The organism is Saccharopolyspora elongata (genome assembly GCF_004348985.1).
Classification (GTDB): domain Bacteria; phylum Actinomycetota; class Actinomycetes; order Mycobacteriales; family Pseudonocardiaceae; genus Saccharopolyspora; species Saccharopolyspora elongata.
Genome location: NZ_SMKW01000019.1, coordinates 55,481 through 113,151, shown reverse-complemented (window position 1 = coordinate 113,151; position 57,671 = coordinate 55,481). Strand labels below are relative to the sequence as shown.

The following is a 57,671-nucleotide window of genomic DNA, read 5'->3' as shown; positions in this document are numbered from 1 at the left end:
CGCAGCCGTTGATCTGGCTGGCGCGCAGTTCCACCAACTCCTGGAGGGCCTTGGGCAGCGACGACTCCCGGATCGCCAGGCCGACGTTGTAGATCCGCTTGCTGATCTTGGCGCCGATCTCGTTGGTCATCAGGTTGATGCGGGGTTCCATGGCTTCGTCCTCGCTCGTGCAGTGGCATGCCGCGCGGATCGTTCGCGCGGCGTCTTGACGACCATGGAGATGCCGGCGACCCGCTCCTTGTGACAACGCGGCAGTGTGATGCACGACACCGATCACGGATGTCACAAAGCGGCCGGGGTCGGCGCCTTTTGCGTGTGACAGGGTCGAGGACGAGCAGACAGGAGCCGGCGATGAACGAGCGCAGCGAGCCGACCACGGACACGGCCGGGCCGCTCGCGCGCGGCGACCGCATGAGCGCCGCCACCGAGGGTTTCGTCGCCCACCGCAACCTGCTGTTCACCGTCGCCTACGAGCTGCTCGGCTCGGCCGCCGACGCGGAGGACGTCCTGCAGGAGACCTGGTTGCGGTGGGTGGACGTCGATCTCGACGTGGTGCGGGACCAGCGCGCCTTCCTGGTCCGGATCGCCACGCGCCAGGCGCTGAGCCGACTGCGCTCGCTCGGCCGCCGCAAGGAGTCCTACGTCGGCCCCTGGCTGCCCGAGCCGCTGCTGACCACGCCCGACGTGGCCGAGGACGTCGAGCTGGCCGACAGCGTCTCGATGGCGATGCTGCTGGTCCTGGAGACGCTCGCGCCGACCGAGCGGGCGGTGTTCGTGCTGCGCGAGGTGTTCGACCTGGCCTACGACGAGATCGCGGAGGCCGTCGACAAGAGCCCGGCCGCGGTCCGCCAGATCGCGCACCGGGCACGGGCTCACGTCGCCGCGCGCCGCCCGCGCGGGGCCGTTTCCCCGGCACAGGCTCAGAACGCGCTCACGGCGTTCCAGCGGGCGGTCGAGACGGGCGATCTGCAACGCCTGCTCGACATCCTCGCGCCGGACGTCGTGCTGCTGACCGACGGCGGCGGGGTCGTGCAGGCCGCGCTGGCCCCCTTCGTGGGGGCCGAAGCCGTGGCCCAGGTGCTGGGCAAGATCGCCGCGGCGTCGCTGCGTCCGGCACAGGTCAACGGCCACCCGGCGCTGCTCCTGCGGCACGAGGGCGAACTCGACACGGTTCTGGCGGTGCGCGTCGAGGACGGCCTCATCGCCGGGCTCTACGCCGTGCGCAATCCCGAAAAGCTGTCGCACATGGCACGGGAAACCGCCTTGCGCCGCTGAATCCGGCGGCGGATCAACGGGCTTCGTCGCCCTCCGGGAAGAGGATCGGCGACCACGGCGCCATCGGTGGGGCAGCCGATCGACCGCACTTTGTTCGCCGGCAAGGCCTTTCGGGAAGCGCGCCGGATGCCCGCGAGAGCGGCGGAAGTGTCCTCAATGTACCGGATGGCGCGAACGCCGCACCCCTTGCCTGGAACTGGCGGACGCCCCGCTCCTGATGGGAACGGGGCGTCACGAGGATCAGCGGGCGGTCAGATGAGGCCGATCCGCACGCCGTAGGCCACCAGCTGCGGCCGGTTGCGCAGGTTCAGCCGGCTCGTCATCGCGTAGATGACGTTCTTCACCGTGCGCTCCGAATAGCAGAGCTCCTTGCCGATCTCCTCGGTGTCCCAGCCTTCCGAGAGCAGCCGCAGCACGTCGATCTCCCGTGACGTGAAACCGGCGGAGTTCACGCCGCGCGGCTCCAGGACCTCGCGGTTGAGGTTCTCCACCTGCGCTCCGCGAAGCCGGTTCGCCGGGATGCCATTCTGCAGACCCTGCGCGAGAACACCCGCGCGGTCCGGTTCTTCGAACGCATGGGCTTCGCCAAGCACGGCCCGACGCCGCTGGTTCCCGGCATCAGGCAGGACGGCAAGCGGCTGCACCAGCAGACGATGGTCTGGAACCCGTGACGCCGCGGGCGGGAGCTTCTCAGCGCCGCGAGGTGCGGAGGTGGATGCGCTCGCCCTGCTTCCCGAAGAGGCTGAGCACCTCGACGTCGCCGCGTCCGGCGGCGCCGAACCAGTGCGGGATCCGGCAGTCGAACTCGGCCGCTTCGCCGGCCCCCATGACGAAATCGTGGTCCCCCAGCTTCACGCGCAGTCGCCCGCGCAGCACGTAAAGCCACTCGAAGCCCTGGTGGGTCCGCAGGTGGGGCTCTTCGTCGTGCGCGGGGATCGTCATCTTGTACGCGCGCGGTTCCCCCTGGTGCCGCGACAACGGGATCAGCACCCGGCCGCCCGTCTTCGCGGGCTGCTGCGGCACGCGCGGATCGAGTATCCGGGGCGCGGAGACGATCTCGTCGAGGGGGACGCCGAGAGCCGCCGTGATCGGCAGGAGGAGTTCGAGGCTCGGCTTGCGCTGCGCCGATTCCAGGCGCGAGAGGGTGCTGGTCGAGATGCCGGTGGCTCGCGCGAGATCGGCCAGGCTGACGCCCTTCTTCTCGCGGACGCGCCTCAGCCGCGGCGCGATCTGCTCGATCACGGCGCCGACGCTCGGGTTTCCGTCCATGCGGGCAGTCGAACAGATCCGTCCCGGAATCGGCAACGTTGTTTGCTGAAACCGCGAAGACCGCCCGATCCTCCCGGTGGAGGTGGTCCGAGTGGACACGACTGTGGATTCGACGAGGAAGACGTCGCGGAGCGGAAGCTCCGAAAGGTTGCCCGCCGGTGTGTACCTGCTGGGCTTCAGCCTGTTCGCGATGGGAAGCGCGGAGTTCCTGCTGGCCGGAGTGCTACCGGCGGTCGCCGCCGATCTGGACGTCACGCTCTCCTCCGCCGGGCTCCTGATCACCGCGTTCGCGCTGGGCGTCGTGATCGGCGGGCCGCCGTTCGCCGTGCTCAGCCTGCGCTGGCCGCGTCGCACCGCGCTGGTGGTCACCCAGGGCGTCTTCGCGGCCGGCATCGTGGCCGGGCTGCTCGGCGACTACGAGATCTTGCTGGTCACCAGGGCGATCTCGGGCATCGCCTACGCGGGGTTCTTCGCCGTCGCGTCGGTGACCGCGATCGGCCTGGTGACACCGGACCGCAACGCGCGCGCCTCCGGAGTCGTGGTCAGCGGTCTCAGCGTGGCGATGGTCGCCGGCGGCCCCGCGGGCACGCTGCTGAGCCACTTCACCGAATGGCGCGGCGGTTTCTGGGCAGTGGTGGTCCTCACCGCCGCCGGGATGGTCGGCTGCCTGCTCGGGCTCCCTGCCTCCTCTGGTGCCGAGCGGACCGCCGCGCCGAGCGTGTCGCGGGAGCTCGCCACGATGCGCAAGCCGGTGCTCTGGGGCATCTACGCGATCACGATCCTGACCACCGCGGCGTACATGATCACGTTCAACTACCTGGCCGCCATGCTCGCCGGGATCACCGGCGTTCCCGAGGCGTGGATCCCGGGCGTCCTCGCGCTGTTCGGGATCGGCGCCTTCGCCGGGCTGTCCGTCGGCGGCCGCGTCTCCGATCGGCGCCCCCACATCGCGCTGCTCACCGGCGCATCGGCGATCGTGATCCTGTCCGTCGCAATGGTTTTCGCGATCCAGCAGGTCTGGGCGGTGGTACCGGCGGTGTTCCTGCTGGGCGTCGCCGCGTTCGTGCTGAACCCGGCCCTCTACGGACGCGTCTTCGCGATCGCGGCCGATACGCCGACGCTCGCCGGTGCCACCACCGTATCGGCGTTCCAGCTGGGCATCAGCATCACGCCGGTCCTGGCGGCCGGCTCGCTCGCGCAAGGGGCCGCTCTCACCTCGGTGTGCTTGATCGGCGCGGCCCTCGCCCTGGCCGCCATCCCGCTCGTCCTCCTCGACCGGGCGCGGAAAACCCGCTGAACGCAGCGCATGGCGGCCGGCACGACGTCAGCCGCCATGCCTGCACCAGCTGGACCTAGGGGTCGTGCCGGAATGGTGCGCGGGCACGTGTGGGACGTGGCGGCCCGGGGTGCAGGACGGCGGTTTCGCGCGAAACCGCCGTTCCGCGTGGGGAGCGGTGCCGGTTTCGCGCGAAAGCGCCACCGGTGTCAGGCACCGGACGGCTTCGGGACGAGCCAGGCGGAGCCATTCTGAAACGACCGTTCAGGCCGCGCGGGCGAGCACCTGGCCGATCGTGCGCGCCCCGTCGGGGAAGGCGCCGGGGTTCGGCCGCGCGTAGTTGAGGCGGATGTACTGCCCCGTCGGTTCCGCCGGGAACCACTCGCTGCCCGCGCCGATGATGACGCCCGCCGACTTGCATTCCTGGATGACCCGGCCGAGATCGATGGCGTCCGGCAGCCGCACCCACAGGTTCAGCCCGCCCTGCGGCACGGCTTCCAGCTGCACGCCGGGCGCGTGCTCGCGGAGGCTTTCGACGAGCAGGTCCCGGCGGGTTCTCAGCTCGTGGCGGAGCCGGCGCAGGTGGGTCCGCCAGGCGGGTTGCGTGACGACGTCGAGCGCGACCGCCTGCAGAACACCGCTGACGTAAATGGATTCCGCCTGCGCATCCGCGAGGATCCGCTTGCGCGCCGGGCCGCGCGCGATCAGCCCGGCGACGCGGACCGCCGGGGAGACGCTCTTGCTCAGCGAGCGGATGTAGACGACGTGCCCTCCGTCGTCCTGCGCGGCGACCGGGCGCGGGTCGGCCGTCATGCCGAAGTCGTGCGCAGCGTCGTCCTCGATGAGGAACGCGCCGTGCCGCCGCACCGTGTCCAGGACCCGACCTGCCAGCTCCGGCGACCACAGCGCCCCGGTCGGGCTGGCGAAGCTGGGCTGGGCGTAGAAGGCACGGGCCCCGGACTGCTCGAACGCGCGCGACAGCACATCGGGATCGGGACCGCCGAAACCGCTGGGCACCGGGATGACCTGCACGCCGACCTGGGCGGCGGCCAGGATCGCGCCCCAGTAGGTCGGCGACTCCATGAGCAGCGGCCGCCCGATCCCGACGAGAGCGCGGAACGCGGTGCTCAGCCCGCCCTGGCTGCCCGGGATGACCACGACGTCGCTCGGCGCGACCGGAGTCGTTCCGGCCGGGGTCGCCGACTCCAGCTCGGCCGCGAACCACGACTGCAGTTCCGGCAGGCCCGCCGTCGGCGGCCTGTCGACCAGCGCGTCGGTGCGGGCCACGCGGGTGAACGCAGCGCGGACCAGGCGCTCCGGCAGCAGTGCGCGCTCGGGATAGCCCGAATGCAGCGCGATCACGTCGTTCGAGGCGGACTGCAAAGCCGTTGGCAGCTCCGGGATCCGGTGGTTCGGTGCCCCGAGCGCCGCGGTCTGCCACCCGAAGTCGTTCGGGCGGGCGACGCGGGCGGCGCGGACGAACGTGCCGACGCCCGGCCGGCTCTCCACCACGCCCTGCGCGGCCAGGCCGCGCAGCGCCTTCTGCACGGTGACCGGGCTCGCTCCGTGCTGGGCGACCAGGGAACGCGTCGACGGCAGCTTCGCCCCCGGCGGAGCCGCGGCGATCCACTGCCTCAGGGCCGCAGCGATCCTCGCCGGACTGCTATCGTCGGACATGAGTAATAACGATAGCGCTACTATCCGTGCAACGCCAGTGCTATCCCCGTCGGGGACCGGGCTCTGGTGGGGCCTGCTCGGGGTCGCGGCGTTCTCCTTCACCGTCCCGTTCACCCGCGTCGCCGTCGAAAGCGGCGGCATGTCACCGCTGTTCATCGGCTCCGCCCGCGCCGTCATCGCCGCGCTGCTCGCGGCCGCCGCGCTGGTGATCACGAAGCAGCGCCTGCCCCGCGGCATCCAGTGGAGCCGGGTAGCGGTCGTCGCCGGCGGCGTGGTGGTGGGCTTCCCCGTGCTGACCTCCTTCGCGCTGACCACTGCACCCGCGAGCCACGGCGCCGTCGTCATCGCCGTCCTGCCCGCCGCGACCGCCGTGATGGCCGTGATCCGCGGCCACGAGCGTCCCCCGATGGCGTTCTGGATCATGGCGGCCGTGGGCGCGGCCGCCGCCGTCGTGTTCGCCGCGTTTCAGGGCGGCGGGCTCAGCGGGCTGCACTGGTCCGATCTGCTGCTGTTCGGCGCCGTCGTCGCGGCCGCGATCGGCTACGCGGAAGGCGGGCTCCTCGCCCGCGAACTCGGCGCCTGGCAGACCGTGTCCTGGGCGCTGGTGCTCTCCGCGCCGCTGATGATCGCGCTCACCGGCATCTCGATCGCCCGGCAGGCCCCGAGCGGCACCGCGACCGAATGGGCCGCGTTCGCCTACCTGGCCGTGGTGAGCATGTTCCTCGGCTTCTTCGCCTGGTACCGAGGACTGGCGATCGGCCCGATGGCGCAGGTCAGCCAGGTCCAGCTCGCCCAGCCGGTGATGACCATCAGCTGGGCCGCGCTGTTCCTGCACGAACAGCTCACCTGGCCCACGGTCCTCGGCGGCATCGCGGTGGTCGCCTGCGCCGGAGTCGCCGTCCGATCCCGCCTCGGCCAGACCGCGACCAAGCGCTGAGCACCCGCCTTGCGGCCACTAGGAGGATTTCCAATTTTGCCTAAAATTGGGAGCTCCCCCCACCACGCGACCACGCGGGGCGCTGCCGCTCTTGCCCAAGAAGTCGTTTTCGAACCGCTCTCCCGAGGTTCCCGGCTCCTGACACCGGTGGGCGTTTTCGCGCGAAACCGTCGCCCCGCCCTCACGCGGGGCGCCGGTTTCGCGCGAAAACGGCGCCCCGCGCCCCAGATGGCCACGTCCTGCACGGGGCGCGCACCATTCTGGAACGACCTGAAACCGGATCGCTCATCCCGGCCGGGCAGGTTCCCGATTTTGCCTAAAATTGGGGGGTTCCTGGCGCGGGCGGGTTACCCGGTGATCAGGTAGCCGGAGCCGCGGACGGTCTGGATCAGCTGTGGTTCGCCGAGCTTGCGGCGCAGGCGGCCGATCACCACGTCGAGCACGTTCGACGCCGGGTCCGCCGCCTCGTCCCACGCGTAGTCGATCAGCTCCGGGCGCGACAGCGGCGTGCCGGGCGAGGTCATCATCCGCTCCAGGACCAGGAACTCCTTGCGGGTCAAGGTGAGCAGCACGCCGGCCCGGCGCACCTGGTGGTTGCCGCCGTCGAGCTCGACGTCCGCGCAGTGCAGCACCGCCGGCCGGCCCGCCGTGGTGCGCCGGCACAGGCCGCGCACCCTGGCCACCAGCTCCGCCATCGCGAAGGGCTTCACCAGGTAGTCGTCGCCGAGGCGCAGGCCGTCGATCCGGTCGGCCAGGCTGTCCCGCGCGGTCAGGAAGAGAACCGGCACCGGCCAGCCTTCCGCGCGCTTGCCGCGCACGTAGTGCAGCGCGTCCCCGGCGGGCAGCATCCGGTCGAACACCGCGCAGTCGTAGGCGTTCACGAACAGCGCCTCGTCGGCGGCGGGCAGGTCGGCCGCGACGTCCACCGCGAACCCGGCGCCGCGCAAGGCCCCGTCGAGCGCCACCCGCAAGTTGTCGTCGTCCTCGGTCACCAACACCCGCACAGGTGCACGCTAGCGCGCCGGCGCCGCCCGCATACCGGCATTGGCGATACCGATCACCCCGCCTCGTCCATCAGCCAGCCCCGGTCGGCCGCCTTGACCCCGGCCTGGAACCTGCTGCGCGCGCCGAGCCGGTTCATGATGTCGGCCACCATCCGCCGGACGGTGCGGACCGAGATGCCCAGGCGGGCCGCCGCCGATTCGTCGGTGCTGCCCGAGCAGAGCAGGGTCAGCAGGTCTCGCTCCCGGCTCGTCAGCACCGAAACGTCGCCGGATTCCGGCAAATCGGCCGGGGTGAGCGGCACCGCGGACCGCCAGATCCGCTCGAACAGGCCCACGGTCGCGGTGACCACGCTGGGCAGCTGGAAGAATGCCGCGCCCGTGGCGCTCCCGGCGTTCGAGCGGTCCGCGGGCAGCACCGCGGACGTCCCGTCGACCACCACCGCCTCCATCGGGACCTCGGCATCGGTCCGGACCTCCGCCCCGGCGAGCGCCAGGGCGGTCAGCGCGCCGGAAAGCCGCACCGCGTCGGGCGCCAGCACCCGGTACCGCACGCCGTGGCGCAGGTTCGCGCCCGACCGGCGCAGCGCACCGATCGGCCAGGACTGCGCGCCGACGGCCATGACCAGCACCTCGCTGGTGGCCGAGGCCAGGAGCGCGTCCATCCTGGCGCGGCCCGTCGCCGGACCGCTTCCCCCGACCAGGCTGAGCCGACCTGCTGACTGGGCTTTCATGACGGGCACCTCCGTTGAGCGGTGGGAATCGGATTGCGCGGCCGCGTCCCGCTGCTCCCCCGAGCAGGGCTTCCCGGCGTGCCGCAACGAGTTCCGGCCCGCGGCCGGTTCATGCCAGATCGGACCGATCGGCTGACCTGCGCCCGTCCTCGGGTTAGCGTTCAGGGGCGCGGCTCGCTTCGCGTCCCCCGGCTCGAGGAAGGTGTTCCGCGCGGTGTGCGCACCGGGCGGAGCGGGTGGCTGGAACTGCATGACACCGACTTTCCTCCGCACCACATGAGGTTTTGATGACACGGATCATGGTCGTCGAGGACGACGAGAACCTGCGCATCGCGGTCGCCGCGAAACTGCGCACGTCGAACGTCGAGGTCGACGCCTGCGGGGACATCAAGACCGCGGATCCGGCCCTGCGCGAAAACCACTACGACTGCGTGGTGTTCGACCGGATGCTGCCGGACGGCGACGCCATCGACTACGTCCACGCCAGGCGGCGGGAGGGCTGGCACGCGCCGGTGCTGTTCCTCACCGCACGCGACGCGCTCGCCGACCGGGTGGCGGGGTTCGAGCACGGGGGCGACGACTACCTGGTCAAGCCGTTCGCCATGGCCGAGCTCGCCGAGCGGGTGGCCAACCTCTGCCGCCGGGCCGGTATCTTCCGGCCCACCGTGCTGAGCCACACCGACCTCGTGATGGACTGCGCGCGTCGCGAGGTGCGCCGGGCGGGCGCGCTGCTGACCTTGACGAACAAGGAGTTCGCCGTGCTCGAATACCTCCTCACCAGGGCGGGGCGAACGGTGGGACGGGCCGATCTGATCGAGCACTGCTGGGACGAGCAGACCGATCCGATGTCCAACGTGGTCGACGCGACGGTCCGGAGGTTGCGCCGCAAGCTGCGCGAACCCGAGTTGATCCACGCGGTGCGCGGCGTCGGCTACCGGCTCGGCACGCCGTGAACCACTCCGCAGCGGACCGGCTGCGCAGGCTGCGCTGGACGCTCACCGCGCTGTTCACGGCGATGAACGCCATTGGGCTCGTGGTGCTCGCCTGGTTCGTGATCAGCGAGGACGGCAAGCGGGGCATCGAGCAGACCGATGCGGAGCTGCACCGGATCACCTCGTCGGTCAGCAGGCTCGTCGGCTTCGACGAGGCCATCCAGTTCAACCTCGTCAACGCCGACGTGCTCAACGAAGGCTGCCCGCAGTTCGCGATCCTGCCCGGCGGCGCACCCACCTTCCAGCCGCACCTGTCGGACCGGCAGTGCGTGCCGATGGACATCGGGGTGCTCAACGGGCTGGCGGCCGGGGCCGTCGGTTCCGGCAACCTGGTCTCCGGCTACCAGGAGGGCACCGGCGGCGAGCCGGTCAGGGTGCGGGCCGAGCCGCTGATCAGCCGCGACGGCACCTACATCGGCGCGGTGGTCGCGGTCGCCGACGCCCGCCCGGAGCAGCAGCGGCACACCGAGCTGGTGCTGGTGGTGATCGGCGGCTGCGCGGTGCTGATCGGCGGGCTGGGGGTGGCGAGCCACCTGTTGTCCGGACGCTCGATCCGGCCCGCGGCAGCGGCGCTGCAGCAGCAGGAGGTGCTGCTAGCCGAGACGGCGCACGACCTGCGGACGCCGGTGGCGGCGCTGCGCGCGCTCGCCGAAACCGCGCTCGACAACCCGACCCAGCGCGCCGATCTGTTGCCGCGCACCGTCCAGCTGGCGGCGCGGATGGGCAGCATCATCGACGACCTGCTGGCCCGGGCGCGGCTCGCGGCCGGGGTGGAGCAGCTGACCATCCAGCCGGTCTGGCTGGACCAGCTGGTGGTCGGCGTCGTCGAGGACACCAGGACCGACGGGGCGCAGGTGACCGTCACCGCGGCACCGACCAAAGTGGACGCCGACCCGGTGCTGGTGCAGCGGGCCATCGGAAACTTGCTGGACAACGCGATGCGGTACGGGCGGCAGCCGGGCGCGGACGCGATCGTGCACATCACGGTGGCCGGCGGCACCGTCACGGTTGCCGACCACGGCCCCGGCATCGACGCGGAGGCGGCGGCGGACGCCTTCGACCGGTTCAGCAGCACCGGCGGATCGTCCGGCCTGGGCCTGTCGATCGTGCGCTGGGTGGCCCAAGCCCACAACGGAACGCTGGCGGTCTACAACGCCGACGAGGGTGGCGCGATCTTCGAGCTGCGCCTCCCGCTGAGCGCGTCCTGACCGGGTGCCGAGTTTCAATTGAAACTGGGCCACAGGTCCAACGAACCACAAGTTTCAATTGAAACTGGACGTCGGGGTGTCTGCGGACGCAGGTTTCAATTGAAACTGCGGATCGTGATGTCGTGCCAGGGCGGCACATCGACCCGTTCGAAGGGTTCGGCGTTCCGCCGCCGGGTCGCGCACGACGGTGATGGCAGCAAGGTGTCATCCGGTCCTCGTCCGCCATCTCCGCGCCTACCGTTGGTCCGGATCCGGGCTGGAACGAGACTTCGGGGTGGGGCGTGACCTGGGAACTCAACATGCGACTCGAAGCGACCGACACCGAGGTGGTACAGATCCAGTCGCTCCTGAGCGAGACCAGCAACACCTGGCTCCGGCTGCGGCCGGTGACCGTCAACAACGAGGAGGGCATCGGGCAGGGCAGGCTGGCGCAGGCGTTCCGGCCGACCTACGTCCCGGCGGCCGAGCAGGTCCGCACCCTCGCCGACGGCGTGCTCGACAAGCTGGAGATGACCACCCACGCGGGCCGCGTCGCCGTTCAGGCGTACCGGGAGGCCGAGATCGCCGCGAGCCAGACCATCGAGGGCGGAATTCCCGGCATCCGCTGAATCCGTCCACATGCGACACTGGGAAGTGCTGTGCCTGTTTCGGAACCCTCCGGGGAACTGTGGTCCAAGGTCAAGCCGCTCACCGAGTGGCCGGACACCAACGAGGACATGGTGGGCGCGATCTACTTCGCGCTGCTGGATTCCGCCGCGGCGTTCGCGGGGCTCAACGAGGCGGGTCTTGAGGCGGTCTGGGAGGCCTGGCAGGACCCGGGGGGCGGCCAGTTCGTCAGCGTGCTGACCTGGGAGATCAAGCTGGGCGTCGGCGCCGCCGGTCAAATGGTGCAGCTCGGCGGGCTCGCCGGCGCGTTCGCCGCCGACGTCAAGAACGCGAAGCAGTACATCCAGAACATCATCGCGCTCAACACCGTCCCGTACGAGGCCGCCGGTGCCGTCCCGTTCATCGGCGACGACGCCCAGGAGCGGATCGTGAAGCAGGTCGCCTCGTGGATCAACAACCACCTCAACGGCCTGCTGGACGGGATCGCCAACCGCCGGGACGTGGACCACGGCGCGATCGTCGCGGAGCTCGGCGAGGGCCGCAACCTGCTGGAGAGGGGCCAGGACCTGCTGACGGACAACGCCGAACTCGTCAACAAGGTGTCCGATGTGGTGGGTGACATCAGCACCACGCTCGGCCTGGCCTCCGATGTGGCCGGGGTCGTCCCGAATCCCATAGCGGAGGGGATCAGCAACGCGCTGGGGAAGGCGTCGCTGGGCACCGGCGTCGTGGCGCTGGGCGGCCACACGCTGGCGGACAAGGCCGGCGCCGATGTCGCCGAGGAGACGCTGAACTGGGACCGGCAGGCGGTCATCTACGGCGCGTCCGGCGTGCCGAACGGCACCACCTTCGTCGTCGGGCAGCAGATCGGAGCGGAGCTTGCCACGCCCGACGAAGGCCCGCCGACGTACTTCAACGACCTGGAGTCCTACTGGGTGCCGGAGAACCCCTTGCAGGTAGCGCTCAAGGGAACACCGCTGGGCATCGTCGTCCCGTTCGCCAACGCGGCCGGGGACGGGATCGCCGCGGACAACGAGAACCAGGGCGCGCGCGACGAAACCAGGGCACGGGACCGGGTGGGGGCACGATGACGGCGGTAGCCTCCCGATCCCGGATGCCGGAGATCGCGTTGCCCGAAGGCTTCGAGGCGATGCCGCTGCCACCGGGCGCCGCCGAGCAGGGCGCGAGCATCCTCGGCAGGTTCACCGCCGGCGATCCGCCGGTCTCGCTGGCGCTGGCCGTCGGCGTCGCCCCGCTGCGCGCGATGCCGCTGCCCGCGGTGGCGGTCGCGAGCAGCCTCGTCGTGCCCTACCGGCGGCGGCACCCGGCGGCCCAGGTCGGCGTCGCGACGCTGGCCAACGGGCCGGCGCTGGTGGCCCTGCACGCCGGGGAGTACCGCCTGCCGCCGGAGGTCGCCGGGGCGCGAGAGGAGCTGCTCCTGCCGCGGATCAAGGCGGAAGTGCAAGTGCCGGACGGGAATCGGTTGGTCGTCGTCTCGGTCGCGGGTGCCGGGCAGGACGACTGGCCCGCGGTCATCGCCGAAGCCACCCGCCTCGCCGGCAGTGTCGGAAAGGGACGGGGAACGCGTGCAGAACGGGACCGATGACCACGATCTCGGCGAGATGCGGGAGACCTACGAGCGCCTCGCCGACGGGATCCGGAAGTTCCGGGACGAGCTGACCGACATGCGGGTCACCGCCGACTCCGCCGACGGCCTCGTCTCGGCGACGGTGAGCGGCCGCGGCGAACTCGTCGAGCTGCACATCGATCCGCGGGTCTTCCACGCCCCCGATTCGCGGCGGTTGGCCGAGCAGATCATGGGGACCATCCGGTTCGCGGCCGGTTGCGCGCGCCAGGACGTGTTCGAGCTCGCCAAGCCGTTCCTGCCCCCGGACGCCGAAATCGACCGCACCGACGTCGATTTCGACCCCTCGCTGCACCAACTGGACCGCGCACTGGGCCGCACCCGCTGAGCTCGTGGCCTGTTGCGGCCACGAGCAGCGATGCGGCCCGCACCGGGAAGACCATGGTGGAGATGAGACGACATCGAGTGCTGCTCGCCGCGGTGCTTGCCGCGACGGCGCTTCAGATCACCGGCGGCGCCGTCGCGGACGCCGCTCCCCCGCCCGGCGCCTGCCACGACCCGGAGCCGACCCGCCCGCAGGTGCGGGAGCAGCCGTGGGCCCAGCAGGTCCTCGACCCGCAGCGCGCCTGGCCGCACAGCCGGGGCTCCGGGGTGCTGGTCGCGGTCGTCGACTCCGGCGTCGACGCCGACCACCCGCAGCTGCGCCGGCCGGGAAAGGTGTTGCCGGGCCGCGACTTCTACCTGACTGGCGCGCTGCCGGGCGCGTTCGACTGCGTCTCCCACGGGACCGGGGTGGCCGGGATCATCGCCGCCGACCAGGTGCCCGGCGTCGGCTTCCACGGGGTCGCGCCGGACGCGGCGATCCTGCCGGTGCGGATCAGCGACCGGGACGTCGGCGATCGCGGCGAGTCGCTGCGGATCGACCCGCAGGTGGTGGCGAACGGCATCCGCTACGCCGCGGACCAGGGCGCGAAGGTGATCAACCTGTCCCTGGCGGGGCCGGACGACTACCCCGCCATCCGGGGCGCGGTCGCGTACGCGGTGGCCAAGGACGTGCTGGTGGTGGCCGCGGCCGGCAACGCGCAGCGGGACGCGAGCGCCGAACTGCCGTCCTACCCGGCCGCGTACGACGGCGTGCTCGGCGTCGGCGCCGTGGACATCGACGGCGCCCGGATGTCCGGATCGCAGATCGGCCGGTACGTGGACCTCGTCGCGCCGGGCGAGAAGGTGCTCGCCACGACCAGGGTGGACGGTCACACCTACGTCGACGGCACCAGCTTCGCCGCGCCGTTCGTGGCCGGGACCGCGGCGCTGGTGCGCGCCGCCTGGCCCCGGCTCACCGCTCCCGAGGTCGCCCAGCGGCTGATGGCCACCGCGAGCCCGGCCCGCGGCGGAGCGACCGGCGACGGCTACGGGGCGGGCCTGGTCGATCCGTACCGGGCGGTGACCGACGGGCTCGACCTCGACAACCCGGCGGCGCTGCCGGCGCACGTCCCGCAGCCCCTGGATCAGGCGCGACTCGACCGGATCGCGTGGGAGCAGGGCACGGCGGACGTGGCGAAGTGGCTGACCATCGCCGCGGCCGGGGTGGTCGTGCTGGCCGCGGCGATGGCGGTGGTCCTGCCTCGCGGGCGACGGCGCCGCTGGCGGGCGGGCCGGGCGCGCTCGCTGCCCGCCGAACCCGCCGCCGTCGAACCACCTGAGCAGATCTTCCTCATCGCCGATCGCTGAGGATCGGCGCCCGGACTCGCTACGGCTTCGGGCATTCCTTCCACTGGAAGTGGTAGGTGGTGTCGATGTTGCCGTCGGTGGAGTCCATCGACATGAAGCTCGTCTTCGACGGGTCCGAGGTGCCGGCGTCCACCCGCAATTCGGTGTTGATGTTGAAATTGCGCTGTTCGCCGCACGGCTTGTAGACGATCGCGCCGATCTCGGTGGAGTCGGTCACCTGCCAGTTGTCGCTCAGCGGGCCGGAGAACGGCGTCTGGAAACGGCCCGTCTCCGACATTCCCTGGAAGTAGTAACTCGCCTTCTCCAGCCCGGTCGCCCCCGGTTCGAGGTGGGCGAAACCGCGGTAGTCGGCGCTGGCGATGCCGTAGGTGAATCCCTGCGGAATGTTGACGATCAGGTTGAGCTGGCAGTTCTTGCGGAAAGCGGTGGGATCCGCGCCCGGGCCCACCTTGGCCAGGTAGTCGCTGTAGCTCACGGTGAACGAGGTGTTGTCCGGGGACACCGCGATCGCGGCGGTTCCCGCCGGGCATCCCGATCCGTTCACCGTCGCGACATCGATGGTGATCTTGCCGGTCGGCGGCGGAACGTCGTCGTGGTAGCCCACCGGGGAAAACATGGTCAGGGCCGTCAAAGCGGCAGCAGAAAGAGCAGCGAACATGGCGAACGCCCTTCGTGGAAGCGAACAGACAAAACTTCACTGCTGTGAATGCGATGAGAGTAGCGGCGGGACCGGTCGCCGCACGCCTCTGAACGGTCTAAAGCCGCCGGGTTCCGAAAACTGTTAATGCGCAGGGAAAACTGGACGGGAAAGGTGAACCCCGGCACCAACGCCGGATGCCCGGCGCGATGGCGCGCCGGGCATCCGGTGGGCTGGGCGCCTTCGGGCGCCCGGGTGAAAACAGCGTCTAGATGTTGGTGACGATGTTGATGCCTTGCCGCAGGGTCTGGTTGCCGATGTCGCCGACGTTGCCGTAGGCGTTGCCCTCCGCGTTCAGCCCCTCCTGCCAGTACCCGGTTTCCTTCTGGCGCAGCTGGTAGGACTGCGCCATCTGCTGGTGGGCCTCGTCGAAGTGGTTGATGTTCATCGCCTGCTGGACCTGCCCGTCGAAGTAGTCCCCGATCTGGGCTGCCGTCTTCTGGGCATCGGACATCGCCATGTCCATCATGTCGCAGACGATCTTGAATTCCCCGCCGGTCGACATTCGCTACTCCCTTCAGCTGGGGTTGATGACGCTCGCGGTGCCGTAGTCCGGCGCGACGAGCACGCTCTGGGCGCTGTCCTGACCGCCCTGGTACACGGAGAGCAACTGGTTGTTGTTGTCGACCAGGAGCTGGTTGTGGTCCGCGACCTTCCGCCACTGGTCGTCGCGGTTCTGGCCGACCGAGAAGGCCGCGACCTGCGGCGACCCCAGCAGTCCACCTTGGACCGTCTCGCTGTTGCGCTGGCTGTGGGCCACGCTCGCGCCGTTCTGGTCGCGCTGGCTGTTCTCCGTCAGGGAGACCAGGTGCTGCATCGCCCCGTAATCGATGTGGGCCTGGTTGGAAACCATCCACCCCTCCTCTGCTCGGCGTGCGGTTCCGATGCCGAAGCTAGAGCGCGGAACCCCTCCCGCGCCCCGGCGCGGCACGTTCCTGCCATCGCCCGCGCCCAACGCCGCCGATCGCGAACCATCACGGTCATGGCGACAGTCGTGGTGAAGAGGCCGGCCCGCAGACCGGCGCCGGAGATGCCCGCCGGCGAGCTGGTGCTGCAGGCGCCGCCGGAGATCCCGCCGCCACCCGCCCGGCAGTGGACGCAGGTGTTCATGGTGCTGCCCATGGTGGCGATGACGGCGGGCATGATGCTGATGTTCTCCGGTTCACTGGGCGGTTCCATCCGCTTCGTCATGTACGGGCTGATGGGCGTGGCGATGCTCGGCATGGTCGTCATGGGCTTCCTGCAGAGCGGCGGCCCGAGCAAGCGCGAGATGGGCCACGCCCGGCGCAAGTACCTGCGGCACCTCGCCCAGCACCGGCTGCGGTTCCGGCGGTCGGTGCGCGGGCAGCGCGCGGCGATGGAGTACCTGCACCCGGATCCCGCCTCGCTGTGGTCGGTGGCGGCGAGCTACCGGTTGTGGGAGCGGCGCAAGGACGACCCGGATTTCGGTGTCGCGCGGATCGGCCGCGGCGCGCAGCGCCCGACGGTCACGCTGGTCGCCCCCGACACCAAACCGCTGGAGGAGCTCGAACCGCTGTCCGCGCTGGCGCTGCGCAGGTTCATCACCACGTATTCCACAGTGGACCGGTTGCCGGTCGCGATCGCGGTCAACGGCTTCAGCCGGATCTACCTGCGCGGCGACCGCACTGCGGCGCTGGGCATGCTGCGCGCGATGCTCGCGCAGCTGGCCACCTCGCACTCGCCGGACGACCTGCGGATCGCGGTGTGCGCGGGCGAGGAGCGCCGCCCGGACTGGGAGTGGGTCAAGTGGCTGCCGCACGCGCTGCACCCGGAGCGCACCGACGCGGTCGGACCGGTTCGCCTGGTGGCTCAGGAGATTCCGGCGCTGGAATCGATGCTGGAGGAGGAGCTCGCCAAGCGGCCGCGCTTCGACCCGGAGGCCGGGGCGGGCATCCCGGGCCCGCACCTGGTGGTGGTGCTCGACGGCGGCTCGGTCGCCGGCTCCGATCACCTGATGACCGGCGGTGGTGTGGAAGGCGTGACCGTGGTGGATCTGACCACCGCGCCGCCGCGAGCGCTGGACCGGAGCGCGGTGGTGCTGGACGTGGCCGCCGACGGCGAGCTGGGCAGCGAGACGATGGACGGCGCCGCTCAGGTCGGCCGGGCGGACTCGCTCGGCGCGGCCGCGGCCGAGGGCCTGGCCCGGCAGCTGGCCCCGCTGCGGCTGACCGCCGGCGTGCGCGGCGATGCGCCGATGACCAACGAGCTGGGCCTGGCCGAGCTGCTGGAGCTGGGCGACCCGTACGAGCTCGACCCGGCCGAGACCTGGGCGCCGCGGCCGAACCGGGACCGGCTGCGGGTGAAGTTCGGCATCCGGGCCGACGGCGTTCCGATCGAGATCGACCTGAAGGAGTCAGCCCAGGACGGCATGGGCCCGCACGGCCTGCTGGTCGGCGCCACCGGCTCCGGCAAGTCGGAACTGCTGCGCACCCTGGTGCTGGCGCTGGCCGTCACCCACCCGCCGAACTCGCTGAACTTCGCGCTGGTCGACTTCAAGGGCGGCGCCACCTTCGCCCGGCTGGACGCGTTGCCGCACACCAGCGCGGTGATCACCAACCTCGCCGAGGAACTGCACCTGGTCGACCGGATGACCGACGCGATCAACGGCGAGCTGATCCGCCGCCAGGAGCTGCTGCGCGCGGCGGGCGACTTCGCCTCCCTGCGCGACTACGAGAAGGCCCGCGCCGCCGGGGCCCCGCTGCCCGAGGTGCCGACGCTGCTGGTCATCTGCGACGAGTTCTCCGAACTGCTGTCCGCCAAACCGGAGTTCATCGACCTGTTCGTCCAGATCGGACGGGTCGGCCGCTCGCTCGGCGTGCATCTCCTGCTCGCCTCGCAGCGGCTGGACGAGGGCCGGCTGCGCGGCCTGGAAACCCACCTGTCCTACCGGATCGGGCTGCGCACCTTCTCCGAGATGGAGAGCCGGGCCGTGCTCGGCGTGCCCGACGCCTTCCGGCTGCCGAGGGCTCCCGGGCACGGATTCCTCAAGGTCGGCACCGAGCCGATGGACCGGTTCCGCTCCGCCTACGTCTCCGGCGTCTACCAGAGCGCCGCCGGAACCGGCGTGGCCGCGGCCTTCGGCGAACGGCTGGCGCTGCACGAGTACACGACCACGTACCTCGCCCCGGAGCCCACTCTCGACGACGTGCCGGAGGAGCCGGAAGTCGACGAGGACGCCGCCGTCGGCGAAACCCTGCTGGACGTCCTGGTCGACCGGCTGCAGGGCCGGGGCACGCCGGCGCACCAGGTCTGGCTGCCGCCGCTGTCCGACTCGCCGTCCCTGGACGCCGTGCTGCCGCCGCTGACCACCGATCCGGTGCGCGGGTTGACCGCCGCCCCGGCGGGCACGCTCCGCCCGGTGCTGGGCATCGTGGACCGGCCACTGGAGCAGCGGCGCGACCCGCTGGAGCTCGACCTGTCCGGCGCCGCCGGGCACGTGCTGGTGCTCGGAGCCCCGCAGACCGGCAAGAGCACCGCGCTGCGCACCCTGATCACCAGCCTCGCGCTCACCCACACCCCGCGCGAAGCCCAGTTCTACTGCCTGGACTTCGGCGGTGGCACGCTCGGCTCGCTCGCCGGTCTGCCGCACGTCGCGGGCGTGTCGGGACGCCTGGACACCGGCGCGGTCCGGCGCACCGTCGCCGAGGTGGCGACGCTGCTCGCCCAGCGCGAGCGGATGTTCGCCGAGCACCAGATCGACGGCATCGCCACCTACCGCCGGCTGCGCACCGAGGGCCGGTTCGCCGACCACCCGCACGGCGACGTCTTCCTGGTGATCGACGGCTGGCAGACGCTGCGCAACGACTTCAACGACCTGGAGGAGGCCGTCGGCGACCTCGCCGCCCGCGGCCTGTCCTACGGCGTGCACGTGGTGGCGTCCTGCGCCCGCTCCTTCGAGCTGCGGATGAACGTCCGCGACCTGTTCGCCAGCAGGCTGGAGCTGAAGATCGGCGACCCGATCGACTCGATCGTGGACCGGCGCGCCGCGATGAGCGTGCCCGCCGACTCGCCCGGGCGGGGCCTCGCGATGAGCGGGCACCAGATGCTGGTGGCGCTGCCCAGGATCGACGGGGTGAGCAGCGCAGGCGATCTGGCAGGCGGCATCGGCGCGCTGGTCGAGGCGGTCGGGGCGGCGTGGCCGGGCGAGCCCGCGCCGCCGGTGCGGCTGCTGCCGGGCGTGCTGCCCTACGCCGAGCTGCCCGCCACCGAGGAGCTCACCGGGGACGAAGCGGGGCTCGCGGTCGGCATCCACGAGCGCGACCTCTCCCCGATGCGGCTGGACTTCAACGCCGACCCGCACTTCTTCCTGCTGGCCGACACCGAATCCGGCAAGACCTCGTTCCTGCGGGTGCTGGCCCGGCGGATCTGCCAGGCGTACTCGCCGAGCGAGGCGCGGATCGTGCTCGTCGACCACCGCCGCGGTCTGCTCGGCGAGATCGGCGACGAGCACCTGCTCGGCACCGGCACCAACGACGCGCACAGCCGCGGCCTGCTGGCCGAGGTGGCCGCCGAGCTGACCAAGCGGCTGCCGGGCCAGGACATCACGCCGGAGCAGCTGCGCGCCCGGAACTGGTGGCAGGGGCCGGAGATCTTCGTGCTCGTCGACGACTACGACATGGTGGCCACGCACCAGGAACACCCGCTGATGTCGCTGCTGCCGCTGGCGGCGCAGGGCGCCGACATCGGCCTGCACGTCGTGCTGGCCCGCCGCACCGGCGGGGCCGGGCGCGGGCTGTTCGAGCCGTTCCTGGCCCGGCTGCGGGAGGTCGGCGCGCCCGGCCTGATGATGTCCGGCGACCGGGACGAGGGCCCGCTGCTGGGCGGCATGCGCGCCCAGGTGCTCCCGCCGGGCCGCGGCTGGCTGGTCGACCGCCGCGGGCAGAAGGACCAGGTCCAGATCGCCTGGCTCCCGCCGAGCTCGTAGCCGAAATGGCCGGTTGCTGTCGCGGCGCCCACCGCGACCGGCCGCCGTGCTTCGCTGAGCAGGGGCAGGCGATGCGCGAAAACCCGTGGCATTCCAGCGGAACTGCCGGGCCGACCCGGACCGCAACCGCGCGACACCGCGCCGGACATCGAGGAGGGGCGTATGCCCGCAGCAGAGGTCAACGGCAACACCGAGGCAATGAGCGCGTTCTCCAGCCGGCTCACCGCTCCCCCGATGCCGCCGTCGCTCACGCGGCTGGGGACGCCGCCGAACCTGTCCGGCCTGTTCGAGGGGATCGCGATGTCCGTGCTGGACAAGGCCGCCACGGCGGCCATGGCCACGTACCTGACGAAGGTGACCGAGGACCTGGTGACCGACTCCGCGAAGGTGAAGGCGGCCGCGGCGACCTACAGCGCCGCCGACGTGACCAGCGCGCTCACGCTCACCGCCTCTGCCCTGAAGCTCGCGAACAAGGGGCTCGGCCTGCTGAAGCAGGCGGGCGGGACGTTCGGCCAGCAACCCGCCGCGAAGCCGGGTGACGAGCCCGGAACCGCCTCCCCGACCAGCGCCGCCTGAGGAGGGCATCCATGGCAATCCCCTACAACCTGCTGCCCATCGAGGCGCACATGGCGATGATCACCGCCGAGCAGGCCAACGTCGCCGTCCTCACCGACGCGGCGCGGATGTGGACCGAGGTCCGCGCCTGGATCGAAGAGGCCAGGGTGGAGCTGCACACCCGCGCGGGCGAGCTCGCTCCACATTGGAAGGACGATGCCGGGCGGGCGCACGAGGAGAAGGTCCAGCGGTCGCTGGCCGAGCTGACCATGTGGGCCGACCGGATCGACGCGGCCCAGCCGGTCGAGACGCTGACCACGCTGGCCGGCGCGATCCCGGAGGCGCTCGGGACCGTGACCGGCCTCTACGAGTCCTACATGCTCGCCATGTCCAACCCGCTCACCGCGTGGACGGCCCCGGCGTTCCAGCAGGCGGCCGGCGCGCGGATGTCGGCCCTGGGCGCGCAGTTCGACATGTCGATGCTCAAGGTCGTCGCGGCCTCCGGGCTCCAGTCGCCGGGCGACGTGCTGCCCGCGCCGAAGGGCGGCCTCCCCGTTGTCGAAGGCTCCCCGGCCGAATTCCTCAAAGCGGCGAACGCCGGGATGGACGTCCTGTCGGAACTGCAGAACCTGGCCTCGTCGATGACCGACGGCGCGACCGCACCAGACCTCTCCGGCGTGACCGGGCCGTCGCTGGCCGGGGCGACGCCCGTGACGGGCCCGGTCCCGAACGCGCACCTCGGTGCCGGGCTGCCGTCGGCGTCCGGTCCACCGGTGCCGTCGGGTGGGCTCGGCTGGGCGGGCGCGGCGGGCGGAGCTGGCATGATGCCGCTGGCGAAGCCGGTAGCGGGCAAGCGGGCGCCCAGCCTGGCCGCCGAGGTGAAGCCGGGAGCCGCCGCCGCGGCCGGGGCGAAACCGGTCGCGGGCGCGATGCCGCCGCCGATGATCCCTCCGTCCGCAGGCCAGGGCACGTCGGGCACGCTGCGCCCGGGCTCCGCCGAACAGCCCACCGGACGAACCGAGACCAAGCGCAGGCCGGCCGGAACCGACGGTGTTCCGGAGAGCCTGCGCGGCCGCTCCGGCGGCGACGCCGCCTTCCAGCGGACGAGCGGCCAACGCACCCGCGAAGCAGGCCCGGCCCGGCTGCCCGACGACGATCTGTGGCAAATGGATCCGCCCACAAGGCGCCGATAGCCGGTTCATAGCACGGAATTCCGGCACCTGTCGTGTGGGACTGGCACCGCCTGCCGGTGTGCGGGCGCCTGCGACCAGATCGCAGGCACCCGCGCGCACCCCACCGACCACACCTGCCGCAAGTTCCATTGAAATCGGATGTCCGATTTCAATGGAACTTGCGGATCGTCGGCGTGTCACACCACGACACGCCGACGCCTGTGGACAACTGCCGCAATTTCAATGGAAATCGAAGATCCGATTTCCATTGAAATTGCGGTAGAACCCGGGAGGCCGATCCCGGGGTGGGTGGCCCCGGGTGGGGTGCCAGTCGAGGTGGTCGCTCTTGCCCGGCTCGGCCTCGATGTCAGGCTGAATCCGGTGCTGCGTGCCGCAGCACGGTCCACGTCAGCATCGAAAGCAGGGCCACGGCCGTGCAAGCGACCCAGAACGGGGTGAACAGGCCGAAACCGATGGCGGACAGACCGAGGTGCTCGCGCGCATGCAGGACCCAGATGGAGAACGCCCCACCTCGGTCAGGTTCATCGCCAGAATGCACGCCGTCAGGGTGCGCATCCCGGCGTGACGCCCCAGCCACGCCAGGCCTTCGGCGACCTCGGTGCGCAGCGGATGCGCCGCCTGTGACTGCGAGGAGCCTCGACGTGCCGGATGCGGGCGACGATCAAAGCCCTCAGCGCGAAGGTCAGCGCGTGGAAGCCGAGCGGCATGGCGCTTCCGGCGGCGAACATCAGCGGCCCCAGCAGTTGGTTGTTCAGCAAGAACGTCAGCATCAGCCGCGCATTGGCCCTCCCAAGCAGCTGCTGCGGCACCAGTGCGGGCACGAGCGTGCTGTACACGGTATCGACGAGGGTTTCGCCGACTCCCAACAGGAACAGCGCGGCGTAGATGCGGCTTCGCCACTCCAAAGACACGGGCACCCCTACCGCAGCACATCCAGAACAGCTCCCACCGCAGCACGAAGGGCTCACGGCCCGCAGCCCTGGCGATCGGCACTGCGCCGGTCGGCGTTACCACCGACCGGCCGCTTCCGTCCTCAGGCGTCATCCGGCCGGGGCTTGGCGCATGGCGGCATTGGGATCCAGGGCGGGGCCTTCCGGTAGGCGGGCCACCAGGCCCGCTGGCAGGCGCACCGGGCGGGCCGAGGCGTAGCCGAGCATCCGCAGCACCTCCGGTGCCGCCACCGGGTAGCGGCGTCCCATGTCCGTGACCACGGTCAGCGTGCCCACCGGGGCCTGCTCCGACGGCATCGCCTCGACCACCGCGGCCCATCCCGGCGGGACGTGCACCCGGTCGGCCAGCGGCGTCCCGTGCACGCTCCGGCGCGTGGTCGCCGTCATCGGATCGGCCGGCGGCAGCACCGGATCGACCACCAGCAGGGGCACCGCCCCGCCCTGGCCGAAGGTGGCGCACACCGTGGCCTCCCGGTCCCGCAGCCGAGCGACGGCCGGTCGCGTGGCGGGCGCCGAGCCCGCGGCCGCCACGACCGGATCGAGCCGCCGCGCCGTGGCAGCCAGCGACGGCGCCAGCTGAACCGCCTTCGGTTCCCCGCCGGGGTAGGCGGCGAGCATCGTCCGCGCGTCCGCCAGCTGGATGTCGTGCTGCAGCTGGGTGATCGGGCGCAGCGCGTCCCGCTCCGCCAGGTAGTACTGCTGCCCGCCGCCCGATGTCTGCACCACCAGCAGCATCCCGACCCGGATGTCGGTCCGCCCCTCTACCGCCGCGGACGGTTCCCCGGCCTGCGCCACCGCGAGCGGCTCGATCGGAGCGCCTTCGGGCAGCACGTCCAGCCATGCCTGCCCGACCCTCGCCCACGGCTCGGACGTCAGCGCGAGACCGGTGCCGACGACCGCGTCATAGGCGTTGATCTGGTGCCGGCGACCGCGCCAGATCAGGTAGCGCTCGCCCGTCGGCGCGAGCTCGACCAGCAGCGCCTGGTCGCCCAGCCCGGCGCCACCGGCCGGTTCGGCACCGGCCAGCAGCACCGACTCCTCGATCCTGCTTCCCGCAACGTCACTGGCCGGCGCCGAGCACAGCGACCAGGAGCCGGTCAGCAGCCGGTCCGGGCCCGGCAGCGCGTCGGGCGCGCCCGGGATGCCGATGCGGGGCCCGCGGGGCACGTCGGCGAGGGAATTCCGGGAAACCTGCTGCGTGGCGCGGTGATCGCCGAGGAGCAGCAGCGCGGACGCGTAGTTGGCGACCGGGTACAGCCGGTCGTTCAGGTAGACGTACCGGGTGCCGGTCTCCTTCTCCACGATCACCGCGGCGTCCTTGCGCCAGGCGTTGTTGCCGCCCGGCACGATCATCCCGTACACGCCGACGCAGGCCAGCGACACGATGGCCAGCGCGATGCTCGCGAGCACCGCGCCCGTCGGCCGGCGGAACGGCGGCTGCTCCGGATCGGTTTCCCTGGTGACCAGGGCGGAAATCGCCCGCTGGACGAGGAACTGGTACGCCTGCAGCTGATCTCGCTTCGACGCCATGCGCTCAGCCCCCCAGCCCTCGGACGTAGCCGTACAGGCCGAGCACGGCGCACACCACCGGGACGATGGCGACCATCACCAGGATCTCGGAGTACTCGGCGAACCGGCCCAGGTAGGGGTTCGCGGCGCGGGTGCTCAGCAGGATGCCGGCCGCGATCACCGCGGCGGCCACGACCAGCAGCAGCGGCCCGGCGAACACCAGGCCCGCCGCCGTCACGCCCGGGCCGACCACCAGGCAGCCGACGCCGAACATCCCGGCGACCAGCAACGGCACCCGTTGCCGCAGGATCGGGTAAAGCCGTGCGCGCAGCAGGAATCCGACGGCGAGCACCGCCGCCATCACCACCGAGCTCGCATCGGCGCTGCCGACCAGCGCCACCAGGCAGCACATCGCCACGACCGACGCCCCGGTCAGCATCCCGGTGAGCAACCCGTCAGCCCTGGCCACCGCGGCGTGGACCAGTTCGAGGGGCGGCGGCGGATCGTCGCGCACCAGATCCGCCGTCGATCGCGGCAGCACCGGCATCGGCACCCTGCCGAGCCGCAACGCCAGCGGGGCGAACACTGTGGACAGTGCCAGCAATCCGCCGCCGACCACGGCCGCGACCTGGTAGCCCGCCAACCCGTCGATCGTGGCCAGCCAGCCGGCGAGCACTCCGAGCAGGCCGACGGTGACCGCCCCGGCGAACAGGGCCTGGGCCGCGGTCACGCCGAGGTAGCCCACCAGGCCCGCCAACAGCAGCGACGCGCCGGCGAGCATCAGGTGGCCCGCCGACAGCTCGGTCACCGGATTCCGCCCGGCCAGGAGCAATCCCCCACCGGCGAAGGCGAACGGCAGCGCGACCCCCGCCAGCACGGCCCCGGCGTCGGCATCACCGGCCGCGCGGGCCAGCACCACGCCCGCCGCGAGCAGCAACACCGCCGTGCCCAAGGCCCACAACGCGGGCGATGTCCACGGCGGGCCTGCGCGCAACACCGCGATCAGGCCGAGCAGCACCGCCGCCGCACCGGCCGCCAGCCCCGCCAGCCGGGTGTGCCGCGGCCCCCACGCCCGGCCGGTGTGCCCGGATCCGGTGGCGATCGCGTCCACCAGGTCGTCGTACTCCAGCTCCGGCCAGCTGATCCGGCGCGGCGCCAGGTGCAGCACTTCCCCGTCCCGCACCCGGTGCGAGCCCAGCGTCCGGTCCAGGTCGAACGCCGTCCCGTCGACCCTGCGCAGCTGCCAGCCGCCGCCGGTGACGCCGTCGTCGGCCAGGCCTTCGCCCGCGCGCGCCAGCAGGCCGGGGAGGAGCTCGGCGACGGCCGCGTGCTCTGGCAACGCCATGTCGATTCGCCGCCTTGGAGCGGCGATGGTCACTCTGACCAGGCCGGTAGTCTGCATGCTCGAAAGCTTCGACCGCAGCGGGCGATCGCGGGTGGCGAAGGCAGGAACCTGCCGCGTTGCGCGACTTTCGCCGCAGACCGGCCGCACTCCTGGAGAATGGGCGCATGAGCATCGAGAGCAGCGGTGCGGTGGGCGACCTGAGGCTGCTCGCCGAAGGTCCGACCGCCAAGGTCTACGCGGGCCGGCTGGTCGATGACGGCCGCGCGGTCGCGATCAAGATGTTCGCCGACGGTTTCGACGCCGACACCACGGCGTGGCTGGACCGCGAGCGCAAGGCGCTCGACGCGTTGCGGGAGGTGCGGCCGATCCTGCCCGTCGACGCCGTGATCAAGCACCGGGACGGGCGCTCCGGCGTGCGGATGGAGCTGTGCCGGGGCTCGGTGGCCGGGCTGTTCGACTCCGGCGTCGCGCTGTCGCTGCGCGACGTGCTCGCCATCGGGTCGGCGATCGCCACCGCGCTCGCCGCGGCGCACCGGGCGGGCATCCTGCACGGCGGCGTGACGCCGCACAACGTGCTGTACCGCCGGTCCGGCGAATTCGTCCTCGCCGACTTCGGATTGGCGCTGCGCCGCCGGTTTCCGCGCGACCCGATGCACGCGGTGGCCTACACCGCCCCCGAAACGCTGCGCGAGGACACCATTTCCGCGGCATCCGACCTGTACGGGCTCGGCGCGATCCTGCACACCGCGTTGACGGGCGCGCCGCCGTTCCCGCACCGCACCGGGCAGCAGCCCGGCGAGCGGATCCTCCAGGTGCTGCGGGAACCGGTGCCGCCGATCCGGGCCTCCGGGGTGCCGGCCGAACTGTCCGATGTGGTCGGTCGCCTGCTGGCCAAGGACCCGGCGGACCGGCCGCAGGACGCCGCGATGCTGATGGCGCTGTTCGCCAAGATCCAGCGGGCGACGGGCGGCGGCGCGATCGAACCCGGCCACGACTCCGGCGAGGCCGACGACGAGGAAGACGAACCCGCCGCCGAGTTCGACGACTTCGCCGAGGTCGCGCAGCACCACCCGCAGGCCGCCGGACACGCGCCACCGGTGACCGCCGGACACGTCCCGCCAGTGGCCGCCGGACACGCCCCACCGGTGGCCGAACCGGTGCCGCCCGGCCGCACCCTCGTCCACACCTTCGGCGGCGAGTCGAAACCCGGCAAGCGCCCGCACAACCGGCGTCGCACCGGCGTTCTGATCGGCGCCGGCGTGGTCGTACTTGGCCTGACGGCCGTGCCGCTGTTCGTCGGGTCGGGCGAACCGGCGGAGCAGGCCGAATCCGCGGCCACCGCGGTCGCCGCTCCCCCGCCGCAGCAGCCGGCCGACCCGAAGCCGGACGTGAACCTCGAAGTGGCCCCACCGGAAGACCGGGGCGACCAGGTCCAGCTGACCTGGCGAGCCGACGGCGACCTCGACTTCGCGGTGGTGGTGGCGGGCGAGCGGATCGACACGATGATCCTGGTCGCCAACCGGGACCGCACCAAGGTGGTACCGGTGGACCCGACCCGGAGGTACTGCTTCCAAGTGAGGGCCACGGACGGAAAGCACATCTACACCAGCGACCCGATCCCAATCCGAGGCACCCGCTGCAACCTCTAGAGCGGAGCGCAGGCGTCGTTGAGTCGGTTACTCGCCCGCCGTCTCCGGGTAGAGGTCGAGCCATGTCACCGAAGCGGGCCGGTCGGCGGTGTGCAGGAACTCGACGAGAGTCTTGGTGAACTGCTCGACCGGCAGACCCGATCCGGGCGGAAAGTCGTCGTCGTCGAACTCGCAGCCCTCCGAGGCTGGATCTCCCTCGGGGTAGGCCTTGTCTCGGGTGGCGTCCTGGTAGCTGAGGTACCCGAATCCGTCGACGACGGCAGCGAACACACCGTGATCGGGAAAGTTCGTTTCCGCGTCCCACAGCGGCCGACCGTTGTGCACTAGCCGGGCCGAGTCAGCTTGGGGATCGGAGAGCTGCTCGACGAACCCCGCGACGTCCTCCGGGGTGCCCAAGGTCGTGTTCAGCCCCTGGTACGAGCCGTCGAGACCGACAACTGCCCAACCTGCCCTAATGCTCATCCCGTCACCTTCCGACCGACGTAGGTACGCCCTGCAGCACTAACGCACCCCTCGGCCGGTCAGCTCGCCGACGCGCGGGCCAGGTCTACCTTCCCAGCACGGGGACGAGTCCCCGGAGCAGGTACGCCCCGCACCAGCGGGACTCGGCGTCGGAGTCCAAGAGGGTTTCCTTCGTCAGGGCCTTTGCCAGCTTCCGGGGATTCGGGGCGGTGGTCGGGTCTTTCGCAACCGCCTTGGACGTCTCCCAATCGTGCTGCATCAGCTTGGACACCTCGGATGCCAAGGACAGGAACCGGACCTTCTCGTCCGTCTCCAAGCAATCCACGATGAGCTCGATGTCCTCGCGCATCGACATCTTCGAAAGCACCGCGAGCGCGTTCGCGCGCAGCGTCGACGTCTTCCCGGTGCGGACCCACTCCCGCAGGTGGTTCGCCCCCGACTCACCGAGCTTCGACGCGAGGAAGAAGTCGACGGCGCGGCTGGACGGCGCGGTCGCCAACACTCCGGGGTCGCCGCTGTCGATCGAACGGGCCAGCTCGGTGAGCGTCGGTCGGTCAGCCTTCATGGTGCGGGGGTGCGTGATGTCCCGGCGACGCAGCATGTCGTCTCCCAACGGGCCGAGTTCGCGTTCGTACGCCACCACGATATCGACCGTGATCGGCCGCCGACCAGTCTCGATCAGCCCAAGGCAGGGCTTCCCGCAGCTCGTTCGCGATGACCGGTTCTGCACCAACCCCAGGGCGTTTTTCCGCTGGGTACGGCCATTGCTGTCCGCTCCATCAGGATGACGTCAGATCGCATCCCACGCGTAGCGCAGTTCGTACGACTCGCCCGACATCACCATGTCGTTCACCTCGACCACCCGGTCGCCGCTCCACGTCCGGCGGCGAACCGTCAGCACGGGACCGCTGCCGAGGCCGAGCAGCTTCCGTTCGTTCGCGTCCGGCATCCGGGCGCTCACGATCTCCTCGTGCCCGGTGATCTCGTAGCCCTGTTCTTCCAGCCTGGCGAACACACCGCCCGGCCCGGTCTCCACCTCTTCCAGGGTGGTACCCCTGGTGATCTCACGGGGCAGCCGCGAAACAGCCAGCATCACCGGCTGATCGTCCGCACTCATCACCCGGTCGCGCACGCAAAGTTCGGAACCCTCTTCAACATCAAGGAGTTCCGCGTAATCCTGAGCAGGCTCGAACCACACCCGGACCGAGGATGATGGGGCGAATCCCTGTGCCGCCGCTTCCGCCAGGAAAGCAGCCTTGTTCGCTTCCCGCCGGGCCTTCGACAGACGTTCGCGGGAGTCCAGCCGCCGGACCACCTTCGGCGGTGCGACGAACACGCCCACTCCGTGGCGCATCTGAACCAGGCCGGCGTCTCGAAGCTCCTTCAGGGCCTGGCGGACCGTTGTGCGTGATGCGTCGAACCGGTCCTGCAGAGCCTGCTCGGTCGGCAACTGATCCCCAACCGACAGCTCGCCCCGGTCGATCTGGCTGCGCAGCGTCGCCGCGATCTCTTGATACTTCGCTGCGGCGGACATTGAAACACCTCGCACTAGACGTCTGAGTCCTCCCGAACGAGTGTCCCACCTTGCCCGCAGTTCACGAGAACCACCAACTGGTGGCTTCGATCCCGGTCGATCACAGCTGGGACGACATCCGCGACCTGGAGCAGAAGGCGCGTGGGTGGTTGCACGCCACCGCAGCGCAGCGTGCAGCCGCGAGCCAGCGGAAGTCGAGATGACTTCTCGGCCCATCCCTCAGGATCGGTCTTGTTGGCGGCCGGTGGGGAGCAGTGTACGTAGTTCCAGTGCTGCTCTCAGTCTGGTGGACAGTGGGCGGGTTGCTAGTGCTCGCCGGACCTCTCGGACCTCTTCCCAGGCTCGTCGGGATTGGCCGTCCGCCACCGGGACTCCTGACCACAGCGCCATGTCCAGCACCTTCGCCAGCCTTACCACCGGCTGCGCCGTTCGTTCTCCGATCATCGAGCCCGCCGACTCCGCCAGATCTCGCGGTGTCATCCCGATCCGGTACGGCACGCCGTGGGCTCGGATCCGGTCGCGGGCTTCCGCCCATGCGCCCATCACGCCATCGGCGCCGGCAAGGCGCCTCCTTCGGCGGGCTCGCACGGACTTCGCCAGCGGCACTCCGACCAGCCAGCAGGCGAGCAGAAGCAGTGCCCCGGCAACCGGAACCACCACTGCCCACAGCATCGGGGCGGCGCCGGATTCCTGTTCGCCCGCGTCCTCCTGCTGCCCCGGCGGGAGCTGGGGCGGGCGCAGTTGGTTCTCCGGCGGTAGCTGCTGCCTGGCCTGCGCGGCCGCCATCGCCAGGCCGGACTGCTCCCGGCCGGACTGGGCCGCGGTCGCGGTCGGGTCCAGCGGCACCCAGCCGACTCCCTCGACCGCCACCTCCGGCCACGCCAGCACGTCGCCGTTGCGCACCACCTTGAAGTCGCCCTCGGTCTTGTTCGAGCCGCGGAACCCGACGACCAGCCGGGCCGGGATGCCGTTCAGCCTCGCCAGGAGCACGTACGCGGCGGCGAACTGCTCGCTCGTCCCGCGCTTGCTCTCCAGGAGGAAGTGCCGCAGCTGCGGCCAGCCGTGCCCGGTCGGCAGGTCTTCGCCGACCGCGACCTGGTAGTTCTCGCTGAGGAACCGGTCGAGCTGCAGGGCCGCCTGGAACGTCGGGCGCAGCCCGCGCACCGAATCCCTGGCCAGCCGCCCGATTTCCGGTGGCACCACGCCGAGTCCGCCGAGCCCGCCCGCCGCGTGGGGATCCACCGGGGCTACGCCGAGCCGTGCCGCGTCGACCTGGGGCGTCGACCAGCTCAGCCGGTAGGAGACCTCCTGCCCGGCGGGCACCGGCGGGTCCACCAGCAGCGCGCCCGAGGACTGGTCCACCAGCGGCGCGAGCCCGGTCACGCCCACCGGAACCGGCTGGCTCGGCAACCACGGCCCGAGCCCGCCTCGCACCCGCAGGTCGGCCGCGCCCGCGGTGCCGCCCGGCACCCCGTCGAGGCCGGTTCCCATCCGGCGCAGCTGCGCGCCGGTCGACCAGTTGGTTCCGTCGAAGCCATCCAGCACCACCAGGCGCCACCGGTCGACCGGCGCATCGCTGCGGTAGCGGAACACCTCCCGCTCGCGGTCGCCCAGCCGCGCCGCGATCTGGTCCAGCGGATTGCTGAGCCGGTTCTGCTGCAACGGCGCCAGGCGGCCGTCCGCCAGGCGGTACGGATCGCCGCCGACCGGATCGAAGCCGCCGATGAGGACGGAACCGGCGACGACGCCCACGATCGTCGGCACCACGAGCAGAATCCGCGCCTTGGACGACCGGGGCACCGGTTGGAGCCCACCGCGAGGGCGGGCGGCCGGGCGCCCGGGGCGCTCCGCCCAGAGCACCACTCCGGCCGGGACCGCGTAGGCGATCGCGGCAAGCAGCGCCGCAAGCCCGGTCAGCGCCTGGTACGCCTGGGCGAGCGCGACCACGGCCAGGCCCGGCAGCAACGCCACCATCGGCTTTCGCAGGCGCAGCAACAATTCCAGGCCGAGCGCGACGGCGAGCAGCACCGCCAGCGGGACGAACAGCAGCTGCTCGGCATCCGGCCTGGCGGGCCAGGTCGACTGCAGGCTGAGCAGCCAGCCCTCGGTCAACCCGCGTTCCAGCACCCGCAGCGTCTCCCCGGTGGGCAGGCCCACCACGGTGGTCGGGAACAGGAGCGACTCGATCAGCCCGAGAAGAGCCCCCAGCAGCACCAGAACCGGGCGCCACGGCTCCAGTTCCGGCCACCGCGCGGCCAGTTCGACGCAGCCGTAGCCGACGAGCACCACGACGAGCACCGGGACGATCAGCGGCGCCAAGCCGAAGACCGGCGCGAACAAGAACCCGGAAACCGCTGCGGCGCAGAGCAATCCGGCGACCGCAAGCCGGCTGCGCGCGGTCATGCCGGAGCCGCCTGCAAGACGTTCCACTTCGCGGCGGCATCGGCCGCGTCCGACGCGGCGATCAGCCCGTTGCCCGCCGACGACTGCCGGGCGCCGAGCCGGACCAGCACGTCCGGCCGCCAGCGGTGCGCGGCCACATCGGCGTCCGGCCCGGTGATCACGACCAGGATGCCGCCGGGACGCGTCGCGGCGAGCGCGGCCGGCACCAGCTGCGCATCCGCCGCCGCGTCCTGGCCGACCAGGCACAACTCGTCCAGTAGCGACCTGGCCGCCCGCAGGCCGCTGTCGACCGGCGTGTCGATGCCGTGGGAGGCGATCAGCCGGCAGTGCTGTCCGGCCGATGCTGAGGCGTAGAGCAGCGAGGCCGCCACCTCGACGGCTTCTTCGAAAACGGCCGGGCTCATCGCGGCGGGCCGGGTGTCGAGCACCGCCGTGAACCGCAGCTGCGCCGGGTCGGCGTACTCGCGCACCATGAGCTGACCGGTCCGGGCCGTCGCTTTCCAGTGCAGGAAGCGCACTTCGTCGCCGATCACGTACGGCCGGACGGCGCGCAGGTCCGCCGAACCGCGCAGCGGCGGATCGGTGATCGGCCCGTCGTGGTGGTGCCTCGGATAGCCGGCCCGCGCGGGGCGCACCTGGTGCCGACGCGGGTGCGCCCACAGGTGCGCGGTGCCGCCCGCGGTCCGGTCTCCGTGGGCGAGGCCGAAGGGATCGAACCGGCTCAGCACGAGCGGGCCGACCTGGAGCCGGCCGCGCGCCGTGGTGAGCAGCTCGTAGTGGTAGGTGGCCTCCGCGCCGGGCGCGAGCGGGCGGACCTGCACCTCGTTCGCCTCGGTGCCGACCCGGTCGGACGCGGCGAATCCGCCATGCCTGCGGGTGGTGCCGTTGCGGACCACCAGCGACGCCAGCGCGGGCTTGCCCCGCTCGACCCGGTCCGGGGTGACGGAGCGGATGACCTCCACCTTGGGCTGGACGAAGGTGGTGGCCACGGCGGCCAGCACCGCGCCGACCGCGACCCCGGCCAGCGCCCGGAACAGCGGAAACCCGGCCACCTCTCCGAAGGCGAAACAGAGCGCGGCCCCGAGGAGAACGAGGATGCCGCGGCGGGTGAGCCGCACCCCTACCTCCTCGCCGGGTCCGTCGGCACGGCGGTGTCCGCCAGCAGCTCCGCCACCACGTCGCTCGCCTGCCGCTGGCTCAGCTCCGCGTCCGGGGTGAGCACGAGGCGGTGGGCGAGCACCGGGACGGCCACGTCCTTCACGTCGTCCGGCGTCACGAAGTCGCGGCCGTGGGTGGCGGCGAGCGCCTGGGCCGCTCGGATCAGGGCGATGCTGCCGCGCGGGCTGGCGCCGTAGCGGACCGCCGGATGGGTCCGGCTCGCCGCGGCCAGCCGCACCGCGTAGGAGATGACCTCTGGGGCCAGGCGCGACTTCCGCACCTCGCCGATCACCTGCTGCACGCCGCTGATGTCGATCACCGGCTGCAGCTCGTCCGGGCTCACCCCGGCGCAGTCGCCCATCACCACGCGCACCTCGGCGTCGTGCTCCGGGTAGCCGACGGACAGGCGCATCAGGAACCGGTCCAGCTGCGCCTCGGGCAACCGGTAGGTGCCCTCCATCTCGATCGGGTTCTGCGTGGCCACGACGAGGAACGGCCGCGGCACGTCCTGGCTGATCGAGTCGACGGTCACCCGGCGTTCGGCCATCACCTCCAGCAGCGCGGCCTGGGTCTTCGGCGTGCCCCGGTTGATCTCGTCCGCCAGCACCACGTTGGCGAAGATCGCGCCGGGGTGGAACTGGAACCGCTCGGCGTTCTGGTGGTACACCATCACGCCGGTGATGTCGCCGGGCAGCAGGTCGGGCGTGAACTGGATGCGGCTCCACCCGCCGCCGATGCTGGCCGCGATGCACCGCGCCATGGTGGTCTTCCCGACCCCGGGCACGTCCTCGATCAGCAGGTGCCCCTCGGCGAACAGGGCGGCCACCGCGAGGCGGACGACGTCCTCCTTGCCGCGCATCACCACCTGCACGTTCTCGGCGATGAGGTCGTAGGCGACCTTGGGGGTGGGTGTCACAGCAGTTCCTCGCCCTTTCCTCGACGCAAACCAGCCGGCGGCGCCGGCCCGATCCAGAACACGACGCCCCGGATCGCTATCCCGGCTGTCCCGTCCAGGTGTCCGTGGCCTGGCCCAGCGGGGTCGTGATGGTGGCCGTGATCTTGATGGTGCCGAACCAGGTGACGTTGTTAATGACGATCTCGGAAGGCCCGTCGCAGGGCGCAGAACTCGGGAAGAAGCCCATGAAGCGCGCCTCGCAGGTAGCCGACGAGCCCTTGGCGTCGGCGTTGACGCTCACGATCAGCCTGTTGTTGCCATCGCCCCGCACCCCGGTGATCTCCACGGTGGGCGGGCCCGACGGCACGGTGACGCTCTGCTTGCCGGGATTCCCCTTGAGCACGGGAGAACCGGACGGGCCGTACCTGGTGACCGCGCGGACAGTGATGGTGGTGGTGCCTGTGATCCCCTGGAATTCCGCGCTCTGGCCGGAAACCTCGCGTTCGCCCTTGCCGGACGCGCTCACCAGGTAGTGCACCAGCTCCGCCCCGTGGCGTTCGGGTTCGGTCCACGTCACCGAGACCCGCCCGTCGGCGCCCGCCTTCGCGGTGACCTTCGGCGCTTCGGCCGCGCGTCCCGGCACCACCGCCTTGGCGCTGGCGCCCGAGCCGCGGCCCGCCGAGTTCTCCGCGGTCACGGTGATCACGTAGGATTTGCCGTTGGTCAGCCCGCTCACGGTGGCGCTCGACGCCGACCCGTCGACCGTGGTCGACCCGCCCGACCAGCTCAGCCGGTACCTGGTGATCCGCGCGCCGTTGTTCGCGGCGGCGCCCCAGGTCACCGTGGCCGAGCCGTCGCCGGCGACCGCCTTGACGTTGCGGGGCGCGCCGGGCGGTGTCGCGGCCGCGACGACATCCGACAGCACGCCGGGCACCAGCGGCTCCGAGTCCGGTGGGTCCTCGGTGGTCGCCTCGTCGGCCGTCCCGTTGCGGGCGGCGTCGTCGATGGACACCTCGGCCGCCGATCCGTCCTCGCCGTCGACCACCAGCACCCGCGAGCCGTCCGAGGTGTCGACGTAGATCCGGTCGTCCTCGCCCAGCGCCGGTCGCGGCGGTTCGCCGTTCTCCGGAAGCTTCTTCGAGCTCTTCAGCTGGCCCTTGCTGTCGTAGGTGAGCACTTCGTGCCGGGTCTCGTCGACCACCATGACGACGTGCGAGGCCGCGACGGGTCCGGCGATCTTGCCTTCCTTGGGCAGGTCCACCGAGACGGGCCGGGCGGTCGGGCCGTTCTTCTCCAGCCCGGCGGTGTCGATCAGGTGCAGCTGCTTACGGTCCGGGTCGACGACGGCGAGCCGCCCGTCGACGGCGCTGTTGGCGACCTGCGCCGTGGGCGGCAGTTTGAGCCCGATCTCGGCGGATCCGCCGAGCCCGTCGCCGCTGATGGTGTGCAGCGTGTCCGCCGTGGTGTCGATCACCACCGCCCGGTCGCCGACGACGGCCAGCGCGCCGCCGTGGCCCTTGGGCAGTTCCGCGGGACAGGCGAGCCGGGTGGCGTCTCGCGACAGCTGGCAGATCGAACCGGTGTCGATCCGGTGCAGCCACACCGTTCCGTCGGAGGTCGCCACCGGCATGGACAGCGGGCCGCCCGCCGGGACGGTGGCCGTCGGGTCGCCGAGGCGCGCTACCCGGCCCGCGTTGCGGTAGACCAGGTACGGGCCGCCCGCGACCTCCAGCACGACCGGCCGCTCGGCGGCGGGGGGCGCGACGCTGTTCTCGACGCTCAGCGTCGACTTGCTGAACTCCGTGATCCGCGACCGCTCGACGACGTATCCGGAGCGCTCGCCCTGCACGACCTGGCTGCCCTGCTCCGCGCCGGGCACGCTCGCCCGCGCATCCACCTGGCCGGTCGACCCGTCGACGTGGAACGCCGACTGCGAAGCGCTGTTGTAGACCCAGTGGCCGACCTGGACGAACTGCAGGCCGGGCGGAACGGACGCCTGTCCGGTCACGGCCAGGCCGACCAGTCCCACGCAGCCGGCGACCAGCAGCGCGATCGCCGCGCGGCCGCGCGCAACGGCGCGAAGCCGCTGCCAAGCCGGGGATTTCGAGCCGGACGAGTCGTCAGTCACCCGATGACATTAACAAGCGGTCGATGAAGATTTGATGATAATCGCCAACTTCGGGCGAGAGCGCCCCGCTGTCACCGAATCCTCATTTTCCCTGCGGACACTGGGCCCCGGGGAAGGCACGAGGAGGCAGCACGGTGACCGATCCAGGCGCGACCCGAGCCGGCGTGCGAATCAACGCACCGGCGATCCCGCAACCGCGACCGATTCCGGCGTGGCAACCGGCGGCGACCGCGCACCCGGTCGCCGCCCCGCCGCCCGAGCCCGCGGCTCGATCTGCCGCCGGGCCGCCGGAAACGACATCTGCCCGACCACGCCCGCTCGGCGGGATCGGGGTGCTGCAGATCATGTGCTGGCAGCTCGTGCTGATCGCGGTCGTGCTGGTCATCGGCCGGCCTTGGCCCGCGATCGCCGCGGTCGTCCTCGCGGCCGCGATCGTCCTGGCACTGACCGCGGTTCGCACCCGCGACCGCTGGCTGTACGAATGGCTCGCGTTGTCGTGGAAGTACTTGCTGCGCAAGCGCGACCGGGATCTGCGGAGCGCGGACGAGGCCGGACGCGCGCTGCTGCGCCTGATCTCGCCGGAATCGGTGTGGCTCGTGGACGACGTCGGCGACGACGTGGTGTCGATGCTCAGCCGGGCCGCCGGGATCTCAGCGGTGCTGCAACCGAGAACGACCGCCCGCGCCCCGAAACCGATGCCGCCACCGGAGACGATGCTGCCACCGCTGAGCGAGCAGGCACCGGCCTTCGCCGTGCAGGTTGTGCACCACGCCGGGTTCAGCCAGGCTCACGCGCCACGTGTCTGGCTGACCCTGCAAGTGCTGCGCACGGTAGAGGTGCATCGGGACGCGGAAGTCCGGCAAGCGTTGGGCAACGCCGTCCGGCGGGTGAAGCGCCAGCTCCGCCGCGGCACGCCCACCAGAGGGCTCACCGAGCACGAGGTCCTCGGCACCATCTCCTCGCTCGCCCACGTCACGGCCGACCGCAGCCGCATCCGGGAGCAGTGGCGGCTCTGGCACACCGGCCCGGTCTCGCAGGCGACCTTCGAACTCGAGGGCTGGCCGGGCCTTTCCCCGGCGGTCGCAACGCAGGCATTGCACCGGCTGCTCGCGGCCGCGCCGCACGCGGCGGTGACGATCGCCGTCACGGCCCACCGGTCGACGACCGACGCAGAACCCCGCGTGAGCGCGACGATGCGCATAGCGGCGGCGAACCTCCAGGCGCTGGAGCACACGACGCAGGTGCTGACCGGGCTGGCCCGCGGCTGGGGCATCGGCGTGGAACGCCTCGACGGTCGGCACGTCCGGGGAGTGGCAGCCACCCTGCCGATCGGCCGCTCGGACGCACAACAGGACCGCTGACCGCGAACATTCATAGTCCTAATAGGACACAGGTGGAGCGGAACCGTTCTCGGTCGCCGAGACCTGGTCAACCAGCGCGGCGCGTTCCGCCCTGGACGGACGTTTCGTCATGTGAGTGCCGCAGGGGCTACGCCAGTGGCCTTTCACCGACCTGCTGTTAGCGGCAGCTGCGCTGATCGGACCGCCGGAACGAACCTCGCGGCGGGTGGGCTCCACCTACGAATGAGGAACTGCGCCTTCCGGAATCCGGCCGCGCTGTCAGTGGTGCACGGCATGATGCCGGGCACTCGGGCACTCGGGCCGGGGTAGGCGTGGTGGAGGTGCGGGTGTTCGCGTCGTTGCCCAGGCCGGTGAAGGTGTTGCTGGGTGTGCGGATCCTCAACCAGTTGGGCGCATACGTGCTGGCGTTCCTGGCCGTGCTGGCCGGTCCCGATCTGGCGGCATTGGCGCTGGCGGTCTTCGGAGTAACAGCGTTGATCTCGCGGTGGGCCGGGGGCCTGTTGCTGGACAAGCTGGCGCCCCGCACCGTGATCGCGTCGGGATTGATCGCGACCGGTGCCGCGTTGCTGGTCTTGGCTGCGGCGCAGAGCCCGGTGCAGGTCGTGGTCGCGGCCGCACTCGTCGGGTTGGCCTTCGAGGTCTACGAACCGGCGTCCCAGGAATTGCTGGCCCGCCTCACCGCGGGCGATCAGCGCCAAGACGCTTATGCGCTGCTGGGCACGTCCTTGGTGGCGGCGGGCGCCGCCGGAGGGCTGCTGGCCGCACTGCTGCTCCCGCTGGGGGTTCGATGGCTGATGATCGTCGACGGCGTCACCTGCGTCGCTGCCGCGGCGGTCACTCTGGCGTTCTTGAACAAGGACACGGCGCAGATCACCTTGCCAGGACAGGAGAAGGGGCGCCCGACTGCTCGTTGGCGCCCTTCGGCGCTTCTGTTGACGCTGACGCTGGCGTGCACTGCGTTCGCTTTCGGCTATCTTGCCATCTTGATGTTCATGCCGTTCGTGCTGCTCCAGCGCGGGGCTCCGCCCTGGCTGCCCGGCCTGGCTCTGGCCGGTTCGGCCCTGTTGGCTCCGCTGGTCGTCCGCCTGACCCGGACAGCGGTGAATGCCTTGTCGCACAAGACGACGCTGTCCTGCGGGACGGTGCTGCTGGGCGCGCTGACTCTGATGATGCTGCTCGGTGACGGCCTCGCGCTCACCATCGCGGCCTACCTGGGATGGGTGGCGGTGAACAGCGTGCTGCTGGGGCGCTGGCAAGCGATGATCGCCGAGATCGCGCCAGCGGATGAGCGTCCCCGCTGGTTCGCCTTCCACGGCTCGTCGTGGGGGCTCGCCCAGCCCGCCGTCCCGGCAGTCGTGGCTGTGGCAGCCGGCGTCGCGGGCGGTACTGGGGCCGCAGCCTTCCTGACCGCGGCGGTCGCCTTCTTGGTCGTGCCGTTGTTCCTGATCGTCAACCCTCCGACAGGCTTGACGCCGATGACCAGCACGGGAACGCGTTAGAACTTCCGCTCATGCCCGGACATGCAAAGCGACGAACGGGCCTGTTGGGCTCGGGTCCGGTTTGCGGGTCGGGTGATCAGAGGTATTGGCCGAACTGGTCGGTTCTGGTTGCCAGGTGGTTGATGTGGACTCCGGACAGGTCCGCCGGGCGGAGGAGGCCGACTTCCGCCGGGTCCTGCCGTTCGGCGGCCGTGATCCGCTCGCCCTGCAACGCGATCGCCCGGTCCAGGAGGTTTCGGACGACCCTGCCGTTGCCGAACGATTCGTCCCGGCTCGTCGCCCTCAGGATTCGGCGGACCTCCGCGCGGACGCCTTCGTGGACGGTGAATCCCGCCGTGCTCGCCAGGCTTTCGAAGATCTCGACGAGCTCCGCCTCGTCGTAGTCCGGGAAGTGCACCACCGAGGGGAAGCGCGAGGCCAGGCCCGGGTTGGTGCGCAGGAACTCCGTCATCCGGCTCTCGTACCCGGCCGCGATCACCACCAGGTCGTCGCGGTGCTCCTCCATCAGCCGCAGCAGTTCCGCAATCGCCTCCGGGCCGTAGGAGTGCCTGCCGTCCGGCGGCGTCAGCGCGTACGCCTCGTCGACGAACAGGACGCCGCCCCGCGCGCGCTCCACCGCGGCTCGGACCTTCGGCGCGGTCTGGCCGATGTACTCGGCGATCAGGTCCGCGTGCGAAACCTCCACCAGGTGGCCGGAGGACAGCAGGCCGAGCTTCGCGTACACAGCCGCGACCAGCCTGGCGACCGTCGTCTTCGCCGTGCCCGGATTGCCGGTGAACACCAGGTGCCTGGTGCGGGCCGCGAGCGGCAGCCCGGCGCCGCGGCGCAGCCGGTCCGCTTCAGCTTCGGCGACCAGCAGGCGCACTTCGCGCTTCACCGACTCCAGCCCGATCAGGCCGTCGATCGCCGCCAGCGGGTCCGCCGGGAGGTCCGCGTGCACCGGTTCGACCGGGGTGTCCGGCACGTCCACGGCCTCGATCCGGTGCAGCGACTCGTCCGCGCTCACCACGCCGTCCGCGAGGATTCGCCTGGACTGCAACGAGACCGCGCGCTCCAGCAGGTTCACCGCGAGGCGGCCGTTGGTCATCGCCGCGTCGCGGCGGGCCGTGCGGACCACTGCCCGGGCCTTCTCCGGCACCCCGTCGCCGAGCGCGAAGCCCGCCGCCGCGGCCTTGCGCTCGAACAGCTCCACGACCTGCTCGTCGGTCAGGTCCGGGAAGCGCACCACCTTCGGGAAGCAGGCCGCCAGTTCCGGGGTCGCCTTGAGCAGGCCGTTCACCGCGGCGTCCGGGCCGCACAGGACCACCAGCAGATCCGCCGAGCGGGACTGCAGGCCCGCCAGCAGCGCGTCGATCACACCCTGGTTGCGGGCCCGGTCGACGTCGATGCCGGGCCGGGCGAGGGTGCCCGCGTCCTCGATGCACAGCACGCCGCCCATGGCCCTGTCGAGCGCGCGCTGCACCCCGGTGGCCGCCTCCGCCACGTGCCGCCCGGCGAGGTCCGCGCAGTCGACCACCACCAGGTGCCCGGAGGACAGCAGGCCGAGATCCGCGCAGGTCCGGCCCAGGACCCCGGCCACGGTCGTCTTCCCGGTCCCCGGAGCACCGGTGAACACCAGGTGCCGCGGGCGCACCGCGCCCGGCATCCCGGCCTCCCGGCGCAGCTTCGCGGCCCGGACCTCGGCGAGGACCAGGTCCAGTTCGCGGCGGACCGAGTCCAGGCCGACGCAGTCCGCCAGGTCGGTGCCGGCCGAGTGCTCCGGCAGGTCGCGGCCGAGCACCTCCACCGGTCCCCCGTTGTTGCGGGCGCGGGCCGCGTCGACGCCGCGCCGCGCCAGGTCCTCGATCAGCCGGGCGCCGCGCATGTTCTGCGGCCCCACCGCCGCCAGCCGGGCAGCCGACCGCGCGGCCTCGTCCGCGGCGGTGGCGCCCCGCCGGGCCACCGCGCGCCGGAACAGCTCGGCGAGGTCCTCCGGCGCGAAGTCGGCGGTCCTGGCGACCCGGAACTGCTGGAGCAGCGCCGGATTCACCGCGCCCACCCGGTCGTCTCCCCCGGCCCGGCACACCGCGATGACGTGCAGCTCCGGCAGCCGCTTCACCAACCGCCGCAATTCCTCCAGCAGCGCGGTTCCGGACCGCTCCAGGCCAGCCAGCTGGTCGAGGCCGTTCACCACCAGCACGTCGTGGGCGCCGAGGCCCTGCGTCTTCTGCTGCAGGTGCACCACGGCGTTGCTGACGTCGAGGCTGGCGAACTCGGCCTCGGAAACCCATGCCTCGGTGCGGTTGCCGCCCGCCTTGAGCAGCATGCCGCGCAGGAGTCCCGCCGCCGTGCCCCGCCCCGTGCTTTCCGGGCCGGTCAACAACATCCGCACCACCCTGGTGCGGCCGTGCCGGAAATCGGCCAGCTCGGCGCGGACCGCTGCGGCCAGCTCCGGCTGGCCCACCAGGGCCGCCGCCGGATCCGCGGCCGCCGAGTGCAGTTCCTCGCCGCCGACCAGCTTCGGCACCAGCGGGTTGAGCACCCTGCGCGGCCGGGCCAGCACCCGCAGTTGCCGCTGGAAGTCCCGCACCGGGACGAAGCAGCTCGGCGTCACGATGCCGTCCGGCAGGCCCTGCACCACGCCGCTGACCCGCATCGCCATATCCAGCCAGGCGCGGCAGACGTCCACCTCGCCCGCCAGCACCGCGCGCCCGAGCCAGGCCAGCACGAGGTTGTGCCAGCGGTCGCCGTCGAAGTTCTCCTTGAGCCGGACGAACATGGCCTGCACGACCTCGAACATCGCGTGGCCCGTGGTGAGCGCCAGCTCGACCGGCACCTCCGCCAGCTCGGCCTGCAGCATCAGGCCGGCCAGCGCGATCTCGTGCTCCACCGAGTAGTCGATGTCGGGGATCGGGCCCGCGCCCGCGACGCCCGGCGACCGCTCCAGCAACCGCTGGTGCGCGGCCAGGAACCCCGAGCACGCCCAGTCCAGGTAGCCTGCCGGGCCGCTGAGCTCGGGCAACGCCGCCAGGATCGACTCGTCGGCGCGCTGCGCCCACAGGTCCGCCAGCCTCCCGACCGGCGCGACGAGGTCCTGCTTGGCCAGCGCCGGGTCCGCCGCGCGCATGTCGTGCAGCGCGATCAGCGCCTGGCGGCGCGGTTCGAGCGGTTCGATCCCGGCGAACACGTCCAGGCAGCGGCGGGCGACGCCGAACGCCAGCTCCCGCAGATCGGGGTCGTCACCGGCTCCGTCGAGCAGCCACTCCACCGGCGGCCGGAACCGCGACGCGCTCGCGCTCCAGGACCAAGTGCGGTTGGGCCGCCACGGCTGGGCCGCGAAGCCGCCCATGGTCTCCCGCTGCAGGTCGGCGGCGTTGCCGCCGCGGACCGCCGCCGTGCCGACCAGGAACTCCAGCAGGAACCACAGCTCGGCGCCGATGACGGTGGTGTCCTCGGCGAAGAACTCCGGCAGTTCCACGGCCAGCGCCTCCGCCGCCGGGTCGCGGTTGAGCTCGACCGCGCGCTCCCCGATCTCCTCGTACAAGCCGTCCGGAACCCGCCACGGACCGTGGGAGTACACGTCCAGCACGGGCTCGTCGGACAGCAGCAGCTGGAGGTGCTCGGGCAGCAGGGGTCGATCCACGGTCGGCCACCTTACTTCCGCCCGCCGGCCGCCCGATTCCAGGCGAAGACCACCGATCACTCGCCCCCGGTGAAGCGCCGGGAAGTCCTCGCCGCCGCGATGCTGCTCGCCCGGAAGCGCCTGGCCTCCGGCCGAGAAGGGTTCACTCGAACCCAGTCGAACAACTGGGTTTCCGAAAGACCTACTGGAAGGAATCCTGCTACCTGGGAAAACGGAGCTGCAGCTGTCAGTCGGCAAAAACGAGTGCCCGTCCGGTTCCTTGCCGGGCGGGCATATCACTGTGCGGGTCGGGAAACCGAATCGGCACCCGTGAGTGCCGATTGGCCAAGCAGGTCGCGCAACCTCTGCAATGCCGCCTCACCATCAGCGCCGACTGTTTCGAGCGGACCCACCCGCGCCGCGCGAATGGCGCGTTGGATCTGGTGCGGTAGACGCTGGGCTTCGGCAGCCTGAAGCGCAGTTCGGAGCGCTTCCTCTGCGCCGTGTCGTTCGCCCGCTTCGAGGAGGACCTGCCCGGCTGTGACGCGCTCGATGATGTGCCACTGCGGCGCTGCCGGGGCTGCATCGACTTGGGCTGCGTCGACGACTCTCACAGCTTGGTCGGCTCGGCCCGTTGCCATGAGGCCCCGTAGTTCGATCTCGCGAAAGGTGAACGGGTTGAACAGCATCCCGTCGCCGGGGTGTTGGTCGAGGAGATCGCGGTAGCGGCCGATGGCGTGGTCGAAGCGGTCCGGGGCGCCGAGTTCGCCTGTTGCTCTGGACAGCAACGCGAGCGCGGTTCCTTGCCCAGTCGCATCAGGGGTGAGCTCCGCGGCCTGTTCGAGCCTGGCGACCGCAGCAGGTTCATGCCCGGCCTTGCGCAGCTCGTTTCCGTGCATGCGCAGCGTGTGCGCAAGGAATTCGGTGTCGCCCAAACGCTGCGCGATGAGCAGTGCTTTCCCTGTCCAGCGTGCGGCGGTGGCGAGGCGTTCTTCGGGAAGCACCGTGCCGAGCGAGACGCCAAGGGCAACCCGTCCTTGGGCCAGGAGCATGAGGCTGTCGAGTTCGATGTGACCTTCTGCGGCTCGGGCTTCCAGTCGAGCTACCAGCGGCCACAGCTCGTTGACGGCGTCGACCGCAGTCCTGACTGGCGTGCGATCTCGGCCAGTCGAATGGTGGAGTCGGCGAACTGGAGCATGGCGGCGAAGTCGGCATCATCGGCATCGGTCACGCCGAGTGCGTGCGGGGGGAGCCCCAGGGTGCGCGCGATGTGCCGACGGGTGGCGACGTCGCTGATAGTTCGGCGGCCGGTCTCGATCATGGAGATGTAGGTCTTGTCGTAGCCGAGGATGGCTGCCAGTTTCTCCTGGCTGAGCCGGTTCAACCGGCGGTAGATGCGCAGGATCGTGGGGAGGTCGCGAGTCGCGAGGGCGATGTTGGCTTCAGGGGCAGACCACATCCATACAGCCGGAGCGAGTTGTGCGGCGGGAAGGGCGGGCGCTGGAGCGTTTGCCATTGCGTGGCAGGTCGGGCAAACCGCTTCGGTCGCGTAACGGCTGAGCTGCGCCCCGCATGCCTCGCACCGCCGAATGGCCATGCTCTCTCACCCCACGAGTTCGGATTCAGCGGCTCGCAGCCGGGCGAACCAGGCGGAGATCGACCGCTTGTAGCCCTCGGGCATGTTCAGATCGGCGATCGCCGACTCAGGAAACAAGCCGACTTCCTTGTGTTCGTGGGACAGGACGGGTTCTGCGTCGGTGTCCGGGTAGCAGCCGTAGGTCACGATGAAGACGTGCTTGTCGACGGCGTGGATGTGATACATCCACGAGTTGAGAACGGGCCCGGTCGTGACTGGCCAGGACGTCTCCTCTGTGATCTCGCGAGCGACGCACTCCTCTGGAGTCTCTCCGATCTCGATCCGGCCGCCGGGCAGCTCCCATTCCTCGCGCTCGTTCTTCAGCAGCAGCACCAAGCCATCACGAACGACGACGCCCTTGATCGAGATCGGGTAGCTACGCGGCGCAGCGCCGGGCGTGGTCATGTGAAGCCTCCTGGGCGTGATCGAGCTAGGGCTACGGACGTTCGGCAACGTAGCACCGCATGCACGGTTACCGGCAGCGATGACACATGATTCGTGGTGACAATCTGTCAGTGGACGCGGTCAGAACAGCGGGGTGAGCTGAGAGGCACCTGATCGACATTTCCGGAGGTAACGAAAATGCTCCCCGCCTCGTCAGGCGTCAGCGAAGACCGGATCGACCTCACAGCGGGTGACTACCACGCGGAGCTCATCACCAATCTCGCGGGGCACGGGCTTGCGCTCGTCGACGGTGTCCGTGATCAGGCTGTGTTGCTTGACCTCGCACGCTCACTTGGCAGCATCATGCCGCACCGGGACAGTGGAGCCAGCGGTGTGACCACGATCGCTAACTTCGGGTCCCTAGGGCACCGATCGGGATTCGCCGGTTTCAGCGCGGAAGCCCTCGACCCGCACACGGATCGTTCGGGTGTCCCGCACCCGCCGACGCTGCTATTGATGGCATGTCGACAGCCATCCGCTACAGGCGGCGAATGCGTCGTGATCGACGGACTGGCGGTCTACGACGACCTTGCCAAGTCCGAACCGGAAGCGCTTCACGCATTGTCGGCGCCGCAATCTGCACTCTTCGGAGGCGCCGCGGGTTACCTCGGCTCCGACCGCACCAAGGCCAACATCGTCGAGGCGCTGAGGCGGTCGATCCCGCTACGCGTGGGCGTGGTCAACCTCGGGGAGGGCCAGCGCAGCGACCAGGCCGTGGCCGAGCTGCGTGAGCTGGGGCTGACCAAGATCGGTACCGACCGGCTGCGGCAGGTTGGTCGAGGGGTGCGCACCGGTGCGGCCGGGCTTGATCAGCTGTGCGGGCACTGCGGCGATGGCAAGATCGCGGTTTCGCCGACCGGGCTGGTGTGGCCGCCACGCCCGGCGCTGACATCATCGAAGTGGGGGAGCACGGGCTCCGGCGGATCAAGTGGGATGAACTCGAACTCGTCGACCACTGGCGCCGCTACCTCGCCAGCCCGGACAGCTACCTGCGGCACATCATCGACTGATGGACCCGACCGCTGCCGAGGTCGCCGAGGCCGACCGCCAGTTCGCCGCATGGATGCGGAGCAACCTCGCGCGCGCTGCCGAGCACTTCGGGGTGACCGTGGCGGGCGAGCCTGTGTTCGGGTGGCGGCTGCGGTCCGCCAGCGCCCCCGCGAACAGCCCGGACGGGTGCCACTGGCTGCGGGTGGTTTCCGAGCAAATCCAGTGGGCACAGGGCGATTGGTGGACCGGCAACACCGACGCGAACACCATTACCGGCATCCACAAGCCGCACGTGGTCGATGTCGTCGAGTGGGAGATCCCTGAGGTGCGGCGGCAGCGCGCCGAGCTCATGACCTACGTGCCCGGCCGGCCGTGCTCGGGCAGCGACGCCCTTCGAGCCGACGTCGACCTGCCTTCGGGGTGGTGGTCCGAGCTGCGCCGCAGCCTCGACGTGATCCGGGTGACCCCGACGGCGCGGATACGCAAGGACGAACCGGCGATCCGCAAGGCCGTTCGGGACGCGCTCGGGGTGTCGATCGAGTTGCGGGAGTGGGAAACCGTGCACGGTGATCTGCACTGGGCGAACCTGCTGCAACCCGAGTTCGGCATCCTCGATTGGGAACTCTGGGGCCGCGGCCCGGTCGGCACGGACGCCGCGTCGCTGTACTGCTACAGCCTGCTCGCACCCCGCACCGCGGCGACCGTGTGGGACGCCTTCGCCGACGTGCTCGACACCCCGACCGGCACCACCGCACTGCTCTACGTCGCCGCCCGCCTGCAGCACCGCGTTGACATGGGCGACCACCCCGAACTCGCCGCACCGCTCCGGCATCTGGTCGACGAGCTCGCAACGTAACCACAACGGCGAACGCGCCCCACGCCGTACCCGATCAGGGCGACGACGTGGGGCGCGCGTGGGGTGCTGATCTTTCCGGGCGAACCTGTGATTACTAAGTGCGTCGCATTGTAAGCACTGTGTGCTCATTGAACGGGTGAATTCCCTTGCGGTGACGAGCATCCGGCCGTCGGCGGCCGAGCCGACCCACGGGTTGTGATCACTGGTGCGGTTCTGGTGGTTGGTGTCGCTGATGCCGCCGTCGGATGCCTTGCTCCGGCCCGGGAACGCGGTGTTGAACTGCTGACGCAGGGTTTCCAGCGAGCGCGCTCCGCGCCAGGACATGTCAGCTCCCGATGGTCTGGATGACGTCGGCGGGGGTTTCGTTGTGAGACATGGGGTTGTGGCCTTACGCGAGGCGAACCAGAACAGCTGGTTCACGCGGGTCCACTTGGCCTCGGTCATGTCCAGCGACGCGGGCGGCGGGGAGGCCCTGGCCGCCTTGGTAGACCGAGTACGGCTGTTCGCCGATGAGCAGCTGCGCGCCGGCTCCGGTGGGCGTGCTCGACAGGCGGGGCGGGGTGGTCCAGCCGGTGACGACCATGCAGATGGCGACGTACTGACCTTCGATGATCGGCACGTTACCGATGTTGAGGTGTCGGCCCCCCCGGCGGTGGTGACGTTGGAGTCGCCGAACCGGAACGCACGCTCGGTCAGGGCCGACGGTCATCGGATAACCGCCAGTAGCCGGATCGTCGCTGTCGGTCCTGGTTTCGGCGCCTCTCCGCGCACGGCCGAGCACTGGGAATAACATTCCCAGTCACTGGGAAGAATTGCTGGGCAGCTGGTCACCGCCGACGTAGCGTGCCCGCCGTGACAAGCCCGGAAACCAACCGGAAAGCCGGTACGCGAGCAGCGCGGATCCTTGCCGTGTTCGCCGAACGCGAGAGCGCGACGGCGGAGGAGATCTCCGCGGTCACCGGGATCCCGTCCAGCGCCGTGTACCGGCACCTGACGACGTTCGTCGAAATCGGGTTGGTGCACCAGGCGCGCACGCGCGGCCGCTACTGCGCGGGGTCGCTGACGGTGCAGATGGCGGAGAACTACCGGCGCGAGGCGCTCAGCCAGGGTGGGGTGAAGCGCCGCCTCCGGCGGCTGGCGGCCGACACCGACGAGCTCGCGGCGTTCCTCATCGCCCGCGACAACGACGTGCTCTGCGTCGAAGCGGCCGAGGGGACGCGCGTCGTCCGGTGCAGCTTCTCCCCCGGGCTGAGCAAGCCACTCACCTTCGGCGCCAGCGCCCAGGCCCTGCTGGCGCACCTGCCCGAGGACCGGGTCGCGCGCGCCGCCGCGGCGCACGGGCTGACCCCATCGCAGGTCCACAAGTTGGAGATCGACCTGCGGCGCGTGCGGGGCCAGGGCTTCGCGGTGAGCGTCGGTCAGGTCGATCCGGGCGTGTGGGGCGTGAGCGTGCCCGTGCTGGACCGGAAGCAGAACCTCGTCGGCGTGGTCAGCACGATGGCCCCGGACTTCCGCGTCCGGCCTCGGCACGAGTCCCTCGTCACGCTCACGCACGCCGCAGCGCAGGACATCAGCAGACTGGAGGAGTACGCGTGAGCACATCCGTTCCCTGCTGGACCGGACGCGTCGACGGCAGCGGGCCGGAACATCGCAGGTGGCACAACGCGATCAACGAATCACCCGGTGTCACTGGCGTTTCGCTGATCGGCTTTCCCTGCGACATCGGCGTCCGCCGCAACGGCGGTCGTCCAGGGGCCCAGGCGGGGCCGGGCGCGATCCGCGCGGCCCTGGGGAGTTTTGCGATCCAGCGAGAGGCCGTCGTGCACGACGCCGGCGACGTCGCGGTCGCCGGTGACGCCCTCGAAGCGGCGCAGGACGACCTCGCCGAGGCGGTCGCGGAACAGCTCCGCGGCGGAAACCTCCCGGTCGTGCTCGGCGGCGGGCACGAGACCGCCTACGGTTCCTACCTCGGGCTCGCCCGCAGCGGCCTGCTGGACGGGCGGCGGCTGGGCGTGCTCAACCTCGATGCGCACTTCGACCTGCGGGAGGCCGATCGCGCGTCGTCCGGCACCCCGTTCCGGCAGATCGCCGTGGGAGAAGCCGGGCGCGGCGCCGAATTCACCTACGCGGTGATCGGAATCAGCCAGCCCAGCAACACCGCCGCGTTGTTCGCCACGGCGAGCCAGCTCGGCGTCCGCCACCTCCAGGACCTCGACTGCCAGGAACGGCACATCGAGGACGTCTTCGAATTCGTCCGGGCCTTCATCGCGGACGTCGACGCGCTGTACCTGTCGATCGATCTCGACGTGCTCCCCGCCGCACAGGCGCCGGGGGTCAGCGCTCCTTCGACCCTCGGCGTACCCGCCGGTGTCGTCATCGAGGTGTGCCGGCTGATCGGCGGCGACCCGAAGCTCGCCCTGGCCGACATCACCGAACTGAACCCCGCCCACGACATCGACAACCGCACCGCTCGGATCGCGGCCCGCCTCGTGCACACGATCGCGACGAGCGCCGCCGACCGATCTGTCCCGGAAGGACACTGAATGCCCCGTCAGCGAACCTGGGCGCGGCTCGCGACCGCGCTCGTCGCCTGCCTGCTCGTGCTCGTGCCCACGAGCGCGGCGTCCGCGGCAGAACCGCCCACCGCCAAGCTCGACGCGCTGCGTTCCGGGCAGGCCACGCTCCGGGTCGGCACCGACGCGACCTTCCCGCCGTTCGAGTTCACCGACGCCCAGGGAAAGCAGCTCGGCTTCGACATCGACCTGGTCCGGGCACTGGCCGCGCGGGCCGGTATCAAGAACGTCGAGTTCGCCCAGATGCCGTTCGGCAACATCGTTCCCGCGCTGCAGGCGAACCAGATCGACGTGGGCGCCTCGGCGATCTACATCAGCACCGAACGCGCCAAAGCCGTTGATTTCTCGGACATCTACTACCCCGGCGGCCTCGCGATCTTCGCGAACGAGAAGGACAACTCCATCGCGTCGCTCGGTGATCTCGCGGGCAAGCGGGTCGCCGTCCAGGTGGGCACGAAGTCCGTCGAATGGCTCAAGCAGCACCAGCCCGCCGCAGAGCTGATCACGGTGCAGACCAACGAGCAGATGTTCTCGTCGGTGCGGCTGGGACAGGCGGACGCCGTCGTGACCGGCGCGCCCGCCGGGAAGTACTTCATCGCCCAGCAGGGCGGCCTCAAGCAGATCGGTGACCGCCTGACCGAGGAGAACTACGGCTACGCCTTCCAGAAGGCCGATCCGGCCCTGCGGGACGCGTTCAACACCTCGCTCAAACAGATGCACGACGACGGCTCCTACGCGCAGATCACCGAGAAGTGGTTCGGCGCGGAGACCACGGCGGCCAAGCCGGGCGGGCACCCCCTGCTCAACGTGGCCACCATCATCGAGTCCTCGGGGCAGATCTGGCAGGGCCTCCTCGTCAGCATCCAGGTCATCCTGAGCGCCCTGGTGCTCAGCCTGCTGCTCGGCACCATCGGCGGTTTCGCCAAGCTCAGCCGGATCGCGCCGCTGCGGTGGCTCGGCAACGCCTACGTCTCGGTCATCCGCGGGACGCCGTTCGTGGTGCAGCTGTTCTTCATCTACTTCGGGCTCCCCCAGCTCGGCCTGCAACTCCCGCCCATGGCCGCCGGGATCATCGCGCTCGGGCTCTACAGCGGCTCGTACGTGACCGAGATCTTCCGCGGTGCCGTGCAGTCCGTGGACCGCGGTCAGCTGGAAGCGTCGCGGTCGTGCGGGATGTCGCACGCCTCGGCGATGCGCCACGTGATCATCCCGCAGGCCTTCCTGCGCATGCTCCCGCCGCTGGGCAACGAGTTCGTCTCGATGACGAAGAACTCGGCGCTGGTGTCCTTCGTGACCATCCACGAGTTGTTCCTCGTGGGGCAGACCATCATCTCGCGCACCTTCGACGCGCTGACGGTCTACCTGTTCATCGGCCTCCTCTACTACCTGATGACCAACCTCATCGGTTTCGCGACGAGCACCATCGAGAAGAAGATGGCGGTGTACATCTGATGGCACTACTGGAAGTCCGGGACCTGACCAAGGTCTACGGCGACGTCAAGGTGCTCGACGGGATCGACTTCACGATCGAGCCCGGCGAGGTGGTCGCGGTGATCGGCCCCAGCGGCGGCGGGAAGTCCACCTTCCTGCGCTGCCTCAACCTGCTGGAAACCCCGACCTCCGGCAGCGTGCGGTTCGACGGCGACGAGCTGACCGGGCGCGGTGTCGACCTCGACCGGCTGCGGTCCCGGATGGGCATGGTGTTCCAGCACTTCAACCTGTTCCCCAACATGACCGCGCTGCGCAACGTCGTGCTGCCCCAGGTGAACGTGCTCAAGCGGTCGAAGGCCGAGGCCGAGGCGAAGGCGCGCGGCCTGCTGCAGCGCGTCGGCATGCTCGAACGCGCGGACGCTTACCCGAACAGGTTGTCCGGCGGGCAGAAGCAGCGCGTCGCGATCGTCCGCGCCGCCGCGATGGACCCGAAGCTGATGCTCTTCGACGAGCCGACGTCGGCGCTGGATCCCGAGGTCGTCCAGGACGTTCTCGACATCATGTCCGAGCTCGCCCGCGACGGCATGACCATGGTCGTCGTCACCCACGAGATGGGCTTCGCCCGCAAGGTCGCCGACCGTGTCGTCTTCGTCGACGGCGGGAAGATCGCCGCCGACCTCCCGCCGGAGGACTTCTTCTCGGACGGCAACGCGAATCCCCGCATCCGCACCTTCCTGGACAAGGTGCTCTGACCGGCTCCACCGCCCGGACGCGCCTGCGCAAGGCGCGTCCGGGGACAACCCCTTGTCGCGCCACGCGATCCTCAGCCGGGCGGATCGGGCTTGATCCGGGCGAGGATGTCGTCCTGGAACGCGAGGTAGAGGTTCGCGACGACCTTCGCCGACGCGATCTGGCCGCCGACCAGCTGCTCGACCTTGCGCAGGCGGTACCGGACCGTGTTCGGGTGGATGAACAGCAACTCGGCGGTGCGCTTCACGTCCTGATCGCACGCCAGGTACAGCACCACCGTCTCGACCAGCTCCGGCGATCTGATCAGCTCCCCGAAGTGCCGGTCGAGCCGGTCGGCGACCTGGGTGTCGTCGCGGCGGGTGAGCAACCAGGTGGCGAAATCGACCTCGTCGAGCCGGACGATAGTCGCCGCGCTCCCCCGACCGTGCCGGCGCCCCGCCAGATGCCAGGCGGTGGCCGCCTCCTGCGCGTACCGGGGCGCGACCGTGAGGTCCTGGAACGGGCCGCTGACCCCGACCACTCGGGTCCGCGCGAGCAGTTCGAACCAGGCATCCGCGGTGTCGCGCTCCGCGAGGACCGCAGTCAACGACCCGCTCGCCCGGTCGTCGCCGTCACCGTCCTCGGACAGGATCAGCGCCAGGTCCTCGACCTGGGCCTCCTCCAGCAGGGCCTCAACTAACGCCGGTCGTTCGGCCCCGACCGGGCTCGCGACGACCACGCGGAGGTCGTCGCCGACCCGGAAACCGAACGCGCGCAACCGGTCCCACGTCTCCCGCACCCGGGAACTGGTCACCCCACCGCGCAGCGCCGACACCAACCGCGCGGCCTCCGCCCGCTCCTGGCTGATCACCAGCGACCGCGACGCATTGGCCGCCGCCAGCACCCGCTCCGCGGTTTCCAGCAGCTCCGGGCTGATGTCGTTCAACAGGGCCCGGTTGCGCGATGCGACCGCCAGCTGGAAACCCGAGCCGCGCACGCGGAAGGGGCGGGTGGCGACCACCCACTGCCCCACCTCGAAGCGCTGCGGCCCCGGTCCCTGCGCGCCAATCTCCTCCCACATCAGCCGCAGCGGGCCATGCCCGGTGGAGGCCACGATCCGCCCCGCGCCCTCGTACAGCACCGCGGCCCCCTTGCACAGCGCGCCGAGCCGGATCACCAGCGCGCTCACTGGGTCGGATGCCGACAACGCGTGCAGCAGGTCCGTCTGCAGCCAGACCGTCCGCTTCAGCAGGTAAGTCTCCGCGGACAGCGAGCCCCGGTTGACGAAGTCCTCGATGGCGGCGAACGGGATCTGCGAATCCACGCTCAGCAGCGGGAAGTTCCGCTCCCGGGCGGCGTTGCGCAACCCTCGCGGAACCGCGTCGAAGTGGATGCCGGTGCCGAACAGCAGGGCGGCCACGTCGGCCGAGACAAGATCGGCGATCAGCCGCTCCTGCGGGACCGGATCGTCCGGCGCGGCCGCGAACTGCCCTCCCGTGGTGAGCATGATCGAGCGCGGGCGGAGCCTGCTCGCGGCGTCGGCGAGGTCGGTCGAGTGCGCGGAGCGGACCACCGCGGAAAGGTCGCCCGGTTCCACGGCGGTCAGCTGCAGGCTCGGTTCATCGACGAGATGCCGCAAGGTCAACGACGGCCCTTCGGCGCGGCTGTCGGCGTTCATCGGTGCCCTTCCGGCCCGGAGGCGCGAGCTGTCCGACCGGACAGATCAACTGCGCGGTGTTTGTGATTCTCACAGTGACAGCGCGCACAGCGTGATGCAACCTTCTTGGCACCGCAGCCGGCGGCGGGTCCGAACCGACCAGCACCATTTCCCCTAGGAGGCACCCGCATGGCGAAGCAGCGTGTGGCCGTCGACGTCGGTGGCACTTTCACCGACGTTTGCGTGTTCGACGAGGACACACGGAGCATCCGAGTCACCAAGGTCCCATCCACCCCCGACGATCCGATGCGCGCCGTGCTCGACGGCGTCGAACGCGGCGGCATCGACCTCGCGGAGGTGTCGCTGTTCTCGCACGGCACCACCGTCGCCACCAACGCGCTGATCACCCGGAACTTCCAGCCGGCGGCGATGGTGACCACCACCGGTTTCCGCGACGTGATCGAGATCCGCGACGGCACCAAGGACGACCTTTGGGACGCCTACCACGACGTGGCCCCGCCCTACATCCGCCGCCGGGACCGCTTCGAGGTCGCCGAACGCATCGACTACGCCGGGCGCGTCGTGACGCCGCTCGACGAGGTGGCGGCGCGGCGCACCGCGGCGCTGCTGCGCAAGCGGGGTGCACGAACCGTGGCCGTGTGCTTCGTCAACTCCTACGTCAACCCGGCGCACGAGATCCGGATGCGCGAGATCCTCGAAGAGGAACTCCCGGGGGTCGCGGTCTCCACCAGCGCGGAGATCCTCCCGGAGATCTTCGAGCACGACCGGTTCAACACCACCGTCGCGAACACCGTGCTCGCACCGCTGGTCAGCGGCTACGTCGACCGGCTGGCCAAGGAGCTGGCCGCCGGCGGGTACCGCGGCGACCTCCTGCTGCTGCACTCCGGCGGCGGGTCCATGACGCCGCGCATGGTCGAGCGCTACCCGGTCCGGCTCGCGGCCTCCGGCATCGCCGCCGGCGCCATCGCCGCCCGGCACGTGGCCGCCCAGTGCGGCTACGCCAACGCCATCGGCCTGGACATGGGCGGCACCAGCACCGACATCGCGATGGTCCACGGCGGCGAGCTGCGGGTGACCAAGGAGTGGTCGGTCGAGTACGGGTATCCGATCATCTTCCCGTCCATCGAGGTGCTCACGATCGGCGCGGGCGGCGGGTCCATCGCCCACATCGACGAGGCGGGCTCGCTGCGCAACGGACCGCAGTCAGCGGGTGCTTCCCCCGGCCCGGCCTGCTACGGCGCCGGCGGGACCGAACCCACCAATTCGGACGCGAACCTGGTCCTCAACCGACTGGGCACGTCGTTGGCCGGAGGTGCCAAGCTGTTGTCGCCGGAACCGGCCGAGCGGGCGATCCTCGACCGGGTGGCCCAGCCGCTCGGCCTCGCTCTCGAAGACGCGGCGAGCGCCGTCCTGCAGGTGGCCAACGCCAACATGGCCGACGCGGTCCGGCTGATCTCGATCCGGCGCGGCTACGACCCGCGGGACTTCGCGCTGATCGCCTTCGGCGGGGCGGGAGCGCTGCACGGCGCCGAGGTGGCGCGCGAGCTCAACATCCCGACCGTGGTCGTGCCGCCAAACCCAGGGGTGACATCCGCACTCGGCTGCCTGCTGGTCGACATCCGCCACGACCTGTCCGCGATGTTCGACGCCGTCGGCGACCAGGCTGACGGCGAGGAGTTCGAGAACGCCTTCGCCGGTCTGGAGGCCGAAGCCTCGGCCCGCCTGCAGCACGAGGGCGTCCGCGCCGAGGACGCGCTTCTGCAACGCACCGTCTCCATGCGCTACCTGGGCCAATGGCGGTCTTTGACCGTCAAGTGCGGCAGCGGCCCCGGTTCGCTGCGCGAGGCGATCGAGCTGTTCCACGAGCAGCACGAGCGGGAGTACTCGTTCCGCCGGGACGAGACCCCGGTGCAGATCTACCAGCTGGGGTTGACCGCCATCGGCGTCACTCCCAAACCCGTCGTCGCCCCGTACGAGGTGGCGCCCGGTGCGGCGCCCGCCGCGCGGCAGAACCGCAAGGTCTACTTCGACGGCCCGGGGTGGGTCGACACGCCGGTCCACGAGCGGGCGGCGCTGCGCGCCGGGTGTCGGCTCGACGGCCCCGCGGTCATCGAGCAGCTGGACGCCACCACGATCGTGCCGCCGGACTCGCGCGCCGAGATCGACGAATGGCTGAACATCCGGATCCACCTGACGGAGGCCTGACCGATGACGAACCCCGAACGCGAGCGGTCGACCCCGGCCGGCCTCGACCCGGTGACCTTCGAGGTACTGAAGAACGCCTTCGTCACCGCCGTCGACCTGATGAGCGAGCAGATCATGCGCACCTGCTACTCGTTCGTGATCTACGCGCGCGACTTCTCCTCGGCGTTGTGCGACGCGAACGGCAACACGGTGATGCAGGGCAGCGCGGACATCGCGGTGCACGTGGGCACACTGCACTTCCAGTGCAAGGCGGTGCTGGCGGAGTTCGGCGACGACATCAACCCGGGCGACGTGTTCGCGGTGAACGACCCCTACCGCGGTGGCACCCACTTCAACGACGTCAGCTTCATCCGGCCGATCTTCGTCGGCTCGCAGATCATCGGGTTCGCCCAGAACAAGGGGCACTGGGCCGACATCGGCGGCAACGTCCCCGGTTCCTTCGACGTCAACGCCAAGGAGCACTTCGGCGAAGGCCTCCGCATCACCCCGGTCCGGGTGTGGCACCGGGGCCGGCAGCTTCGGGACGTGGCACAGCTGCTGGTCTCCAACACCCGGTCGCCGTACAGCTGCATGGGAGACCTGAACGCGCAGGCCGAGGCCACTGCGGTCTGCGAACGCGAGATCCTCCGGCTGGTCGACCGCTACGGCAAGGACGCTGTGGTCGCGGCGATAGGCGGCGTCCAGGACTACGTCGAACGGATCGTCCGCCACAAGCTGGCCGAACTCCCCCACGGGGAATGGGAGACCGTCGACTACCTCGACGCCGATCCCAGCAAGCCCGAGGGGCTGATCCCGGTGTCGGTGAAGATGCGGATCGACGACGAAGGCATCCACTACGACCTGTCCGGCAGCGCGCCGGCCGTGGCCACCTTCCTCAATTCCGGTTACGGCACAACGCATTCCGCCCTGTACGCCGGGACCAAAACGTTCTTCCCGGACGTGCCGCTGAACTCCGGGCTGTACCGCGTGGTGCACGCCGAGCTCGGCCCGGAGGGCACGGTGGTCAACGCCGCCTGGCCGACCGCGGTCACCGGGTTCTGCTCCGGCCCCTACGAGAAGCTGATGAACGCGTTGTTCGAGATCTGGTCGCAGGTGATGCCCGACCGCGCCATGGCATGCGCCTTCAACCTCGAATACCTGCTGGTCGGCGGCAGGGACGGCCGCACCGGGGACCGCCCCTACTTCATGTGGTACGACTGGATGGCCGGCGGCTGGGGCGGCCGGGCCGGCAAGGACGGATCGGGCGCCACCGCACCGGTTTTCGGCCCGGGGCTGGCCGTTCAACCGGTCGAGGGCCAGGAACGGCTGTCGCCCGTGCTGACCACCGAGCACACCATCGTCGCCGACTCCGGCGGACCCGGACGCCACCGCGGCGGCTGCGGTCTGGAGAAGGGCGGAGTGCTCACCGACTGCGAGAGCACCGTGATGTCCTACTGCTGCGACCGGGCCCGATCGGTCACCTGGGGCATCGCCGGCGGCCTGCCCTCACTGCCGCACGGGGTCTGGCTGAACCGGGGTACCGCCGAGGAGCGCTTCCTGGGCGCGACGTTCTCGAACGTCGCGATCGAACCCGGCGACTCCTTCACCCGCCCGTCGGCCGGTGGTGGCGGCTACGGCGACCCGCTGACCAGGGACCCGGCGCTGGTGGTGGAGGACGTGATCGACGGCTACGTCACCGTCGAACGCGCGGCCAAGGACTACGGCGTAGTGATCATCCCGGTAGACCCTGAGCTCGACCAGTACGAAGTGGACGCCGCGGCGACGGCCGAGCTCCGCCGCGACATCGCGGCACGACGCCGGGGCTGGCTGGCGGAGGATCCGCACGAGGTCGCCCGCCGATACCGCGCAGGCGAGATCGACATGTTGGATTCGATCAGGCGCCACGGCGTGATCGTCGACTGGGGCACGGGCGAGCTCCACGAGAACACGACCCGCCAGTACCGGGAACTGCTCCAGAAGCGCGCCGCGGACCACTGGACCTGACCGACACGCAGAGCGCAGCAGCCCCCGGAACGGTGCTCCACAAAGGACGGTCCGGACGCGGTTGTGCTGGCGGTATCCATTTGGTCACACACAAGTCGGGGATCCCGGAGTCCAAACCCTGTTCGGACACTGCGCCCCGTACGAACGGCCCTGCCGCGCGAACGCGGCAGGGCCGTTCGTGACCTACCCGCCGGGCCGGTCTTGAAACGACCTGCCACCACCGGGCGGCATCGTCACGGCGAAAGCTCTTCGAGCGTGCGCCCCTTGGTCTCCTCGGCGAACACCGCGGTGACGAGCGTGCCGACGAGGGTGATGCCGCCGATCATCAGGAACACCGTCGACAGACCCGTGCCGCCCGCGTAGACCAGGGCGACCAGGATCGGGCCGGTGATGATGCCCAGCCGGTTGAGGACGCCGCCCAGGCTGCAGCCGAGCGCCCGGCTTCGGGTCGGGTAGAGCTCCGGTGTGTAGAGGTAGAGGCTGATGTTGGCCGCGAAGCTGAACATCGCCGCGAACGCGGAGAACACCGCTAGCTGCCCTGCGGAGCTCGCGCCGAGCACCGCCAGCACGCCCATCGCCACCGTGGTGCCGCCGAGCCCGATGCTCAGCACCATCCGCCGGCCGAGCTGGTCGATGGTCAGCGCCGCCAGCACGCAGCCGGCCAGCCCGGCCACCGACGCCAGGGTGCTGTACCAGAGCGAGACGTCGGTCGGCAGGCCGAACACCTGCTTGTAGAGCGTCGGCAGCCACGAGGTGAGCCCGTAGTTGGCCAGGTAGCCGACGAACCAGATCGTCCAGACCACCAGGGTGCGGCGCCGGTAGCGACCGGTGAACAGGTCGCGCAGCGCGCCGGTGCGCGCGGATTCCGCGCCGGCGACCGCGGGAGCCGGTGCCGGTGGCGGCAGTTCCCGGCCGGTGGAGCGGCGGACGTTCTCCTCGATCCGCGCCATCACCTCCCGCGCCTCGGCGGA

General features: G+C 70.9%; 52 protein-coding genes and 1 pseudogene (2 of these 53 running past the window's edge). 25 read left to right on the top strand and 28 right to left on the bottom strand.

Translation table 11 applies throughout. The features are described from left to right. A protein-coding gene (locus tag E1288_RS16585) for a carboxymuconolactone decarboxylase family protein (protein ID WP_132486009.1) crosses the window boundary here: on the bottom strand, positions 1-151 show its start. 335 nt of this gene lie to the left of the window's left edge; the window shows 151 of its 486 coding nt (coding positions 1-151); it begins with the start codon at positions 149-151; its stop codon lies off the left edge, out of view. Between the two features lie 260 nt (positions 152-411). Between E1288_RS16585 and E1288_RS16580 the strand changes: the two genes are divergently transcribed. Then, complete coding sequence (locus E1288_RS16580) at positions 412-1,275, top strand: RNA polymerase sigma-70 factor (protein ID WP_235883598.1); 864 nt, start codon at positions 412-414, stop codon at positions 1,273-1,275. Between the two features lie 251 nt (positions 1,276-1,526). On the opposite strand, the gene E1288_RS48785 is transcribed toward E1288_RS16580, so the two are convergent. Next, entirely contained in the window at positions 1,527-1,766 is a 240-nt protein-coding gene (locus E1288_RS48785; protein ID WP_408013465.1) for a response regulator transcription factor, read from the bottom strand. A 199-nt stretch (positions 1,767-1,965) separates the two neighbouring features. Then, complete coding sequence (locus E1288_RS16565; RefSeq protein ID WP_132486003.1) at positions 1,966-2,544, bottom strand: helix-turn-helix domain-containing protein; 579 nt, start codon at positions 2,542-2,544, stop codon at positions 1,966-1,968. Positions 2,545-2,692: 148 nt separating this feature from the next. Between E1288_RS16565 and E1288_RS16560 the strand changes: the two genes are divergently transcribed. Further along, positions 2,693-3,841 (top strand): MFS transporter, encoded by a 1,149-nt coding sequence (locus E1288_RS16560; protein WP_268951837.1) that lies wholly within the window; start codon positions 2,693-2,695, stop codon positions 3,839-3,841. Positions 3,842-4,084: 243 nt separating this feature from the next. On the opposite strand, the gene E1288_RS16555 is transcribed toward E1288_RS16560, so the two are convergent. Next, positions 4,085-5,497: an aminotransferase-like domain-containing protein gene (locus E1288_RS16555; protein ID WP_132486001.1), complete on the bottom strand. Its 1,413-nt coding sequence runs from the start codon at positions 5,495-5,497 to the stop codon at positions 4,085-4,087. Between the two features lie 37 nt (positions 5,498-5,534). Between E1288_RS16555 and E1288_RS16550 the strand changes: the two genes are divergently transcribed. Further along, a complete protein-coding gene (locus E1288_RS16550; RefSeq protein ID WP_207954382.1) occupies positions 5,535-6,434 on the top strand; it encodes a DMT family transporter in 900 nt (299 codons plus the stop codon). Between the two features lie 347 nt (positions 6,435-6,781). On the opposite strand, the gene E1288_RS16545 is transcribed toward E1288_RS16550, so the two are convergent. Together E1288_RS16545 and E1288_RS16540 are read right to left on the bottom strand one after the other, a co-directional pair. After that, positions 6,782-7,438, bottom strand: coding sequence for a winged helix-turn-helix domain-containing protein (locus E1288_RS16545; RefSeq protein ID WP_132485997.1), 657 nt, complete (start codon positions 7,436-7,438; stop codon positions 6,782-6,784). A gap of 53 nt (positions 7,439-7,491) precedes the next feature. Then, complete coding sequence (locus E1288_RS16540; RefSeq protein WP_132485995.1) at positions 7,492-8,169, bottom strand: helix-turn-helix transcriptional regulator; 678 nt, start codon at positions 8,167-8,169, stop codon at positions 7,492-7,494. 287 nt (positions 8,170-8,456) lie between these two features. Between E1288_RS16540 and E1288_RS16535 the strand changes: the two genes are divergently transcribed. From E1288_RS16535 to mycP, 7 genes are all read left to right on the top strand, one after another. Beyond that, the gene (locus E1288_RS16535) at positions 8,457-9,122 is read left to right on the top strand and encodes a response regulator transcription factor (RefSeq protein ID WP_207954381.1); all 666 of its coding nucleotides are present in this window, start codon (positions 8,457-8,459) and stop codon (positions 9,120-9,122) included. After that, complete coding sequence (locus E1288_RS16530) at positions 9,119-10,369, top strand: sensor histidine kinase (RefSeq protein WP_235883595.1); 1,251 nt, start codon at positions 9,119-9,121, stop codon at positions 10,367-10,369. Before E1288_RS16535 ends, E1288_RS16530 begins: the two co-directional genes overlap by 4 nt. A gap of 281 nt (positions 10,370-10,650) precedes the next feature. Beyond that, positions 10,651-10,977: a hypothetical protein gene (locus E1288_RS16525; protein ID WP_132485993.1), complete on the top strand. Its 327-nt coding sequence runs from the start codon at positions 10,651-10,653 to the stop codon at positions 10,975-10,977. A 30-nt stretch (positions 10,978-11,007) separates the two neighbouring features. Further along, positions 11,008-12,066: a WXG100-like domain-containing protein gene (locus tag E1288_RS16520; protein WP_132485991.1), complete on the top strand. Its 1,059-nt coding sequence runs from the start codon at positions 11,008-11,010 to the stop codon at positions 12,064-12,066. Then, positions 12,063-12,581 (top strand): hypothetical protein, encoded by a 519-nt coding sequence (locus E1288_RS16515; protein ID WP_132485989.1) that lies wholly within the window; start codon positions 12,063-12,065, stop codon positions 12,579-12,581. The genes E1288_RS16520 and E1288_RS16515 overlap by 4 nt, the downstream gene beginning before the upstream one ends. After that, positions 12,562-12,948 (top strand): YbaB/EbfC family nucleoid-associated protein, encoded by a 387-nt coding sequence (locus tag E1288_RS16510; RefSeq protein ID WP_132485987.1) that lies wholly within the window; start codon positions 12,562-12,564, stop codon positions 12,946-12,948. Before E1288_RS16515 ends, E1288_RS16510 begins: the two co-directional genes overlap by 20 nt. Positions 12,949-13,010: 62 nt before the next feature. Beyond that, on the top strand, positions 13,011-14,291 hold the full coding sequence (gene mycP / locus E1288_RS16505; RefSeq protein ID WP_235883594.1) for a type VII secretion-associated serine protease mycosin: 1,281 nt from the start codon (positions 13,011-13,013) through the stop codon (positions 14,289-14,291). A gap of 19 nt (positions 14,292-14,310) precedes the next feature. Here mycP and E1288_RS16500 read toward each other — a convergent pair whose 3' ends face one another. From E1288_RS16500 to E1288_RS16490, 3 genes are all read right to left on the bottom strand, one after another. After that, complete coding sequence (locus E1288_RS16500) at positions 14,311-14,949, bottom strand: DUF4360 domain-containing protein (RefSeq protein ID WP_132485983.1); 639 nt, start codon at positions 14,947-14,949, stop codon at positions 14,311-14,313. A 247-nt stretch (positions 14,950-15,196) separates the two neighbouring features. Beyond that, positions 15,197-15,493 carry a hypothetical protein gene (locus tag E1288_RS16495; protein WP_132485981.1) on the bottom strand — a complete coding sequence of 99 codons (297 nt, stop codon included), beginning with the start codon at positions 15,491-15,493 and terminating at the stop codon, positions 15,197-15,199. Positions 15,494-15,505: 12 nt separating this feature from the next. Continuing rightward, positions 15,506-15,841, bottom strand: a complete 336-nt coding sequence (locus tag E1288_RS16490) for a hypothetical protein (RefSeq protein ID WP_132485979.1) — start codon at positions 15,839-15,841, stop codon at positions 15,506-15,508. Between the two features lie 129 nt (positions 15,842-15,970). Between E1288_RS16490 and eccCa the strand changes: the two genes are divergently transcribed. From eccCa to E1288_RS16475, 3 genes are all read left to right on the top strand, one after another. Then, positions 15,971-19,933 carry a type VII secretion protein EccCa gene (gene eccCa, locus E1288_RS16485; RefSeq protein ID WP_132485977.1) on the top strand — a complete coding sequence of 1,321 codons (3,963 nt, stop codon included), beginning with the start codon at positions 15,971-15,973 and terminating at the stop codon, positions 19,931-19,933. 162 nt (positions 19,934-20,095) lie between these two features. Then, entirely contained in the window at positions 20,096-20,509 is a 414-nt protein-coding gene (locus E1288_RS16480) for a hypothetical protein (protein ID WP_132485975.1), read from the top strand. An 11-nt stretch (positions 20,510-20,520) separates the two neighbouring features. Beyond that, entirely contained in the window at positions 20,521-21,681 is a 1,161-nt protein-coding gene (locus tag E1288_RS16475; RefSeq protein WP_132485973.1) for a hypothetical protein, read from the top strand. Positions 21,682-22,027: 346 nt separating this feature from the next. Here E1288_RS16475 and E1288_RS16470 read toward each other — a convergent pair whose 3' ends face one another. From E1288_RS16470 to eccD, 4 genes are all read right to left on the bottom strand, one after another. Then, positions 22,028-22,219 carry a hypothetical protein gene (locus tag E1288_RS16470; protein WP_132485971.1) on the bottom strand — a complete coding sequence of 64 codons (192 nt, stop codon included), beginning with the start codon at positions 22,217-22,219 and terminating at the stop codon, positions 22,028-22,030. Between the two features lie 4 nt (positions 22,220-22,223). Continuing rightward, positions 22,224-22,586, bottom strand: a complete 363-nt coding sequence (locus E1288_RS16465; RefSeq protein WP_132485969.1) for an MFS transporter — start codon at positions 22,584-22,586, stop codon at positions 22,224-22,226. Positions 22,587-22,721: 135 nt separating this feature from the next. Further along, a complete protein-coding gene (eccB, locus tag E1288_RS16460; protein WP_132485967.1) occupies positions 22,722-24,161 on the bottom strand; it encodes a type VII secretion protein EccB in 1,440 nt (479 codons plus the stop codon). 4 nt (positions 24,162-24,165) lie between these two features. Next, on the bottom strand, positions 24,166-25,542 hold the full coding sequence (gene eccD / locus E1288_RS16455) for a type VII secretion integral membrane protein EccD (RefSeq protein ID WP_132485965.1): 1,377 nt from the start codon (positions 25,540-25,542) through the stop codon (positions 24,166-24,168). 107 nt (positions 25,543-25,649) lie between these two features. On the opposite strand from eccD, the gene E1288_RS16450 reads away from it, so the two are divergent. After that, a complete protein-coding gene (locus E1288_RS16450) occupies positions 25,650-27,134 on the top strand; it encodes a serine/threonine protein kinase (RefSeq protein ID WP_132485963.1) in 1,485 nt (494 codons plus the stop codon). 27 nt (positions 27,135-27,161) lie between these two features. Here E1288_RS16450 and E1288_RS16445 read toward each other — a convergent pair whose 3' ends face one another. The 7 genes from E1288_RS16445 to E1288_RS16415 form a co-directional block, all read right to left on the bottom strand. After that, complete coding sequence (locus tag E1288_RS16445) at positions 27,162-27,596, bottom strand: Imm1 family immunity protein (protein ID WP_132485961.1); 435 nt, start codon at positions 27,594-27,596, stop codon at positions 27,162-27,164. A gap of 85 nt (positions 27,597-27,681) precedes the next feature. Next, on the bottom strand, positions 27,682-28,239 hold the full coding sequence (locus E1288_RS16440) for a DEAD/DEAH box helicase family protein (RefSeq protein WP_132485959.1): 558 nt from the start codon (positions 28,237-28,239) through the stop codon (positions 27,682-27,684). A 147-nt stretch (positions 28,240-28,386) separates the two neighbouring features. Then, positions 28,387-29,130, bottom strand: a complete 744-nt coding sequence (locus E1288_RS16435; RefSeq protein ID WP_132485957.1) for a GntR family transcriptional regulator — start codon at positions 29,128-29,130, stop codon at positions 28,387-28,389. A gap of 219 nt (positions 29,131-29,349) precedes the next feature. After that, a complete protein-coding gene (locus tag E1288_RS16430) occupies positions 29,350-31,533 on the bottom strand; it encodes a transglutaminase family protein (RefSeq protein ID WP_132485955.1) in 2,184 nt (727 codons plus the stop codon). Next, positions 31,530-32,651 (bottom strand): DUF58 domain-containing protein, encoded by a 1,122-nt coding sequence (locus E1288_RS16425; protein WP_132485953.1) that lies wholly within the window; start codon positions 32,649-32,651, stop codon positions 31,530-31,532. Before E1288_RS16425 ends, E1288_RS16430 begins: the two co-directional genes overlap by 4 nt. A gap of 2 nt (positions 32,652-32,653) precedes the next feature. After that, positions 32,654-33,607, bottom strand: coding sequence for an AAA family ATPase (locus E1288_RS16420; RefSeq protein WP_132485951.1), 954 nt, complete (start codon positions 33,605-33,607; stop codon positions 32,654-32,656). A 76-nt stretch (positions 33,608-33,683) separates the two neighbouring features. Beyond that, positions 33,684-35,714, bottom strand: coding sequence for a fibronectin type III domain-containing protein (locus E1288_RS16415; protein ID WP_132485949.1), 2,031 nt, complete (start codon positions 35,712-35,714; stop codon positions 33,684-33,686). Between the two features lie 134 nt (positions 35,715-35,848). On the opposite strand from E1288_RS16415, the gene E1288_RS16410 reads away from it, so the two are divergent. Then, a complete protein-coding gene (locus E1288_RS16410; RefSeq protein ID WP_132485947.1) occupies positions 35,849-37,075 on the top strand; it encodes a hypothetical protein in 1,227 nt (408 codons plus the stop codon). Positions 37,076-37,401: 326 nt separating this feature from the next. Further along, positions 37,402-38,574 (top strand): MFS transporter, encoded by a 1,173-nt coding sequence (locus E1288_RS16405; RefSeq protein ID WP_165968139.1) that lies wholly within the window; start codon positions 37,402-37,404, stop codon positions 38,572-38,574. 76 nt (positions 38,575-38,650) lie between these two features. Here the strand turns inward: E1288_RS16405 and E1288_RS16400 are convergent, their stop codons facing one another. The 4 genes from E1288_RS16400 to E1288_RS16390 all read right to left on the bottom strand — a co-directional run bounded on the left by E1288_RS16400 (position 38,651) and on the right by E1288_RS16390 (position 44,216). Then, entirely contained in the window at positions 38,651-42,196 is a 3,546-nt protein-coding gene (locus E1288_RS16400) for an AAA family ATPase (protein ID WP_132485943.1), read from the bottom strand. A 275-nt stretch (positions 42,197-42,471) separates the two neighbouring features. Further along, complete coding sequence (locus tag E1288_RS48780) at positions 42,472-43,227, bottom strand: hypothetical protein (protein ID WP_235883592.1); 756 nt, start codon at positions 43,225-43,227, stop codon at positions 42,472-42,474. 50 nt (positions 43,228-43,277) lie between these two features. Continuing rightward, positions 43,278-43,772 (bottom strand): helix-turn-helix domain-containing protein, encoded by a 495-nt coding sequence (locus E1288_RS48775; protein ID WP_235883591.1) that lies wholly within the window; start codon positions 43,770-43,772, stop codon positions 43,278-43,280. 6 nt (positions 43,773-43,778) lie between these two features. After that, on the bottom strand, positions 43,779-44,216 hold the full coding sequence (locus E1288_RS16390; RefSeq protein WP_132485941.1) for an NUDIX hydrolase: 438 nt from the start codon (positions 44,214-44,216) through the stop codon (positions 43,779-43,781). Between the two features lie 177 nt (positions 44,217-44,393). Between E1288_RS16390 and E1288_RS50350 the strand changes: the two are divergent. Beyond that, positions 44,394-44,861 (top strand): annotated as a pseudogene (locus E1288_RS50350) (TauD/TfdA family dioxygenase); the annotation flags it as partial. Positions 44,862-44,918: 57 nt separating this feature from the next. Here E1288_RS50350 and E1288_RS46965 read toward each other — a convergent pair. Further along, positions 44,919-45,080, bottom strand: coding sequence for a hypothetical protein (locus E1288_RS46965; RefSeq protein WP_165968138.1), 162 nt, complete (start codon positions 45,078-45,080; stop codon positions 44,919-44,921). A 41-nt stretch (positions 45,081-45,121) separates the two neighbouring features. Here E1288_RS46965 and E1288_RS16380 point away from each other — a divergent pair, with 41 nt between their 5' ends. Further along, entirely contained in the window at positions 45,122-45,265 is a 144-nt protein-coding gene (locus E1288_RS16380) for a hypothetical protein (RefSeq protein WP_235883590.1), read from the top strand. Next, positions 45,265-46,101 carry a phosphotransferase gene (locus tag E1288_RS16375; protein WP_207954380.1) on the top strand — a complete coding sequence of 279 codons (837 nt, stop codon included), beginning with the start codon at positions 45,265-45,267 and terminating at the stop codon, positions 46,099-46,101. Before E1288_RS16380 ends, E1288_RS16375 begins: the two co-directional genes overlap by 1 nt. A 388-nt stretch (positions 46,102-46,489) precedes the next feature. On the opposite strand, the gene E1288_RS16370 is transcribed toward E1288_RS16375, so the two are convergent. Further along, positions 46,490-46,720, bottom strand: coding sequence for a hypothetical protein (locus E1288_RS16370; RefSeq protein ID WP_132485939.1), 231 nt, complete (start codon positions 46,718-46,720; stop codon positions 46,490-46,492). 233 nt (positions 46,721-46,953) lie between these two features. On the opposite strand from E1288_RS16370, the gene E1288_RS16365 reads away from it, so the two are divergent. From E1288_RS16365 to E1288_RS16350, 4 genes are read left to right on the top strand one after another with little or no spacing between them, the layout of a single operon-like run. After that, entirely contained in the window at positions 46,954-47,697 is a 744-nt protein-coding gene (locus tag E1288_RS16365) for an IclR family transcriptional regulator (RefSeq protein ID WP_132485937.1), read from the top strand. Then, on the top strand, positions 47,694-48,644 hold the full coding sequence (gene hutG / locus E1288_RS16360; RefSeq protein ID WP_132485935.1) for a formimidoylglutamase: 951 nt from the start codon (positions 47,694-47,696) through the stop codon (positions 48,642-48,644). Before E1288_RS16365 ends, hutG begins: the two co-directional genes overlap by 4 nt. Further along, the gene (locus E1288_RS16355) at positions 48,645-50,126 is read left to right on the top strand and encodes an ABC transporter substrate-binding protein/permease (RefSeq protein ID WP_132485933.1); all 1,482 of its coding nucleotides are present in this window, start codon (positions 48,645-48,647) and stop codon (positions 50,124-50,126) included. Then, on the top strand, positions 50,126-50,857 hold the full coding sequence (locus tag E1288_RS16350) for an amino acid ABC transporter ATP-binding protein (protein WP_132485931.1): 732 nt from the start codon (positions 50,126-50,128) through the stop codon (positions 50,855-50,857). The genes E1288_RS16355 and E1288_RS16350 overlap by 1 nt, the downstream gene beginning before the upstream one ends. A 71-nt stretch (positions 50,858-50,928) precedes the next feature. Here the strand turns inward: E1288_RS16350 and E1288_RS16345 are convergent, their stop codons facing one another. Beyond that, entirely contained in the window at positions 50,929-52,512 is a 1,584-nt protein-coding gene (locus tag E1288_RS16345; RefSeq protein WP_132485929.1) for a PucR family transcriptional regulator, read from the bottom strand. A 168-nt stretch (positions 52,513-52,680) separates the two neighbouring features. Here E1288_RS16345 and E1288_RS16340 point away from each other — a divergent pair, with 168 nt between their 5' ends. Together E1288_RS16340 and E1288_RS16335 are read left to right on the top strand one after the other, a co-directional pair. Then, positions 52,681-54,717 (top strand): hydantoinase/oxoprolinase family protein, encoded by a 2,037-nt coding sequence (locus E1288_RS16340; RefSeq protein WP_132485927.1) that lies wholly within the window; start codon positions 52,681-52,683, stop codon positions 54,715-54,717. A gap of 3 nt (positions 54,718-54,720) precedes the next feature. Next, on the top strand, positions 54,721-56,700 hold the full coding sequence (locus tag E1288_RS16335) for a hydantoinase B/oxoprolinase family protein (RefSeq protein ID WP_132485925.1): 1,980 nt from the start codon (positions 54,721-54,723) through the stop codon (positions 56,698-56,700). Positions 56,701-56,933: 233 nt separating this feature from the next. Here the strand turns inward: E1288_RS16335 and E1288_RS16330 are convergent, their stop codons facing one another. Further along, a protein-coding gene (locus E1288_RS16330) for an MFS transporter (RefSeq protein WP_132485923.1) crosses the window boundary here: on the bottom strand, positions 56,934-57,671 show its 3' portion. It continues 645 nt past the right edge of the window; the window shows 738 of its 1,383 coding nt (coding positions 646-1,383); its start codon lies beyond the right edge, outside the window; it ends in the stop codon at positions 56,934-56,936.

What these genes read in the sequence shown, in the direction of transcription:
- E1288_RS16340 (WP_132485927.1), top strand. Translation starts at nt 52,681, where the DNA reads ATGGCGAAGCAGCGTGTGGCCGTCGACGTCGGTGGCACTTTCACCGAC.
- E1288_RS16475 (WP_132485973.1), top strand. Translation starts at nt 20,521, where the DNA reads ATGGCAATCCCCTACAACCTGCTGCCCATCGAGGCGCACATGGCGATG.
- E1288_RS16555 (WP_132486001.1), bottom strand. Translation starts at nt 5,497, where the DNA reads ATGTCCGACGATAGCAGTCCGGCGAGGATCGCTGCGGCCCTGAGGCAG.
- E1288_RS16495 (WP_132485981.1), bottom strand. Translation starts at nt 15,493, where the DNA reads ATGTCGACCGGCGGGGAATTCAAGATCGTCTGCGACATGATGGACATG.
- E1288_RS16535 (WP_207954381.1), top strand. Translation starts at nt 8,457, where the DNA reads ATGACACGGATCATGGTCGTCGAGGACGACGAGAACCTGCGCATCGCG.
- E1288_RS16430 (WP_132485955.1), bottom strand. Translation starts at nt 31,533, where the DNA reads ATGACCGCGCGCAGCCGGCTTGCGGTCGCCGGATTGCTCTGCGCCGCA.
- E1288_RS16450 (WP_132485963.1), top strand. Translation starts at nt 25,650, where the DNA reads ATGAGCATCGAGAGCAGCGGTGCGGTGGGCGACCTGAGGCTGCTCGCC.
- E1288_RS16500 (WP_132485983.1), bottom strand. Translation starts at nt 14,949, where the DNA reads ATGTTCGCTGCTCTTTCTGCTGCCGCTTTGACGGCCCTGACCATGTTT.
- eccB (WP_132485967.1), bottom strand. Translation starts at nt 24,161, where the DNA reads ATGGCGTCGAAGCGAGATCAGCTGCAGGCGTACCAGTTCCTCGTCCAG.
- eccCa (WP_132485977.1), top strand. Translation starts at nt 15,971, where the DNA reads ATGGCGACAGTCGTGGTGAAGAGGCCGGCCCGCAGACCGGCGCCGGAG.
- E1288_RS48775 (WP_235883591.1), bottom strand. Translation starts at nt 43,772, where the DNA reads ATGGCCATTCGGCGGTGCGAGGCATGCGGGGCGCAGCTCAGCCGTTAC.
- E1288_RS16390 (WP_132485941.1), bottom strand. Translation starts at nt 44,216, where the DNA reads ATGACCACGCCCGGCGCTGCGCCGCGTAGCTACCCGATCTCGATCAAG.
- E1288_RS16355 (WP_132485933.1), top strand. Translation starts at nt 48,645, where the DNA reads ATGCCCCGTCAGCGAACCTGGGCGCGGCTCGCGACCGCGCTCGTCGCC.
- E1288_RS16540 (WP_132485995.1), bottom strand. Translation starts at nt 8,169, where the DNA reads ATGAAAGCCCAGTCAGCAGGTCGGCTCAGCCTGGTCGGGGGAAGCGGT.
- E1288_RS16350 (WP_132485931.1), top strand. Translation starts at nt 50,126, where the DNA reads ATGGCACTACTGGAAGTCCGGGACCTGACCAAGGTCTACGGCGACGTC.
- E1288_RS16490 (WP_132485979.1), bottom strand. Translation starts at nt 15,841, where the DNA reads ATGGTTTCCAACCAGGCCCACATCGATTACGGGGCGATGCAGCACCTG.
- E1288_RS48780 (WP_235883592.1), bottom strand. Translation starts at nt 43,227, where the DNA reads ATGCTCCTGGCCCAAGGACGGGTTGCCCTTGGCGTCTCGCTCGGCACG.
- E1288_RS16445 (WP_132485961.1), bottom strand. Translation starts at nt 27,596, where the DNA reads ATGAGCATTAGGGCAGGTTGGGCAGTTGTCGGTCTCGACGGCTCGTAC.
- E1288_RS16515 (WP_132485989.1), top strand. Translation starts at nt 12,063, where the DNA reads ATGACGGCGGTAGCCTCCCGATCCCGGATGCCGGAGATCGCGTTGCCC.
- E1288_RS16375 (WP_207954380.1), top strand. Translation starts at nt 45,265, where the DNA reads ATGGACCCGACCGCTGCCGAGGTCGCCGAGGCCGACCGCCAGTTCGCC.
- E1288_RS16435 (WP_132485957.1), bottom strand. Translation starts at nt 29,130, where the DNA reads ATGTCCGCCGCAGCGAAGTATCAAGAGATCGCGGCGACGCTGCGCAGC.
- E1288_RS16345 (WP_132485929.1), bottom strand. Translation starts at nt 52,512, where the DNA reads ATGAACGCCGACAGCCGCGCCGAAGGGCCGTCGTTGACCTTGCGGCAT.
- eccD (WP_132485965.1), bottom strand. Translation starts at nt 25,542, where the DNA reads ATGCAGACTACCGGCCTGGTCAGAGTGACCATCGCCGCTCCAAGGCGG.
- E1288_RS16580 (WP_235883598.1), top strand. Translation starts at nt 412, where the DNA reads ATGAGCGCCGCCACCGAGGGTTTCGTCGCCCACCGCAACCTGCTGTTC.
- E1288_RS16335 (WP_132485925.1), top strand. Translation starts at nt 54,721, where the DNA reads ATGACGAACCCCGAACGCGAGCGGTCGACCCCGGCCGGCCTCGACCCG.
- E1288_RS16480 (WP_132485975.1), top strand. Translation starts at nt 20,096, where the DNA reads ATGCCCGCAGCAGAGGTCAACGGCAACACCGAGGCAATGAGCGCGTTC.
- mycP (WP_235883594.1), top strand. Translation starts at nt 13,011, where the DNA reads ATGAGACGACATCGAGTGCTGCTCGCCGCGGTGCTTGCCGCGACGGCG.
- E1288_RS16565 (WP_132486003.1), bottom strand. Translation starts at nt 2,544, where the DNA reads ATGGACGGAAACCCGAGCGTCGGCGCCGTGATCGAGCAGATCGCGCCG.